This window comes from Massilia sp. Dwa41.01b (genome assembly GCF_014171775.1).
Classification (GTDB): domain Bacteria; phylum Pseudomonadota; class Gammaproteobacteria; order Burkholderiales; family Burkholderiaceae_D; genus Telluria.
The window spans coordinates 1,029,554-1,083,721 of the sequence record NZ_CP050454.1; the positions used below are offsets into that span (position 1 = coordinate 1,029,554).

59 protein-coding genes and 2 pseudogenes (2 of these 61 only partly in view) are annotated in these 54,168 nt (G+C 64.9%); 36 read left to right on the forward strand and 25 right to left on the reverse strand.

Annotated features, from left to right (window positions below):
• Positions 1-411, forward strand: partial view of a MotA/TolQ/ExbB proton channel family protein gene (locus G4G28_RS04700; protein ID WP_183108090.1) — the 3' portion only. Its footprint begins 33 nt before the window's first position; 411 of the gene's 444 nt are visible here — the last part of the coding sequence; its start codon lies off the left edge, out of view; the stop codon is at positions 409-411.
• The gene (locus G4G28_RS04705; protein WP_183108091.1) at positions 408-716 is read left to right on the forward strand and encodes a DUF2149 domain-containing protein; all 309 of its coding nucleotides are present in this window, start codon (positions 408-410) and stop codon (positions 714-716) included. The genes G4G28_RS04700 and G4G28_RS04705 overlap by 4 nt, the downstream gene beginning before the upstream one ends.
• Positions 717-731: 15 nt before the next feature.
• Here the strand turns inward: G4G28_RS04705 and G4G28_RS04710 are convergent, their stop codons facing one another.
• Complete coding sequence (locus G4G28_RS04710) at positions 732-1,637, reverse strand: DMT family transporter (RefSeq protein ID WP_183108092.1); 906 nt, start codon at positions 1,635-1,637, stop codon at positions 732-734.
• A gap of 97 nt (positions 1,638-1,734) precedes the next feature.
• On the opposite strand from G4G28_RS04710, the gene G4G28_RS04715 reads away from it, so the two are divergent.
• Complete coding sequence (locus G4G28_RS04715) at positions 1,735-2,664, forward strand: LysR family transcriptional regulator (protein ID WP_183108093.1); 930 nt, start codon at positions 1,735-1,737, stop codon at positions 2,662-2,664.
• Positions 2,665-2,667: 3 nt separating this feature from the next.
• Here the strand turns inward: G4G28_RS04715 and G4G28_RS04720 are convergent, their stop codons facing one another.
• The 3 genes from G4G28_RS04720 to G4G28_RS04730 are packed head-to-tail and all read right to left on the reverse strand — an operon-like array spanning position 2,668 to position 5,434.
• Complete coding sequence (locus G4G28_RS04720; protein ID WP_182991036.1) at positions 2,668-3,111, reverse strand: DUF2846 domain-containing protein; 444 nt, start codon at positions 3,109-3,111, stop codon at positions 2,668-2,670.
• A 50-nt stretch (positions 3,112-3,161) separates the two neighbouring features.
• The gene (locus G4G28_RS04725) at positions 3,162-4,787 is read right to left on the reverse strand and encodes a hypothetical protein (protein ID WP_182991037.1); all 1,626 of its coding nucleotides are present in this window, start codon (positions 4,785-4,787) and stop codon (positions 3,162-3,164) included.
• Positions 4,784-5,434, reverse strand: a complete 651-nt coding sequence (locus tag G4G28_RS04730) for a TerB family tellurite resistance protein (protein WP_183108094.1) — start codon at positions 5,432-5,434, stop codon at positions 4,784-4,786. The genes G4G28_RS04725 and G4G28_RS04730 overlap by 4 nt, the downstream gene beginning before the upstream one ends.
• 255 nt (positions 5,435-5,689) lie before the next feature.
• Here G4G28_RS04730 and G4G28_RS04735 point away from each other — a divergent pair, with 255 nt between their 5' ends.
• Positions 5,690-6,451: an SDR family NAD(P)-dependent oxidoreductase gene (locus G4G28_RS04735; protein WP_182991039.1), complete on the forward strand. Its 762-nt coding sequence runs from the start codon at positions 5,690-5,692 to the stop codon at positions 6,449-6,451.
• Positions 6,452-6,713: 262 nt separating this feature from the next.
• Here the strand turns inward: G4G28_RS04735 and G4G28_RS04740 are convergent, their stop codons facing one another.
• Together G4G28_RS04740 and G4G28_RS04745 are read right to left on the reverse strand one after the other, a co-directional pair.
• Entirely contained in the window at positions 6,714-7,790 is a 1,077-nt protein-coding gene (locus G4G28_RS04740) for a rhomboid family intramembrane serine protease (protein ID WP_183108095.1), read from the reverse strand.
• A gap of 11 nt (positions 7,791-7,801) precedes the next feature.
• Positions 7,802-8,356, reverse strand: coding sequence for a cob(I)yrinic acid a,c-diamide adenosyltransferase (locus G4G28_RS04745; protein WP_182991042.1), 555 nt, complete (start codon positions 8,354-8,356; stop codon positions 7,802-7,804).
• A 73-nt stretch (positions 8,357-8,429) separates the two neighbouring features.
• On the opposite strand from G4G28_RS04745, the pseudogene G4G28_RS04750 reads away from it, so the two are divergent.
• The 8 genes and pseudogenes from G4G28_RS04750 (at position 8,430) to G4G28_RS04785 (ending at position 17,984) form a co-directional block, all read left to right on the forward strand.
• Positions 8,430-9,921, forward strand: a pseudogene (locus G4G28_RS04750) (FAD-linked oxidase C-terminal domain-containing protein).
• 8 nt (positions 9,922-9,929) lie between these two features.
• On the forward strand, positions 9,930-10,976 hold the full coding sequence (gene glcE, locus G4G28_RS04755; RefSeq protein WP_183108096.1) for a glycolate oxidase subunit GlcE: 1,047 nt from the start codon (positions 9,930-9,932) through the stop codon (positions 10,974-10,976).
• Position 10,977: 1 nt separating this feature from the next.
• Positions 10,978-12,207: a glycolate oxidase subunit GlcF gene (gene glcF / locus G4G28_RS04760; RefSeq protein ID WP_182991045.1), complete on the forward strand. Its 1,230-nt coding sequence runs from the start codon at positions 10,978-10,980 to the stop codon at positions 12,205-12,207.
• Positions 12,208-12,440: 233 nt separating this feature from the next.
• Positions 12,441-15,248: a TonB-dependent receptor domain-containing protein gene (locus G4G28_RS04765; RefSeq protein ID WP_229425460.1), complete on the forward strand. Its 2,808-nt coding sequence runs from the start codon at positions 12,441-12,443 to the stop codon at positions 15,246-15,248.
• Positions 15,249-15,394: 146 nt separating this feature from the next.
• Entirely contained in the window at positions 15,395-15,709 is a 315-nt protein-coding gene (locus tag G4G28_RS04770; protein ID WP_182991047.1) for a hypothetical protein, read from the forward strand.
• Between the two features lie 50 nt (positions 15,710-15,759).
• On the forward strand, positions 15,760-16,446 hold the full coding sequence (locus tag G4G28_RS04775; protein WP_182991048.1) for a pentapeptide repeat-containing protein: 687 nt from the start codon (positions 15,760-15,762) through the stop codon (positions 16,444-16,446).
• A 199-nt stretch (positions 16,447-16,645) separates the two neighbouring features.
• Positions 16,646-17,197 carry a hypothetical protein gene (locus G4G28_RS04780; RefSeq protein WP_182991049.1) on the forward strand — a complete coding sequence of 184 codons (552 nt, stop codon included), beginning with the start codon at positions 16,646-16,648 and terminating at the stop codon, positions 17,195-17,197.
• Between the two features lie 46 nt (positions 17,198-17,243).
• On the forward strand, positions 17,244-17,984 hold the full coding sequence (locus G4G28_RS04785) for a S9 family peptidase (protein WP_229425461.1): 741 nt from the start codon (positions 17,244-17,246) through the stop codon (positions 17,982-17,984).
• A 3-nt stretch (positions 17,985-17,987) separates the two neighbouring features.
• Here G4G28_RS04785 and G4G28_RS04790 read toward each other — a convergent pair whose 3' ends face one another.
• The 6 genes from G4G28_RS04790 to G4G28_RS04815 all read right to left on the reverse strand — a co-directional run bounded on the left by G4G28_RS04790 (position 17,988) and on the right by G4G28_RS04815 (position 24,374).
• Positions 17,988-19,682 (reverse strand): methyl-accepting chemotaxis protein, encoded by a 1,695-nt coding sequence (locus tag G4G28_RS04790; RefSeq protein ID WP_229507895.1) that lies wholly within the window; start codon positions 19,680-19,682, stop codon positions 17,988-17,990.
• Between the two features lie 33 nt (positions 19,683-19,715).
• Entirely contained in the window at positions 19,716-20,183 is a 468-nt protein-coding gene (locus G4G28_RS04795; protein ID WP_182991051.1) for a chemotaxis protein CheW, read from the reverse strand.
• Positions 20,184-20,444: 261 nt separating this feature from the next.
• A complete protein-coding gene (locus tag G4G28_RS04800) occupies positions 20,445-21,365 on the reverse strand; it encodes a MerR family transcriptional regulator (RefSeq protein ID WP_210283282.1) in 921 nt (306 codons plus the stop codon).
• 159 nt (positions 21,366-21,524) lie between these two features.
• Positions 21,525-22,016 (reverse strand): glutathione peroxidase, encoded by a 492-nt coding sequence (locus G4G28_RS04805; protein ID WP_182991053.1) that lies wholly within the window; start codon positions 22,014-22,016, stop codon positions 21,525-21,527.
• Between the two features lie 90 nt (positions 22,017-22,106).
• The gene (locus tag G4G28_RS04810; protein WP_182991054.1) at positions 22,107-23,243 is read right to left on the reverse strand and encodes a PilT/PilU family type 4a pilus ATPase; all 1,137 of its coding nucleotides are present in this window, start codon (positions 23,241-23,243) and stop codon (positions 22,107-22,109) included.
• A gap of 87 nt (positions 23,244-23,330) precedes the next feature.
• Positions 23,331-24,374 carry a type IV pilus twitching motility protein PilT gene (locus G4G28_RS04815; protein WP_182991055.1) on the reverse strand — a complete coding sequence of 348 codons (1,044 nt, stop codon included), beginning with the start codon at positions 24,372-24,374 and terminating at the stop codon, positions 23,331-23,333.
• 91 nt (positions 24,375-24,465) lie between these two features.
• Here G4G28_RS04815 and G4G28_RS04820 point away from each other — a divergent pair, with 91 nt between their 5' ends.
• Positions 24,466-25,167 carry a YggS family pyridoxal phosphate-dependent enzyme gene (locus tag G4G28_RS04820; RefSeq protein ID WP_183108097.1) on the forward strand — a complete coding sequence of 234 codons (702 nt, stop codon included), beginning with the start codon at positions 24,466-24,468 and terminating at the stop codon, positions 25,165-25,167.
• A 14-nt stretch (positions 25,168-25,181) separates the two neighbouring features.
• Positions 25,182-25,997 (forward strand): pyrroline-5-carboxylate reductase, encoded by an 816-nt coding sequence (gene proC, locus G4G28_RS04825; RefSeq protein WP_182991056.1) that lies wholly within the window; start codon positions 25,182-25,184, stop codon positions 25,995-25,997.
• Positions 25,998-26,294: 297 nt separating this feature from the next.
• On the opposite strand, the gene G4G28_RS04830 is transcribed toward proC, so the two are convergent.
• From G4G28_RS04830 to G4G28_RS04850, 5 genes are all read right to left on the reverse strand, one after another.
• On the reverse strand, positions 26,295-26,615 hold the full coding sequence (locus G4G28_RS04830; protein WP_183108098.1) for a YqjK family protein: 321 nt from the start codon (positions 26,613-26,615) through the stop codon (positions 26,295-26,297).
• Positions 26,608-26,985 carry a phage holin family protein gene (locus tag G4G28_RS04835; protein ID WP_182991058.1) on the reverse strand — a complete coding sequence of 126 codons (378 nt, stop codon included), beginning with the start codon at positions 26,983-26,985 and terminating at the stop codon, positions 26,608-26,610. The genes G4G28_RS04830 and G4G28_RS04835 overlap by 8 nt, the downstream gene beginning before the upstream one ends.
• Before the next feature lie 13 nt (positions 26,986-26,998).
• The gene (locus G4G28_RS04840; RefSeq protein WP_182991059.1) at positions 26,999-27,316 is read right to left on the reverse strand and encodes a YqjD family protein; all 318 of its coding nucleotides are present in this window, start codon (positions 27,314-27,316) and stop codon (positions 26,999-27,001) included.
• A gap of 70 nt (positions 27,317-27,386) precedes the next feature.
• Positions 27,387-28,241, reverse strand: a complete 855-nt coding sequence (ubiA, locus tag G4G28_RS04845) for a 4-hydroxybenzoate octaprenyltransferase (protein ID WP_182991060.1) — start codon at positions 28,239-28,241, stop codon at positions 27,387-27,389.
• A gap of 322 nt (positions 28,242-28,563) precedes the next feature.
• Complete coding sequence (locus G4G28_RS04850; protein WP_182991061.1) at positions 28,564-29,505, reverse strand: hydrogen peroxide-inducible genes activator; 942 nt, start codon at positions 29,503-29,505, stop codon at positions 28,564-28,566.
• Between the two features lie 173 nt (positions 29,506-29,678).
• On the opposite strand from G4G28_RS04850, the gene G4G28_RS04855 reads away from it, so the two are divergent.
• The 6 genes from G4G28_RS04855 to G4G28_RS04880 all read left to right on the forward strand — a co-directional run bounded on the left by G4G28_RS04855 (position 29,679) and on the right by G4G28_RS04880 (position 33,952).
• Positions 29,679-30,866 (forward strand): PilT/PilU family type 4a pilus ATPase, encoded by a 1,188-nt coding sequence (locus G4G28_RS04855; RefSeq protein WP_182991062.1) that lies wholly within the window; start codon positions 29,679-29,681, stop codon positions 30,864-30,866.
• Positions 30,867-30,886: 20 nt separating this feature from the next.
• Positions 30,887-31,360 (forward strand): adenylyltransferase/cytidyltransferase family protein, encoded by a 474-nt coding sequence (locus tag G4G28_RS04860; RefSeq protein ID WP_182991063.1) that lies wholly within the window; start codon positions 30,887-30,889, stop codon positions 31,358-31,360.
• Between the two features lie 12 nt (positions 31,361-31,372).
• Entirely contained in the window at positions 31,373-32,068 is a 696-nt protein-coding gene (locus tag G4G28_RS04865; protein WP_182991064.1) for a YjjG family noncanonical pyrimidine nucleotidase, read from the forward strand.
• 22 nt (positions 32,069-32,090) lie between these two features.
• Positions 32,091-32,852 carry an alpha/beta hydrolase gene (locus G4G28_RS04870; RefSeq protein WP_202033731.1) on the forward strand — a complete coding sequence of 254 codons (762 nt, stop codon included), beginning with the start codon at positions 32,091-32,093 and terminating at the stop codon, positions 32,850-32,852.
• A 129-nt stretch (positions 32,853-32,981) separates the two neighbouring features.
• The gene (locus tag G4G28_RS04875) at positions 32,982-33,416 is read left to right on the forward strand and encodes a DUF2892 domain-containing protein (RefSeq protein ID WP_182991066.1); all 435 of its coding nucleotides are present in this window, start codon (positions 32,982-32,984) and stop codon (positions 33,414-33,416) included.
• Positions 33,413-33,952: an RNA polymerase sigma factor gene (locus G4G28_RS04880; protein WP_182991067.1), complete on the forward strand. Its 540-nt coding sequence runs from the start codon at positions 33,413-33,415 to the stop codon at positions 33,950-33,952. Before G4G28_RS04875 ends, G4G28_RS04880 begins: the two co-directional genes overlap by 4 nt.
• Positions 33,953-34,468: 516 nt before the next feature.
• Here the strand turns inward: G4G28_RS04880 and trmL are convergent.
• Positions 34,469-34,939, reverse strand: coding sequence for a tRNA (uridine(34)/cytosine(34)/5-carboxymethylaminomethyluridine(34)-2'-O)-methyltransferase TrmL (trmL, locus tag G4G28_RS04885; protein ID WP_182991068.1), 471 nt, complete (start codon positions 34,937-34,939; stop codon positions 34,469-34,471).
• Between the two features lie 72 nt (positions 34,940-35,011).
• Positions 35,012-35,365: a phosphoribosyltransferase family protein gene (locus G4G28_RS27960; protein WP_308601796.1), complete on the reverse strand. Its 354-nt coding sequence runs from the start codon at positions 35,363-35,365 to the stop codon at positions 35,012-35,014.
• A 509-nt stretch (positions 35,366-35,874) separates the two neighbouring features.
• On the opposite strand from G4G28_RS27960, the gene G4G28_RS04895 reads away from it, so the two are divergent.
• From G4G28_RS04895 to G4G28_RS04920, 7 genes are all read left to right on the forward strand, one after another.
• Positions 35,875-36,777 (forward strand): methyltransferase domain-containing protein, encoded by a 903-nt coding sequence (locus tag G4G28_RS04895; protein ID WP_182991070.1) that lies wholly within the window; start codon positions 35,875-35,877, stop codon positions 36,775-36,777.
• Between the two features lie 411 nt (positions 36,778-37,188).
• Positions 37,189-38,376 (forward strand): cytochrome c oxidase subunit II, encoded by a 1,188-nt coding sequence (coxB, locus tag G4G28_RS04900; RefSeq protein WP_182991071.1) that lies wholly within the window; start codon positions 37,189-37,191, stop codon positions 38,374-38,376.
• Between the two features lie 20 nt (positions 38,377-38,396).
• Positions 38,397-40,016, forward strand: coding sequence for a cytochrome c oxidase subunit I (gene ctaD, locus G4G28_RS04905; RefSeq protein WP_182991072.1), 1,620 nt, complete (start codon positions 38,397-38,399; stop codon positions 40,014-40,016).
• Complete coding sequence (locus G4G28_RS24880) at positions 40,016-40,132, forward strand: cytochrome oxidase small assembly protein (RefSeq protein ID WP_210283283.1); 117 nt, start codon at positions 40,016-40,018, stop codon at positions 40,130-40,132. The genes ctaD and G4G28_RS24880 overlap by 1 nt, the downstream gene beginning before the upstream one ends.
• Positions 40,133-40,156: 24 nt before the next feature.
• Positions 40,157-40,711, forward strand: coding sequence for a cytochrome c oxidase assembly protein (locus G4G28_RS04910; RefSeq protein ID WP_182991073.1), 555 nt, complete (start codon positions 40,157-40,159; stop codon positions 40,709-40,711).
• Positions 40,711-40,953, forward strand: a complete 243-nt coding sequence (locus G4G28_RS04915) for a DUF2970 domain-containing protein (RefSeq protein WP_182991074.1) — start codon at positions 40,711-40,713, stop codon at positions 40,951-40,953. Before G4G28_RS04910 ends, G4G28_RS04915 begins: the two co-directional genes overlap by 1 nt.
• Positions 40,954-41,059: 106 nt before the next feature.
• The gene (locus G4G28_RS04920) at positions 41,060-41,917 is read left to right on the forward strand and encodes a cytochrome c oxidase subunit 3 (protein WP_182991075.1); all 858 of its coding nucleotides are present in this window, start codon (positions 41,060-41,062) and stop codon (positions 41,915-41,917) included.
• 64 nt (positions 41,918-41,981) lie between these two features.
• Here the strand turns inward: G4G28_RS04920 and G4G28_RS04925 are convergent, their stop codons facing one another.
• On the reverse strand, positions 41,982-42,182 hold the full coding sequence (locus tag G4G28_RS04925; RefSeq protein WP_182991076.1) for a twin transmembrane helix small protein: 201 nt from the start codon (positions 42,180-42,182) through the stop codon (positions 41,982-41,984).
• Between the two features lie 38 nt (positions 42,183-42,220).
• Here G4G28_RS04925 and G4G28_RS27965 point away from each other — a divergent pair.
• From G4G28_RS27965 to G4G28_RS04955, 7 genes and pseudogenes are all read left to right on the forward strand, one after another.
• Positions 42,221-42,628: pseudogene (locus G4G28_RS27965) on the forward strand (SURF1 family protein); the annotation flags it as partial.
• Positions 42,629-42,747: 119 nt separating this feature from the next.
• The gene (locus tag G4G28_RS27970; RefSeq protein ID WP_308601797.1) at positions 42,748-42,987 is read left to right on the forward strand and encodes an SURF1 family cytochrome oxidase biogenesis protein; all 240 of its coding nucleotides are present in this window, start codon (positions 42,748-42,750) and stop codon (positions 42,985-42,987) included.
• Positions 42,977-43,597, forward strand: a complete 621-nt coding sequence (locus tag G4G28_RS04935) for a cytochrome C oxidase subunit I (RefSeq protein WP_229425463.1) — start codon at positions 42,977-42,979, stop codon at positions 43,595-43,597. The genes G4G28_RS27970 and G4G28_RS04935 overlap by 11 nt, the downstream gene beginning before the upstream one ends.
• Positions 43,598-43,600: 3 nt before the next feature.
• Positions 43,601-44,749: a heme A synthase gene (locus G4G28_RS04940; protein WP_229507896.1), complete on the forward strand. Its 1,149-nt coding sequence runs from the start codon at positions 43,601-43,603 to the stop codon at positions 44,747-44,749.
• Complete coding sequence (cyoE, locus tag G4G28_RS04945) at positions 44,746-45,636, forward strand: heme o synthase (RefSeq protein WP_182991078.1); 891 nt, start codon at positions 44,746-44,748, stop codon at positions 45,634-45,636. The genes G4G28_RS04940 and cyoE overlap by 4 nt, the downstream gene beginning before the upstream one ends.
• Before the next feature lie 4 nt (positions 45,637-45,640).
• Positions 45,641-46,237, forward strand: coding sequence for an SCO family protein (locus G4G28_RS04950; RefSeq protein ID WP_182991079.1), 597 nt, complete (start codon positions 45,641-45,643; stop codon positions 46,235-46,237).
• 53 nt (positions 46,238-46,290) lie between these two features.
• On the forward strand, positions 46,291-47,364 hold the full coding sequence (locus G4G28_RS04955; protein ID WP_182991080.1) for an AI-2E family transporter: 1,074 nt from the start codon (positions 46,291-46,293) through the stop codon (positions 47,362-47,364).
• Positions 47,365-47,517: 153 nt separating this feature from the next.
• On the opposite strand, the gene G4G28_RS04960 is transcribed toward G4G28_RS04955, so the two are convergent.
• The 5 genes from G4G28_RS04960 to nhaR all read right to left on the reverse strand — a co-directional run bounded on the left by G4G28_RS04960 (position 47,518) and on the right by nhaR (position 52,467).
• Positions 47,518-48,555, reverse strand: coding sequence for an ATP-binding protein (locus G4G28_RS04960; protein ID WP_308602408.1), 1,038 nt, complete (start codon positions 48,553-48,555; stop codon positions 47,518-47,520).
• 71 nt (positions 48,556-48,626) lie between these two features.
• Positions 48,627-49,091 (reverse strand): PAS domain-containing protein, encoded by a 465-nt coding sequence (locus G4G28_RS27975; RefSeq protein ID WP_308601798.1) that lies wholly within the window; start codon positions 49,089-49,091, stop codon positions 48,627-48,629.
• A 2-nt stretch (positions 49,092-49,093) separates the two neighbouring features.
• Entirely contained in the window at positions 49,094-49,900 is an 807-nt protein-coding gene (locus tag G4G28_RS04965; protein WP_182991081.1) for an alpha/beta fold hydrolase, read from the reverse strand.
• A gap of 154 nt (positions 49,901-50,054) precedes the next feature.
• Positions 50,055-51,398, reverse strand: coding sequence for a hemolysin family protein (locus G4G28_RS04970; protein WP_182991082.1), 1,344 nt, complete (start codon positions 51,396-51,398; stop codon positions 50,055-50,057).
• Positions 51,399-51,558: 160 nt separating this feature from the next.
• Positions 51,559-52,467, reverse strand: a complete 909-nt coding sequence (gene nhaR, locus G4G28_RS04975) for a transcriptional activator NhaR (protein ID WP_182991083.1) — start codon at positions 52,465-52,467, stop codon at positions 51,559-51,561.
• A gap of 105 nt (positions 52,468-52,572) precedes the next feature.
• On the opposite strand from nhaR, the gene G4G28_RS04980 reads away from it, so the two are divergent.
• Positions 52,573-53,643, forward strand: coding sequence for a DUF475 domain-containing protein (locus G4G28_RS04980; protein WP_182991084.1), 1,071 nt, complete (start codon positions 52,573-52,575; stop codon positions 53,641-53,643).
• Positions 53,644-53,977: 334 nt separating this feature from the next.
• Positions 53,978-54,168, forward strand: partial view of a TerD family protein gene (locus G4G28_RS04985; RefSeq protein ID WP_182991085.1) — the beginning only. It continues 385 nt past the right edge of the window; the window shows 191 of its 576 coding nt (coding positions 1-191); it begins with the start codon at positions 53,978-53,980; the stop codon falls past the right edge of the window.

Here is a 54,168-nt window from a genome sequence, read left to right on the forward strand (position 1 = left end):
GACGCCGTCAGCTGGCTGCTGGCGCCGGCCCTCGCAGCCCTGCTGCTGGGCTGCGCACTGGCGCTGCTCGAAGGCGGCATCGCCGTCGGCGAGCGCTTTTACGGCCTGGCGCGGCTGCATGCGGCGGGCGACCTCGCCCGCGTGCAGGCGGTGGCGCGGCGGCGCCTGGAACGCGCCGACCTGCTGGCGCGCATCCCGCCGATGCTCGGGCTGATGGCCACGATTATCCCGCTCGGACCGGGCCTGGCCGCGCTGGGCCAGGGCGATCCGGCCCGGCTGGCCAGCGCCGTCACCGTCGCCTTCGACGCCACCGTGCTGGGACTGGTCGCCGGCATCGGCGGCATGGTGATCGGCAAGCTGCGCCGCCGCTGGTACGAAGAGACCCTCGAAGCGATGGAAGGCGCGGCATGATCGCCGGCCGCAAACGCCTGCGCCTGTACTCGCGCCTGGACGCGCGCTTCGGCCAGGACGACGAGGATCCGCGCGCCAGCCTGGTCAACCTGGTCGACGTGATGCTGGTGTTCGCCTGCGGCCTGATCGCCGCGATCGCCGGCAGCCAGGGCGCCTTGAAGGCACCGCGCCCGGTCGAGAAGGGCCGCCAGATCGAGCGCCCGGCCAGCGGCGCGAGCCAGGCCGGCAGCGGCTACGACCGCGTCGGCGAGGTGTACCGCGATCCGAAGACGGGCAAACTGATGCTGATCGAGCCGGCCAGGTGAGCTGCCCGCACTGCCTCAGCGGTTGCGGGTGCAGACATACACCGCGCCGCCCGTCACCAGGAAGCCCGCCAGCGCCATCGGCCTGAGCGTTTCGCCCAGCAGGACATAGCCCATGCAGGCGGTCACGCCGGGAATGAGGTAGAACAGGCTGGCGACCTTGCTGGCCTCGCCCTTGCGCATCAGGACGAACAACAAACTGATCGACCCGATCGAGTTGACGGTGGAGAGCCAGGTCGAGGCGAACAGCAGGCGTGGCGTCCACTCCACCGCGAAGCCCTCGAAGCCGAGCGACAGGCCGCAGGCCACCATGCTGGCCACAAACAGCTGGACGAAGCCGCCGGTGCGCAGGTCCATCGCCGCGCAGTAGCGCTTCTGGTAGAGGGTGCCGAGGGTGATTCCGGCCAGGGCCAGCAGGCAGGAGCCGATACCGGCCAGGCTCGCGCCGCCTGTCCCCACCTTGTCGGCAACGACGAGCGCCACACCGCACAAGCCGCCGGCCAGTCCGATCCACTGCCGGGTGCTGGTTTTCTCGCCGAGGAAGAGCGCCGCGCCCAGTGCCGTGAACACCGGCATGGTGCCGACGACGAGCGCCGATACGCCGGCGCTGACGCCGAGCTTGAGCGCTGAATACAGCCCCGCGAACTGCAGCGCCTGCAGCAGCAGGCCGACCACGGCCAGATGGCCGAACTCGCGCCGGGTGGCGGGCCAGGGCGCGCGTGTGGTCAGCGCGACCGCCAGCAGGATCAGGGCCGCCACGCCGAAGCGCAGGAACAGCAGCGTGAAGGGCCCCGCATACGGCAAACCGATCTTGCCGACGATGTAGCCGGTGCTCCAGGTCAGCACGAACAGGGTGGGCAGGGCGGGCAGCATCGGCAGGGACGGCGTGGCGGTGGAGGCTTTGGCGATGCTCGGGGCGGTCATGGGTATCTCCGGTGGGATCGATGCATCGAGCTTAAGATGTCATCAGTTCCGATACAATGCCTCGACTGGATAAAACATTGTTTCCGAATTGGATACCATGGAAGAGATCAAACCACGCGAGTTCAGCGACATCTGGGCATTCGTTCGTGTCGTCGAGACCGGCACGTTTTCGGAAGCCGCACGCCAGATGGGCACGACGAAGGCCGCCATCAGCAAGCAGGTGGCGCGCCTCGAGCACGCGCTGCAGACCAAGCTCCTGAACCGGTCGACGCGCCGCATCGGCATGACCGAAGCGGGCCGCGAGATCCACCAGCACGCCGTGCGCATGGTGGAAGAGGCCAGGGCGATCGAAGCGACGATCGCCGGGCTGCAGCAGGGGCCGAGCGGCACCCTGCGTGTGACGACCTCGATGGCCTTCGGGAACGCCCAGCTGGCGCGGCTGCTGCCCGAGTTCATGGCGCGCTATCCGGACATCACGGTCGTCATGAACCTGAACGATCGCCGCGTCGACCTGGTGGAAGAGGGTTTCGACATCGCGCTGCGCCTGACCGCGCAGGTCGACCTGCAGACCGCCGTGGCGCGGCCCGTCGGGCGGCTCCGCCACGCGCTCGTGGCCGCCCCGGGCTACCTCGCGTGCCGCGGCAGGCCGCAAACGCTGGCCGACCTGCGCGACCACCAATGCATCGTGTTCGGCGAATCGCGCAGCGCCACCTGGACCTTCATGGTGGACGGCGAGCGCTCGCCGCTGAAGGTAGTAGGTGCCCTGGCCGCCAACAGCAGCCAGTCGCTGCGCATGGCCATGCTGGGCGGCGCCGGCATCGCGCTGCTGCCGACCTACATCGTCGGCGAGGACATCGCCCACGGCCGCGCCGAACGCCTGCTACCCGACGTGCAGCCACTGGGACTGTTCGGCGACCAGCTCTATGCCATCTACCTGCAGGACCGCTTCCTGCCGCCGAAGGTGCGGGTATTCATCGATTTTTTGGTGGAGAAGATTGGCGAGCATCCGGAGTGGGATGCGTTTTGAAACTCAATCGATGTTGTAGAGTTCGTACCGTCCACTCGAGATGTTCTTCTTTGCCGATTCGATCTCATCCTGGTCGCGCACCAGGTACGAGATGTCGGACCCGTTGGCTAAAGCGGCGCGGAAGAAATAGTTTTTGTTCGCTTCAAATTCGACGGGAATGTACAAGCTCGGAAACCCCTGCAGTTTGTATTCGTACGTCCCCGGGTTGGCCTCGTAGTACCCATATTCGCCCGTATTCAGGGGAATCTTCGGCTGGCCCTTGATCTCGAAATTCACGTCCATCAGCGACCCGATGATCCCCGTTTTCCATTGGTAGACATAAACGCCAGCTTTTCCTTCGGTGGGTTTCGTGAAGTTGGATGTCGTATCCAGATTCAGGTCTTTATAGGGCGTCACGGCGCAGCCGGACAGTAACAGGGCACTCAGAACGATCGATACTATTTTCATGTTGCTTTAACTTGTTGCGGTAAATTTTCGTGGATTGGCTACACCGGGCGTCAAACCGCCCCGAGCAGCCGCAAATGCTCGTCATCGAGCACACTGTCGACCATCGCGTCGATACGCCGGTCGCCATCCGCGATCGCCAGATCCAGTTCCGCCAGGACAGCCCCATGCTCGCGCTGGCGGCGCACGCCGAAGAGGTCGAGGCGCTCGATGGCATACACCAGCAAGGCACTGGATAGGCCGGTCATGGTGGCAACGAGCACGGCGGCAACCGGTCCGGCCAGGGGCGCCAGCGGGGGAAGGTGGGTGGCGAACAGGGCGGTGATCGCCTTTTCCGCCACTTCCTCGGCCATGATGCCCAGCGAAGTCGTCAATCCGGTCGCCAACAGCTTGAGGGCCGCGTCGCCGGCCTGCGCGCGCGTCATGCCCTTGGGTGGGAACAGCGCCAGCTTCAGGGCCGACAGGATCGCCATCATCCCCTCCCGAATGACGCGCACGACGCGCTTGCCGGTGGTGACCAGCATGTTGATCAGCATGGTGGCGAGGTTGCTGAGGAAGCCGCTGATGGCGCCATCCTTGAATGCGGCCAGCGTGTCTTGCCATTTCGCCGCGACGCGTTTGACGATCCTTCCCAGCCGCTTGCGCAGCGCGTCGAAAAAGCCCGCGCTGCCGGTATCGCCACGCAGGCCTTTCCTGTAGGCGTCGAGGACTTCATCGAAGCTCGCGGTAAGGAATTCGGTCAGCAACAGGCCGACTGCCTGCTGCAAACCCATCTTGCCGGCTTGCCCGGTGCCCGTTGCGACCGCACGCTCGCCATAGTAGGCCGCCTTGTCGCCCAGGCCTGGTGCGTGTTGTGAAGCGGCGCGCTGGCCGCGTCCGATGGCGGGCTTGACGCGCCGGTCGTCGAGGCCGTAGCGCTCCTTGTTGTTGCGGCCGCTGCCGTCGGTGGCCTGGCTGTCGCGCCATTGGTCGAGCGCTTTTTGCTGCTTGGAGCGGTTGGCGCCATTCGCGGTCATGGCAAAGTTGTCAGGGTCGGCGCCAAAGGCCTCCTTTTTCCCCTTGTCCTGCATGAAGCCGCCTTCATTGTGGTACTGGTTGACCGAGTAAATGTGGTCGCAGTCCGCCTGCGAATAATCGAGCAGCTCGCCCGAGTATTCGTCCACGATCATCTGGGAATCGGGATGGATGCTCGCATCCCGGTATGTGCCGCGCGCCGTCTTGTAGGCCTGCCCGGCGTATTCTTCGCGCTTGAATTCGTCCTCGCTGCGCGCATACACGCCTTCTTTGGCATTGTGCACGGTGGTGACGTTGCCGCCCGCCTTGTCGGCCGCCGCGAGAACCTGGCCGAGGCCGAAGGGACCGGCGATCCCGCGCAGCACGGCATTGCGGCAATCGCCAAGCAGCGCGTCCATGCGTTCGCTATCCCAGCGGGTGCGCAACTGGGCTAGCAGTGCGCGCGTCTCGCGGTTCGAGACGCCGACCGGCGCATTCCACGCCGCCATTTCGGCCGCGTGCTCCTCGAGCATCTCGTCCAGGATGGCATGGGCCGCATGGCTGGTGCCTGTGCTGTCGGTTCCGTCGGTGGGCACGCGGTAGGAGGCGATGCCGGCGCGGTGCTCCCGCAAGGTATCGAGCCGGGCCTTTTGCTTGCGGTGCAGTTCGGCGCGTGACGGTTTCATGCCAGGCTGGCTTCGTAGTTGACCGACATCGATTTCCAGCGCGCGATGAATTGTTCTTCGTGCGTGTTGACGACGCCATCCGCATGGGCGATCACGTCGACGATATCGTCGATATCCCGTTTCGGCAGCCCGGCGTGCTTGGCATACTGCAGCGCCTGCGGCAGGGTAGGGGGCTTGGCGGTCAGCCTGGCCACGCGCTCGCTGAGGACGGGCGGCAGGTTGGCGGCGCTGCAGCCGGCAATGAACTGGTCGAGTTCCTGGCGCTCTTCGTCGCAGATGACACCGTCTGCATTCGCGATGGCCAGGCCCACCGCGTACATGGCGACGAGCTTCTTCTCGAAGTCCTGGTAAGCCTGCAGGCGCTTGGCCAGCGCGGCCATCTTCTTTTCATACTTCGTCTGGGCCGCGCGCTCCCCGGCTTTGGTGCCTTCGGCCACCCCTTTCCGGTAGGCCGTATCGCTCGCGCTGGACGCGTGATCGACCGCCGCGGCGGCGCCGCCGATGCCGGCGCCAATCGCCGCTCCGGCCGCGGTCGTCGTGCCGAGCGCGCCAATGGCGACGGCAAGCGAACTGCCGCCGGTCATCGGCGCCAGCACGACGGCGCCGACGCCGCCGGCGACGTAGGCGAGGCATTTAAAGAATCCCATGTAGTTCTCCTGATGAATCGTGGAAGCTGCCGGGAGGGCAGCGAGCAATCCGCTATGGTAGACGCAAAGTTCCGTAAGGAAACTATTGAATACTCACATTGCATGAATTCCGCGAGCGCGGGAGCGTTGCCGGCACAGTGCGGGACTTCAAGCTGGGAACTATGTGGAACCGGACTTCGATTTCTCCTGAAAAACCGTGCGTTTTCGCCTGTGATATCGTCGTGCTCACATTCTGGACAGCCAAAGGGAGAAAGAATGCAGCGTTTCACCGATAAAGCCGTACTGATCACGGGCGCCGCTTCCGGCATCGGCCTGGCGGCTGCCCACCGCTTCCTCGACGAAGGCGCCCGTGTCGTGATGCTCGATATCGACGAAGCCAGCCTCAGGAAAGCGGCCGCGAAACTGCCGCAGGACCGCATTCTCGTCCAGGTCGGTGACACGGCCGACAGGAAGACGGCAACGGCTGCCGTCAAGGCGGCGGTCGAGCGTTTCGGCGCGCTGCATATCCTGGTCAATAACGCCGGGATGGCCACCGAAGGCGACATCACACAAACCAGTGAGGAAGACTTCGAACGCGTGATGGCCGTGAATGTCGCTGGCTACTTCCATATGGCGAAGGCGGCGATGCCAGAACTCGTCAAAACACGCGGTTCGATCGTCATGACTTCCTCCGTCTCGGGCCTTGGCGGCGACTGGAATCTGTTCGCCTATAACACCTCGAAGGGAGCCGTGAGCAACATGGTGCGCGCGATGGCGATGGATGCGGCAAAGGACGGGGTGCGCGTGAATGCGGTCAATCCGAGTTTCACCAAAACCGGCATGACCGAGGACATGGTGAGCGATCCCGAACTGGTCGCCAAGTTCAGGGAACGCATGCCGCTCGGCGCGCCCGAGGATCCGGAAGGTGTCGCGGCGGCGATGGCTTTTCTCGCCAGCGAGGACGCGCGCCTCATTACCGGCGTCAATCTGCCGGTCGATGCGGGCCTGCTGGCATCGAACGGGCAGCCGCCGCAGTAAGCATTGATCCAGCCCCAACCGCTGGGGTCAGGTCTGACAAATGGACACGAGCTCTGCCTTTAAGTCGGCAGTGAAGGGCGTGCGGCTGAGATCGTGTCCGAATGTCAGACCTGACCCCGGTTTCGAATGGACACGAGCTCTGCCTTTAAGTCGGCAGTGAAGGGCGTGCGGCTGAGATCGTGTCCGAATGTCAGACCTGACCCCCGGTTTCGGTTTCGCGGTTTCGCGTATTTCTTCATTTCTTGTCCGCCAGCGAAGCCGCTCATCCACCAGGTTTCACTACGCCACGTCCCTCCGGCACATGAATCGATCGTGCCAGCAAATGCCCCGCCAGCCAGCCCCCGATCAGCCCACCGATATGCGCGGCATTGTCCGTGTGCGGATACACAAACCCCATCCACAGGCTGAACAGCAGGAAGGGCAGCAATGAGCCGCGCAGTTCGGTAACGACCGTCGGCGGCACGCCGCTGTGCGGGCGCGAGAGGAAGGCGAGCAGGCCGCCGATGATGCCGAAGATGGCGCCGGACGCGCCCACGCTGCTGACCGGCGCATGCCGCAGCACGCTCCACAACACGCTCGACAGGCTGCCGCTGACGCCGGCCAGCAGGTACAGGCCGGCAAAGCGCGTGCTGCCGAAGATGCGCTCGGCGAGCGTGCCGACCTGCCACAGCGCCAGCATGTTGAAGCCCGGGTGCCAGATGCTCCCGTGCAGGAACATCGAGCTCACCAGGCGCCAGTACTCGCCCTGGCCCAGCGTCAGGCGGCCGATGTTCGCGCCCCAGTCGCGCAGCAGGGAAGCCTGCAGCGATGCGTCGGCCGCGGCCGGATACAGCGCGAACATCCGCCGCATCGGGCCCACCAGCGCGGCCTCGTAATGGCGCCGTGCCAGCCACATCAGGGCGAACAGGCCGACGTTCGCCGCCAGCAGGCCCCAGATCACGGGCGTCGACGGCGTCCAGTAGTCGATGCGGTCGTGGAAAACGGCGTTTTCCTCGTGTTCCTGCCTGAAACGTTCGGTCTGGCGCGCCGGCAGCAGGGCGACGATGCGCTGCGCCGTTGCCGCATCGGCGACGGAAAAGCCCACCGTCACGTCTTCGTCCACGCCCAGCACGTCGAACCAGACGTCCTGGCCATTGTCATAGGCGTTGACGATGTCGGCCATGCGCAGCCGTTCTTCGCAGCGCTGGGGCAGGCGGAAGGAGCGCTGGCGGCTGCCGCGCACGATCACGAAGTCGTCCTGCACCTCGAGCGTGCCCGGACCGCGGAAGCGGAAGGGATTGGTCGGCCAGCGCGAACCGGCCATGTAGAAACGGACGTCGAAGCGTGCACTCACTCCCACCGGCACGTCCCTCAGCCGCGCTGGCGCTGGTGGTTCCAGAGCACGTCGCTGCCGCCGGCAAAGCGGTTCAGCACGCGCGCGAGCACGAACATCAAATCGGACAGGCGGTTCACGTATTGACGCGGCTGCGGATTGATCGTGTCTTCTTTCGACAGGGCGACGATGGCACGTTCGGCGCGGCGGCAGACGGTGCGGCATACGTGGGCGGTAGAAGCCGCGCGCGAGCCGGCCGGCAGGATGAATTCCTTCAGGATCGGCAGGTCGGCATTGTATTTTTCCAGCAGGCCGTCCAGGCGCGCCACGTGCTCGTCCTTGATCATCTGGTAGCCGGGGATGCACAGCTCGCCGCCGAGGTCGAACAGGTCGTGCTGGATGGTGACGAGTTCTTCGCGCAGGTCAGGCGGCATGTCCTCGCACAGCAGCAGGCCGACGAAGGAGTTCAGTTCGTCGACTTCGCCCAGTGCATGGATGCGCGCGCTGTCCTTGCCGGTGCGGCTGCCGTCGCCCAGGCCCGTGCTGCCGTCGTCTCCGGTGCGTGTGGCGATTTTGGAAAGTCGATTACCCATGATTATGTCCAGACCCTGAAAAAGATAGCCCGAGGATACGACAAATCGATGTGATTGTGCTTAGAATCGCAGGATGTCCGCCCCTCTCCAAGCGTCCCCCACCGTGTCCCCCGAGCGCCGCCGCCAGGTCGCCGCGGCGCTGGGCGCAAGGCTGCCCGATGGCGTCGTCCTGCATGCCCCCGAAGACACGCGTCCCTACGAATGCGACAGCCTTGCCGCCTATCGCCAGTTGCCGATGGTCGTCACGCTGCCGCGCAGCGAAGACGAGGTGCTGGCAATCCTGGCCGTCTGCCGCGAACTTGGCGTGCCGATCGTCCCGCGCGGCGCCGGCACCGGCCTGTCCGGCGGCGCTGCCCATTGCCGACGGCGTGGTGTTGTCCACGGCGCGCCTGAACCGGATTGTGCGCGTCGACCCGCTGGCGCGCACGGCGGTCGTGCAGCCGGGCGTGCGCAACCTCGCCATTTCCGACGCGGCCGCGCAGTACGGCCTGTACTACGCGCCCGACCCGTCCTCGCAGATCGCCTGCACCATCGGCGGCAACGTCGCCGAGAACTCGGGCGGCGTGCACTGCCTCAAATACGGCCTCACCGTGCACAACGTGCTGCGCGTGCGCGTGGCCACCATCGACGGGGAAATCATCGAACTGGGCAGCGAGGCGCTGGACGCGCCGGGGCTCGATCTGCTGGCGGTCTTCATCGGCTCGGAAGGCATGCTCGGCATCGTGCTGGAAGCGACCGTCAAGCTGGTGCCGAAACCGGCGGCGGCCCAGGTCATCATGGCGTCTTTCAATGACGTGGTCACCGGCGGCGACGCGGTGGCGAGCGTGATTGCGGCCGGCATCATCCCCGCGGGCCTCGAGATGATGGACCGTACCTCGTCGCGCATGGTCGAACCGTTCGTCCGCGCCGGCTACGATCTCGACGCGGCGGCGATCCTGCTGTGCGAGGCGGACGGCACGCCCCTGGAGGTGGTGGAGGAAATCGAACGCATGACGGCCGTGCTGCAGGCGGCCGGCGCCAGTGCGATCGCGGTGTCGCAGACGGAAGCGGAGCGCATGCGCTTCTGGTCGGGGAGGAAGAACGCCTTCCCGGCGGCGGGGCGCATCTCGCCGGACTACTACTGCATGGACGGCACGATCCCGCGCAAGAAGCTGGCGCAGGTCCTGTCCGGCATCGAGGCAATGGAGCAGACCTACGGCCTGCGCTGCGCGAACGTGTTTCACGCGGGCGACGGCAACCTGCATCCGCTGATCCTGTTCGATGCCAACCAGCCGGGCGAATTCGCCCGTGCCGAAGCCTTTGGCGCGGCCATCCTGGCGCTGTGCGTGGAAGTGGGCGGCACCATCACGGGCGAGCATGGCGTGGGCATGGAGAAGATCAATTCGATGTGCGTGCAGTTCGGACGGCTTGAGCTGGACATGTTCTTCGCCGTGAAGCGCGCTTTTGATGAGCCGATGCTGCTCAACCCGGACAAGGCGATCCCGACGCCGCACCGCTGCGCCGAATTCGGCAAGCTGCACGTGCACAAGGGGAACGTGCCGTTCCCGGACCTTCCACGCTTTTGAAGTCGACCATGGCAGCAATCGAACAATTCAGGGACCAGGTACGCGCGGCCGCGGCAGGCAAGCGCCCCCTGCGCATCCGCGGTGGCGGCAGCAAGGACTGGTATGGCGGGCTGCTGCAAGGCGCCATCCTCGACACCCGCGTCCACACCGGCATCGTCGACTACGAGCCGACGGAACTCGTCATCACGGCGCGCTGCGGCACGCCGCTGGCCGAGATCGAGGCGACCCTCGCCGAACGGAACCAGATGCTGGCCTTCGAGCCGCCGCATTTCGGCGAACATGCCACCTTCGGCGGCGCGGTGGCGGCCGGCTTGTCGGGCCCGCGCCGCGCGAATATAGGCGCCGTGCGCGACTTCGTACTGGGTGCGCAATTGATGGACGGGAAGGGCGAAGTCCTGAAGTTCGGCGGGCAGGTGATGAAGAACGTGGCGGGTTATGACGTCTCGCGCCTGCTGGTCGGTTCGCTCGGCACCCTCGGCCTGTTGCTGGAGGTGTCGGTCAAGGTGCTGCCGCGCGCCTTTGCGGAGACCACGCTGCAATTCCAGATGAGCGAGATCGAGGCTCTGCGCTGCCTGAACGAGTGGGGCGGCCAGCCCCTGCCGATTTCCGCCAGCTGCTGGTGCGAAGGCGTGCTGGCGCTGCGCCTGTCCGGCGCGCGCGCGGTGGACGCAGCCGTCGTTTCGCTCGGCGGCACGGTATTGAATGACGCCGACGCCTTCTGGACGGCGCTGCGCGAGCAGCAGCACGCCTTTTTCAAGGGCGACGCGCCGCTGTGGCGCCTGTCGGTCCCGTCCACGACGAGCGCCATCGTGCTGGGCGGGCCGCAACTGATCGAGTGGGGCGGGGCGCAGCGCTGGCTGCGCGCGGACAGCGCCGCCTTCGATGTCATCCGCCGCGCCGCCGTTGCCGCCGGCGGCCACGCCACCCTGTTCCGTGGTGGCGACAAGTCGGTCGGCGTGTTCCAGCCGCTGGCGCCCGCGGTGGCGCGCATCCACGCGCGGCTGAAGGATGCCTTCGACCCCGCCCACATTTTCAATCCCGGACGAATGCCCTGACATGCAAACCAACCTGGCCGACTTCATCAAGGGCACGCGCGAGGGCGAGGAAGCCGAAGCGATCCTGCGCGCCTGCGTGCACTGCGGCTTCTGCACCGCCACCTGCCCCACTTACCAGCTGCTGGGCGACGAGCTCGATGGCCCGCGCGGACGCATCTACCTGATCAAGGGGGTGCTGGAAGGCGTGGAGCCGACCCGCAAGACCCAGCTCCACCTGGACCGCTGCCTCACCTGCCGCAACTGCGAATCGACCTGCCCGTCGGGCGTGAAGTACGGGCGCCTGGTCGACATCGGCCGCCGGATCGTCGAGCAGAAGGTGCCGCGCACGGCCGCCGACCGCATCAAGCGCACCACCCTCAAGGAACTCCTGCCGCGCAGCGCGTTGTTCAAGACGGGGTTCAGGGCTGGCAGCGCGCTCCGGCCCCTGCTGTCGAAAGGCTTGCAGGACAAGCTGCAGCCGGCGCGCGACCCGGGCCGGTGGCCGACGCGCGCGCACCCGCGCAGGATGCTGGTGCTGGACGGCTGCGTGCAGCCGGCGATGGCGCCGAACATCAACGCGGCCACCGCGCGCGTGCTCGACGCTTTCGGCGTGCAGCTGCTGCGCGCACCGAAGGCCGGCTGCTGCGGCGCGGTGCGCTACCACATGAACGACCAGGACGGCGGGCTGGCCGACATGCGCCGCAATATCGACGCCTGGTGGCCGTACGTCGAGCAGGACGGGCAGGTCGAAGCGATCGTCATGACCGCGTCCGGCTGCGGCGTGACGGTAAAGGAATACGGCCACCTGCTGGCGCATGATCCCGACTATGCGGCCAAGGCGGCGCGCATTGCCTTGCTCACGCGCGACCTGTCGGAGATCCTGCCGGAGTTCGAGGAACAGTTGGCCGAGCGCCTGCGCGGCAAGCTGCGCAAACGCGTCGCCTTCCACCCGCCTTGCACGCTGCAGCACGGCCAGCAAATCCGCGGCAAGGTCGAGGGCCTGCTGCGCGCGGCGGGCGTGGACGTCGTGCTGTGCGCCGACAGCCACCTGTGCTGCGGTTCGGCCGGCACCTATTCGGTGCTGCATCCGGAGATCGCCGACGAATTGCGGATGCGCAAGCTGGCCAACCTGGACGCCACCGGCGCGCAGGCAATCGTCTCGGCCAACATCGGCTGCATCAGCCACCTGCAGGCGGGCACGCAGACCCCGGTGACACACTGGATCGAACTGCTCGACCGGGCGCTCGCCTGAGGGCCTGCCTGCGTCCTGCCCCGGAGGCCGCCCGCCTCCGATCTTCCTGAAGCCATGAACAATCCGGCGCCTACTATCAAAGTGGGCGTCTTGTCAAACTATTCATCTTGGTAACTTTGCGTCCGTGCAATGTTATGCAAGAGTCATTCATATGCATGCCGTGCATACGTTCCAGCCCGGCATCGCATGGGAGAAGCAAAACCACAATAAAAAATCCATACCTCGGAGATGTCGTGAAGCACAACAACAACCTGAACAAGAACACCCTCGCGATAGCGCTGAGCCTGGCTTTCCCGGCTTATGCGGTCGCACAAGTGGCGCCCGCGCCAGAACCGAAGATGGCGCGCGTCGAGGTCACCGGCAGCAGCATCAAACGCACCGAAGCGGAAGCAGCCGGTTCGGTCCAGGTGCTCACGCGCGAGGACATCGAAAAAACCGGCCAGATGACCGCGCTCGGCATCCTGACCTCGACCGCCGCCATCGACACCGACCTGAACTCGGCCACCGCGAGCTCGGGCAGCTTCGCCACCGGCGCCTCGGGCGTGAGCATGCGCGGGCTGACCAAGGTCTCGACCCTGGTCCTGGTCAATGGCCGCCGCATCGCGCCATATGGCCTGGCCGACGGCGCCCAGGAGAACTTCACCAACCTCGACGCCATCGCCAGCGATGCCATCGAGCGCATCGAGATCCTGAAGGACGGCGCGTCGGCCATCTACGGTTCCGACGCCATTGCCGGCGTGGTCAACATCATCCTGCGCAGGGACTTCCAGGGCGCTCGCGTGCGCACCCAGTACCAGGAAGCCCAGCACTTTCACGACCTACGCAGCCGCAACGTGTCGGCCATCGTCGGCTACGGCGACCTCGCCGAGCAGGGTTTCAATACCTACCTCACCGCCGAAGCCTACAAGCGCGACGGCTACTCGCAAGGCGAAATTCGCCCGTTTTACCCGGAATGGCACCGCCAGACACCAGGCCGCTCGACCTGGGACGCGAAGAGTTCGTTCTCGCCAACCGGCAACTACTTCCGCAGCTCCACCAACATCGTCGGAGCCCCAGGCTGCCCGCCGGAAAACATCGACCCGACCGACAAGCTGTGCAAATGGGATGTGCTGCCGTACACGGGCATCACGACCGATAACAAGCGCCATGCCATCGCCAGCATGACCCACTTCCGGATCGGCAGTGTCGCCGATGCCACCTTCGAGATCACCACGGCCGGTACGGAGACCGATTACATCGTGGCGCCGTTCAGCGTCAGCAACCAGACTGCCACCAGCGCGACGAGCATCTGGTACGACGTGTATGGCGGCAAGATGGTCGGCCCGTTCTCGTACCCGAAACTGCCGGTCGGCCATCCGATGAACCCCTACAACGTGCCGACCGAGTACCGTGCGCGCATGATGGACACCGGCAACGGCTTCAACTTCAACCGCACCGAAGCGGACCAGTCGCGCGTGATGCTGTCGCTGCAGGGCACGATCGGCACCTATGACTGGCGCTCGGCCGTGGGCTGGACGACCTCGAACGCAACCAAGTCCACCCGCGCCGTCAGCGCCAGGGGTTACACGGATGCGATCCTCAACCGCACCTACAAGTTCGGGCAGCAGAACGACCCGGCACTGCTCGAGGCGATGTTCCCGGTGCGTACCACCGAGGGCGAGTCCGACGTCAAGTTCTTCGATGCCACCGTCGAGGGCACGCTGCTGCAGCTACCCGCCGGCCCGCTGAAATTCGCGCTCGGCACCGACGTGCGCAGCAACGGCTACTGGATGAAGAGCTCGGAAAATGTGCTGCGTGGCGAGCTGGTGGGCGTGTTCGGCCTGCAGGTCGACGACCGCGTCAGCCAGTACGCGCTGTTCGCCGAAACCGCCGCTCCCTTGAGTCGCCGCATCGAGCTGCAGGCGGCCCTGCGTGCCGACAAGACCGATGGCTTCGAGGCGCACCTGTCGCCGAAGCTGGGCCTGAAATACACGGTGACCGACAGCCTGCTGCTGCGCGCGACGGCATCGGGCGGCTTCCGTGCCCCGAATATCGTTGAGTCCGGCAACGGCCTGGGCCGCAGCTCGGTCGCCGGCAGCGTCGTCGACCCGCGCCGCTGCCCGATCGCCAACCAGCTCAACGCGCTGGTGCAGGGCGCGGCTGGCGCCACCACCGCCGACAAGGCCCAGGCCAACAGCTTCCGCAGCGCGGAATGCCTCGCCAACCTGCCCAGCTTCGTCTCGTCCAACCCGGACCTGAAGCCGGAAACCTCGCGTTCGTTCACGGGCGGTCTCGTGTTCCAGCCGGTGAAGAACTGGTCGACGGCGATCGACTACTACTTCCTCGAGCGCCGCAACGAGATCGGCACCCGCGCGATTACCGACATCCTGAAGAGCGAGGCGGACCTCCCGGCCGGCCAGCTGATCCGTGTCGACAACTCCGCCACCGACAACGAGTTCCTGGCCCTGGTGCGCAAGTATGCGCCGAACAATACCCTCAACTATGGCGGTGTCGGCCAGCTGGGCATGCTCTACAACCCCTACGTCAACAGTGGCCGGACCCGGGTATCGGGGCTCGACTTCGATGCGACGGGCCGCTTCAAGCTCGGCGGCACCGACGTACGCCTGAAACTGGACGGTACCTATGTGCTGAAGTTCCAGCAGTACAGCGTCGCGGCCAATGCCTACGATCCGGACCAGGCAGGCACCTATGATTTCGGGTCGCGCCTGGCGCTGATCGCCCGTGCCTACGTGAAGCAGGGCGAGTTCGACCACGGCCTCACCTGGAACTACAGCAGCGGCTACAGCAACAACAGCCTGGACCAGCCGACTTATTGCGTGACGCAGAAAGTCGCTGCCCAGTACATGGAGGATTGCGAGCGCGTCGGCCACAACACGACCGTGGATTACAGCCTGGCGTACTCGGGGATCCCGCACGTCAGGCTGAGCTTCTACGTGAACAACCTGTTCAACGAGAAGCGTCCGATCGCCTGGCGCGGCGGCTGGAGCGCGACGTCTCCCCAGTTCCGCACCTTCGCGCTGGCAGCCAGCTACACCTTCTGACGGTCGGCAGGTACGGCGCATCGGGGACCAGGCTGCGGCCTGGTCTTTTTACGTGGCCGCAGGCAGCGCATGGTTCGGCGCGCCGGCAGCAGCGCCGGCATGGCCGTGATAGCATCCGTCCCATTCCTGATCCACAAGAGCCAGCAATGAGTTTCGTATTTCGCCTCGTGCGCGAAGAGGGCGGCGACGCGCCCGTCGTCGTCTTCGAGGATTCCACCAGCCCCGGTTTTGTTCCGTTGTGGGAAGAAGTCGGCGTCTATGATTCGCTCTACAACAGCGACGGCAAACCCGCACGCGACGTCTCGCGCAGCATCGCCTATGGCCTGGATCGCATCAGCGAGGAAGCCGCGCTGGCGCGCCTGATCCCTTCCTCGCTGTCCCAGGGCGAAGCGATCCGCTTCCTCGAGGACGTCAACCGTGCCTGCGTCATCCACGGCACGGCGCGCATCGAAACGCGCTGAGGCGCGGCATCCCCAAGTGACGCTGCGGCGTTCGACCAGAAGCGATACCCATGCCACGTCCCACCATCACCATCGAAGGCGAGTCGCCGACCCGCGCGCGCATCGAAGCGCTGCTGCGCGAAGGCGCCGTCCTCGTATTCGACAATTGCGATTTGAGCGGCGCCGATTTCTCGCGCCTGGACCTGCAGGACAGCAGCTTTCGCAACTGCGTCCTGCAAGAGACGGTGTTCTTTGCCGCCCGTCTGGCACGTACCGTGTGGCAGCGCTGCCGTGCGGGCCAGGCCGATTTCGAGGCCAGCGACCTGGTCGACGCGCGCTTTGCCGCCTCGGACCTGAACAATACGAACTGGCGCCGCGCCAGGCTGGCCGCGTGCAGCTTTCGCAGCTGCAAGCTGACCGGTGCCTCTTTTGAAGAGGTGAGTTACCTCGGCCTGTCCTTCGACGATTGCCTGCTGGTGGGCGCCGACCTGCGCCGCATGTCCTTTCGCAAGCTGACGCTCGTCGGGCTGGACTTCGCCGACGCCGACCTGTCGGGCTGCGACTTTCGCGAGGCCGTGTTCGAAGGCGGCAGCCTGCGCGAGGCCCACATCAAGGACACCCGCTTCGACGGCGCCGACCTGCGCGAAGCGGACCTCGGCGGCCTGAAACTCGTGAACGCGAAACAGTTTGCCGGCGCCACCATCTCGCCGCGCCAGGCGGCGGAGCTGGTGCGGGCGCTGGGATTGAACGTTGGCTGAGCGGCTGCAGAAGGGCGCTTGACGGCCAGCAACGGGCATTGCAGCGTCTGTAAGCAAATGCCACGATTGTAAGGAATTGTTAAAACGGTCAACAGCGTCTGTCCGGGCCCCGTTCTTGGTGCAGTGACATGCATTTCGTGCACTACACACGAGAACACATCCAGCAATTACGCTGAGTAACTACACCGAGGAGCTGCACATGAAGAAACTGACCGCCACCCTGATCGCCGGCCTGTTCGCCACCGCTGCATACGCCCAATCCCCGGCCAAGCCGGTTGCGAAAGCCGATACCAAGGCAATGGACTCGAAGACCGCTGTCGTGGTGGACAACAAGGACGTGAAGGCTACCGTGAATGGCGAAGCCAAAGTTGCCGCGAACGACCAGAGCAAGGACGCCGGCGCTGCGGCTGCAGTGAAGTCGGACGACAAAAAGTCCAAGGCAACGGCCAGGCATGACACGAAACACAGCAAGAAATCCAAGTCGCATACCGCCACCGAGTCGGCGACCGGCACCAGCGGTGCCAGCGGCATGACCGGCAGCAGCGCCACCCCGCCTGCCAGCGCCAACACCGATGTCGGCAACACCACCGTGACCACGAGCACGGAAGCAACTGGCGCCACCGGCAGCACCGGCGCAACGGGCGCCACCGCGGGCGCTGCCGCTACCGGCGCGACCAGCACCGATACCCCTGCCACCCCAGCCGTGCCGCCGACCGTCACCCCGACCGTCAGCCCGTCCGCAACCAAGTAAGCCTTGTCGTAGCAGACCCCAAGCCCGCGTCATCGCGGGCTTTTTTTTGACCATCTATTCCTGGCTGCCGCTGGCGCAACAAGGACGCTACGCAGTGATGGCGGTCGACAAGCCCTACCAGTCGGACGCACCGCAGCAGGGGGAGCCTGGCAGCGCGCTGGGCTGCGCCGGCGCCTTCAACGAACACTTTTCGTACGACCTTTGGCTTGCCACCTTGAAGACGGCGCTGCGTCACGCCCTGGCGCGGCCTGAGGTGGACCGTACGCGCGTACTGGTAGTCGGCATCTCGGAAGGCGGGGTCATGGCGGCGGGGCTGGCACGGGCGCTTCCAGAGGTGACCGATGTCGTGCTGCTCGGCGCAAACGGACCGACGCAGCTGTACGACCAGGCCGTCAAGATCTACCGCTCGGCCGACAGCGACGAGGTCAAGCTGCTGCGCCTGCAGGAGCTCGATGCCATCGTGAATGCCATCCAGGCCGATCCGGCCAGCACCAGCAAGTTCGCCTGGGGCCACACCTACCTGCGCTGGAGCAGCTTCTTCGCCCATGCGCCGGCCGACGACCTGGCGCACGCAAAGGCGCGTGTCTACATCGCCAGCGGCATGCAGGACACCCGCGTGCCTGTCCTGTCGACGGAGGTGATGTACGCGCAGCTGGGTGCGCAGGGCAGGGACGTGAGTTTCCGGCGCGTGCCGGCTGCGGCCCACAACCTGGCGCCGGAAGGCAGGCCGCTGCCGGAGGCGCAGAAGGAATACGACGCCTTCATGGCCTGGTTCGACAAGCGTTGACAGCTACGTCCTAGAACGCTTCCCAGCCGGCCTCGATGCTCGCCGTCTGGCGGATCGATGCCACCGGACGCCGGGCAAGGCGTGGCGCGGGCGCTGCCTTTGCTGCCGGCACCGGCAGCGCTGCGCGCGTCTGTTCCGCGGCGGCGACCTTGAACACGGCCACGACCGGGCCAGCCGGGCCGCCTGGTCCTGCATCGCTTCGGCGGCCGCTGCCGCTTCCTCGACGAGCGACGCGTTCTGTTGCGTGACCTGGTCCATCTGGATAACGGCCATATTGATTTGCTCGATGCCGGCCGTCTGCTCCTGGCTGGCCGCGGTGATCTCGCCCATGATGTCCGTGACGCTGCGCACGCTCGCCACCACCTCATCCATCGTGGCGCCCGCATGGTCGACCAGCTTTGCCCCGATATCGACCTTCGACACCGAATCGTCGATCAGGAGCTTGATTTCCTTGGCCGCCGCCGCCGAACGCTGTGCAAGCGTGCGCACTTCGGAAGCGACGACGGCGAAGCCGCGGCCCTGTTCACCGGCACGTGCCGCCTCCACTGCCGCATTCAGGGCAAGGATATTGGTCTGGAACGCGATACTGTCGATCACGCCAATGATATCGACGATCTTCCTCGACGACGCGTTGATCGAGGCCATGGTATCGACCACCTGCGATACCACCGCGCCTCCGCGCTCGGCCACTGCCGAGGCCGACGAAGCCAGCTGGTTGGCCTGGCGTGCGTTGTCGGCGTTCTGCTTGACCGTCGAGGTCAGTTCTTCCATCGACGATGCCGTTTCTTCGAGCGAGCTGGCCTGCTCCTCGGTGCGCGAGGACAGGTCCAGGTTACCGGCGGCGATCTGGCTCGATGCCGATGCGATCGTGTCCGTGCCGCTGCGTACCTGGCCGACGATGCCCGCCAGGCTGTCGCGCATGGCCTTCATGGCGAACAGCATGCTGTTGCTGTCGCCCTGGCGCAGCTCGACGGAAACGGTGAGGTCGCCCCCGGCGATCGCGCTGGCGATGGCGCCGGCATAGGCGGGTTCTCCGCCGAGCTGGCGCGTCAGGCCGCGGGTGATGAGCATGCCCAGGGCGATGCCGGCTGCGGCGCTGCCGAGCACCAGCGTCAGCATCATCGTTCGGCTTGAACGGTAGAGGGCGGCGATGTCCACAGCGGCGGCGGCGGCATTCTGCGCTTTCAGGTTCGCCAGGTCGGTCATGCGGTTGTCGACCGCGTTGGCAACAGGCACGACGGTAGTGAACAGATAGTCGACCGAGGCGCGCTTTTCCTGCAATGCCTCGCCCGCTGCGCGCTTTGTCGTTTCCGCGATCATGGCTTCGTATTCACGCACACCGGCGCCAACCTCGGCGAGCATCTGCTTGCCCTTGTCCGTGTAGAACAGCGGGCCAGCCTTGTCGAGGTTCGCCTTCAGTTGGGCGCGGGCCTTGTCGAGGCCGGCCGCCGCGCTCTGGCGCTCTTGCTCGGTCGAGGCCAGCAAAAGGCTGCGCACGCCGCGGCCCACATAGATCAGGTTGATGTTGGCTTCCTTGACATACGAAACGCCTAGCAGCTCCTGTTCATAGAGCTTGCTCGCGCTGTCATTGATGCGCGACATATTAAAAATGCCGATTGCAGCGACGACCGCACTGAGCACCGACAGGATCAGGAAGCCGGCGATGAGGCGGGTACCCACCTTCATATGGTTAAACATGGGATTGTTCCAGGGACAGGTTAAATAGAGGGATCAGGCGGCCAGGCGTTCGACCAGGCCGAGTTCTTCGGAGGACAGCAGACGTTCGATATCGAGCAGGATCAGCATGCGTCCCTCGACGGTACCGATCCCGCGCAGGAAGTCGGTATCGAGTCCGGTGCCCATACGCGGTGCCGGGCGGATCTCGTCAGCACCGAGGCTGATGACGTCCGAGACGCTGTCGACCACCATGCCGATCACGCTGCCGGCAATGTTCAGGACGATGACGACGCCGCCAGCGGCCTGCTCGGGCATGGGGAGTCCGAAGCGCAGGCGCAGGTCAACGATCGGAACCATGATGCCGCGCAGGTTGATCACGCCCTTGATATGGGGCGGGGTGCCGGCGATGCGGGTCGCCGTACCGCATTCCCGGATTTCCTGCACTTTCAGGATGTCGACGCCGTATTCTTCCTGGCCGAGCCGGAAGGCAAGGGCTTCGATCGTAGCTTGTTTGATTGTCATGGCCGATGGTTTCAAAATTGGAGCAGGCAGCGCCTGTTCGCACGCATGCACGATATCAGTGCATGTGATTGATTCCAATAGGAAACAAAAGCCCGAAATCGCTAGCGAAACGTCATCAACAAGGCGTTTGTACAATACAAGCAGGGAGCCGGTCCTTATTGCCGTGTCGAAACACTTTGTTGTCCAATACAAGCGACGGACAGGCTAAACGCGACAAAATTGCTGAGCGTTTCTTTGGCGCAACGAAAAAGTGCGGGCCTGTCAAGCTTTCGCCGTCCGGTGCTGGGCAGTGACGGCACCGGCACCGTGCTCGACGCGCCAGAAATGCAGGGCAGGTTCGATGGCGTCGAGAGACTGGAAGACGTACACACCCGGCAAACGCGGAAGGCCGGCAGGCGCACCGGCGCCGCCGGCCCATAGCATGCACCGCGCGGGCAGGGCTGCGCGCAGCGCCGCGATGGAGCGCGCAACGTTCCTTCTTGGGAAAGAAGCGCTGAATGACAGGGCCACGATGTCGGCTGCAGCTTCGGTCGCTGCAGCCGCCACTTCGCCCGATGGGAGGTCGCTGCCGAGCTGGATGCACTCCACCTCGAACGTCGCCAGGACCGCCTCCACCATCATGTTCCCCAGCACGTGCTGTTCGCCCGTCAGCGTGGCCAGCAAGGCTTTCGGCCCGCGGTCCCCGGCTGTCCGCACGGCCGCCTGCTTGGCATGCAATATCGATTTGGCGATCTGCGTGTACAAGTGTTCGCAACGTACCGGCAGCGCGCCGCTTGCCCAGGCCGCGCCCACGGCCGTCGTCAGGGGCGCGAGGAACTCCAGGATAAAACGGCGCAAGCCGAGATCGAGCAGACGGTACTGGAGATGGCCGTGCAGTTCGGCGACGCGGTATTCGCGTAGCAGGTCCATGATCTGCTGGTACTGCGCATCTGAGGCGCCGGCATTCGCAAGGCTTGCCAGGGAGGGGGCAAGGACCGTTTCTCCACCCGCGAATATCTTGCCAGGGCGGACGCCTTGGGCCATCAGGCGCCGCGCGGCGAGGAGACGCTCGACCTGGCCAGGCGGGTAGACCCGGTCGCCGTTGCGGTCACGCAGCGGTTGTGGAAAGCCGTAACGCCTTTCCCACATCCGCAGTGTTGCCGGCCGTATTCCAGTCTGGCGTTCTACCTCGGTAATGGTCAATAACTCTGTAACGGATGGCGAATCGCTTCTGGAGGTCACGCTGGGCACGCTTTGACTATCGGACAAGGTCCCCAGACTAATGGAAAGGGAGCAGGCGCAGCGCACGAGCGTGCGCCGCGCGGACAAGCTGTCCAGCCGCGTGGCTTGCCCGGGGCGGAATCAGGCGCCGAGTTCCCGCTCGATATCGGCTGCGATCTGTTCCGGTTTCGTCGTCGGCGCGTAGCGCTTGAGGACGCGGCCATCGCGGCCGACGAGGAATTTGGTGAAGTTCCACTTGATGGCCTGGGTGCCGAGCAGGCCCGGCGCTTCGCGCTTCAAGTACTGGAACAGGGGATGGGCCCCGTCGCCGTTGACGTCGACCTTGGCGAACAGCGGGAAGCTGACGCCGTAGTTCTTTTCGCAGAACGCCCCGATCTGCGCCGCGTCGCCGGGCTCCTGCTGGCCGAACTGGTTGCAGGGGAAGCCCAGCACCTCCACCCCGCGTGCGCGGAACTGCTGGTAGACCTGCTCGAGACCCTTGTACTGCGGCGTGAAGCCGCAGGCGCTGGCGGTGTTGACGATGAGGAGCAGCTTGCCGCGGTAGCGCGACAGGTCGGCCGCGCTACCGTCGAGCAGCGTGGCCTCGAAATCGAAGACGTTGGATGGGTTCATTCCTGGATGATACCAAGAGTCCCGCTATCATCCGAAAACGATGCGCGGACGATACCGGAAGTCCCGGTATCTCCAGAGAGGCGCGTGCGCCTACACCAAACCGAGGTGCTCGGTTCCGGCCGAGAAATCGCGGTTCTTCATGTGCTTGCTGTTGAGCTTGATGGTGAGGCGCAGGTCGTTCACCGAGTCGGCATTGCGCAGCGCGTCTTCATAGCTGATCTTGTCGGCCTCGTGCAGGTCGAACAGGGCCTGGTCGAAGGTCTGCATGCCCAGCTCGCGCGACTTCTTCATGATTTCCTTGAGCTCGTGGACGTCGCCCTTGAAGATCAAATCCGAAATCAAGGGCGTGTTGAGCATGATCTCCATCGCCACCACGCGGCCCTTGTCCTCCTTGCGCGGGATGAGGCGCTGCGAAATCAGGCCGCGCATGTTCAGCGACAGGTCCATCAGGAGCTGCTGGCGGCGCTCTTCGGGGAAGAAGTTGATGATGCGGTCGAGCGCCTGGTTGGCGCTGTTGGCGTGCAGCGTGGCCAGGCACAGGTGGCCGGTTTCGGCAAAGGCGATCGCGTGTTCCATCGTTTCGCGGTCGCGGATCTCGCCGATCTGGATCACGTCCGGCGCCTGGCGCAGGGAGTTCTTCAGCGCCGCCTCGAACGAGTCGGTGTCCACGCCCACTTCGCGCTGGGTGATCACGCAGTTCCTGTGCGGGTGGACGAATTCGACCGGATCCTCGATGGTGATGATGTGGCCGTAGCTGTTCTCGTTGCGGTAGCCGACCATGGCCGCCAGCGTCGTCGACTTGCCCGAGCCGGTGGCGCCGACCATGATCACGAGGCCGCGCTTGGTCATGATCACGTCCTTCAGGACGGGCGGCAATTCCAGGTCCTCGAGCTTCGGGATCTGGGTGGTGATCGTACGCAGCACCATGCCGACGTTGCTCATCTGGACAAAGGCGGACACGCGGAAGCGTCCCAGGTCGCCCGGGCTGATCGCGAAGTTCGCTTCGCGCGTGAGCTCGAAGCCGGCGGTCTGCTTGTCGTTCATGATCGAACGCGCCAGGTCGGACGTGTGGGCGGCCGTCAGCGGCTGGTTCGACACCGGCGTCATCTTGCCGTCGATCTTGATCGCGGGCGGGAAGCCGGCCGTGATGAACAGGTCGGAGCCGCCCTTGCTTACCATCAGGCGCAGCAGGTCGAACATGAATTTTGAGGCCTGGTCGCGTTCCATCGCGGTCCTTTAGGTATTGAAACGTGTTGATTGTCGCGTTCACAAAGCCGCGGGCGGCGACGCCGCCAGAGGCTTGTCGAGACCCGCTTAACCCGGGAAGTTTTCCGGGATTTTAGCCGCTGCGCGGGCAGCCGAGCTCGAAATGATGTTACGGCGTACCAGGTCGGTCAGGTTCTGGTCCAGCGTCTGCATGCCCGTATTGCTGCCGGTCTGGATTGCCGAGTACATCTGCGCGATCTTCGCTTCGCGGATCAGGTTGCGGATTGCCGGCGTGCCGATCATGATCTCGTGCGCGGCCACGCGGCCCGAGCCGTCCTTGGTTTTCAGCAGGGTCTGCGAAATGACGGCCTGCAGCGACTCCGACAGCATCGCACGGACCATCTCTTTTTCCTCGGCCGGGAAGACGTCGACGATACGGTCGATGGTCTTGGCCGCCGACGAGGTGTGCAGGGTGCCGAAGACGAGGTGGCCGGTTTCCGCCGCCGACAAGGCGAGACGGATGGTCTCGAGGTCGCGCAATTCGCCGACCAGGATGGCGTCGGGGTCTTCGCGCAGCGCCGAGCGCAGGGAATTCGAGAACGACAACGTGTGCGGGCCGACTTCGCGCTGGTTGATCAGGCACTTCTTCGACTCGTGCACGAATTCGATCGGGTCCTCGATGGTGAGGATGTGGCCGTATTCGTTTTCGTTGAGGTGGTTGACCATCGCCGCCAGCGTCGTCGACTTGCCCGAGCCGGTAGGGCCCGTGACCAGCACCAGGCCGCGCGGCTTGAGGGCCAGGTCGCCGAAGATCTTCGGGGCGTTCAGTTCTTCCAGCGTCAGGATCTTCGACGGAATGGTACGCAGCACAGCGGCAGCGCCACGCTCCTGGTTGAAGGCGTTGACGCGGAAACGCGCCAGGCCCGGAATCGAGAACGAGAAGTCGACCTCCATGACTTCCTCGTACTGCTTGCGCTGGCCGTCGTTCATGATGTCGTACACCATGGCATGCACGTCCTTGTGCTCGAGCGGCGGCAGGTTGATGCGGCGTACGTCGCCATGCACGCGGATCATCGGCGGCAGGCCGGCCGAGAGGTGCAAGTCGGAAGCCTTGTTCTTCACCGAGAAGGCGAGTAATTCTGAGATGTCCATTTATAATCCTGTGCAGTGAAGGGCGCTCCTGGCCGCTCTTCGGCAGACGCTCTCCAGCATCGTCCCGAATATTGCCCCATAGAAAACGATTATGTCCACAATCGCTGCCAACTTGCAAGCTGTCGAAGCGACAATCGCGGCCGCCACCGAGGCTGCCGGGCGGCCCCGTTCGACCGTCCAGCTGCTGGCCGTGTCGAAGACTTTCCCCACGGAAGCAGTGCTGGAAGCCATCGCGGCGGGCCAGCGCGCCTTCGGCGAAAACTATCTGCAGGAAGGCGTCGAAAAAATCGCCGCCGTGGCGCGCGCGCAACCTGACCTGTCCCTGGAGTGGCATTTCATCGGTCCGATCCAGAGCAACAAGACAAAACCGATCGCCACCCATTTCGACTGGGTGCACACGGTCGAGCGCATCAAGATCGCCCAGCGCCTGTCCGAGCAGCGCCCGCCCGAGCGCGGTCCCCTGAACATCTGCTTGCAGGTAAACATCAGCGGTGAAGTCACCAAGAGCGGCGCCACCGCCGCCGAACTGCCCGAGCTGGCACGCCAGGTGGCGGCGCTGCCGAACCTGCGCCTGCGCGGCCTGATGGCCATTCCCGAACCGCAAAGCGACCCGGCGCTGCAGCGCGCCGCCTTCGCCACGCTGCGCCGGCTCGGCGAAAGCCTGCGCGCCGACGGCCTGATGGTCGACACCCTGTCGATGGGCATGTCGGGCGACATGGGGGCCGCCATCCTCGAAGGCGCGACCATCGTGCGCGTCGGCAGTGCCATCTTCGGTGCGCGCGAATACCACTAAGGAATCGACACGACATGAACATCGCTTTCATCGGCGGCGGCAACATGGCCACTGCGCTCATCGCCGGCCTGGTCAAGCAGTTGGGCGGCGCGGCCCGGATCCACGTCGTGGACCCGAACCAGGAAGCGCTGGCGCGTCTCGCGGCCAGTTACGGGGTGACGACGGCGGCAGTCATCGACGGCGCGGTGGCCGGCTGCGAGGTGATCGTGCTGGCCGTGAAACCGCAGCAGATGCGCGAGGTTGCCGCCACGCTGGCACCGCGGCTGGGCGGCGCGCCCTTGCTCTTGTCGATCGCGGCCGGCATCCGCAGCGCCGACCTCGCACGCTGGCTCGGCTACGGCACCATCGTGCGCGCGATGCCCAATACCCCGGCCCTGATCGGCATGGGCATCACCGGCATGGTGGCCACCGCCGCAGTCAGCCCGGCCCAGCGCGCCGCGGCCGACCAGGTCATGGCGGCGGTCGGGCAGACGGTCTGGCTGGACGACGAAGCGCTGATCGACCCGGTGACGGCGGTGTCGGGCAGCGGGCCGGCCTATGTCTTCTATTTTCTGGAAGCGATGGAGGCGGCGGCCGCCGAGATGGGCCTCTCCAGTGCGCAAGGCAAGGCGCTGGCGCTGGCCACCTTCATGGGCGCGGCCCAGTTGGCGGCGCAGTCGGACGAGCCCTTGGACGTGCTGCGCCAGCGCGTGACCTCGAAAGGCGGCACCACGCACGCAGCCATCATCAGCATGGAGGCGTCGGGCGTGAAGGAAGCGATCATGGCCGCGATGAAGGCGGCAGCGGCCCGCGGGCGCGAGCTGGGCGACGAGTTGGGACGCGACGGGTAATGCAACGCATGCCGGTAGTGACGCGGCGCGAGGTTCAGACGGCGCTTGAACTTTACAGCGTGGGCACGGGGCGCCCACCCTACGGTCACCGCCGCAGCCCGTAGGGTGGGCGCCCCGTGCCCACGCGGACTCGTAGGGTGATCGGCTCCACCCGTCCAGGTGCTAATACGCAGCGTAAGCGCCGCTCACGCGTTCAAATCACGCCGGCATAGACGCGACGCGGGTTTCAAATGGTGCTTGAACGCGTGGACGGCTCACGCGGTCCGGGGATCAGGTGCATCAAAATAGCCGTCCACCCTACGTGCCGATCCGCGCCCGGATCATCGGCAGCACCCGCTGCACGGTCGGCAGCGCTCCCTGCACCATCTTCCACGCCGACACCCCCGCCGCCGCCAGGGCCAACGCGCGCTTCGGCCGCGCGATCAGCAGACCCAGCGCCACGCCGGCACCGGTCAGCACCGACTTGCGGTGCTCGAACAGGAAACCGCCCGCATGCGCGGCACGCTCGGCCGGCAGCTTGAGCACATTCAAGGCATCGGCGATGTCGCCACGCTGCGCGGCGCATTGCGCCACCAGGTGGGCGCGGCGCACGGCCAGCGGTGTCGTCTCGCTATTCATGGGCCGCTCCCGTTCCCTTGATGAAGGCAAGGTCCTTGCCCAGTTCCGCGCGGGTGGCGGCCAGCATCGGTCCACGCGCGGCGAAGCCGGCACGTACCTTGAGCAGGATGAGGAGGGCGGCGAGGGCGAACAGACCCGCCATGCCGCCAGTTGCCAGCAAACGGTGCGTGTCCCAGAACAGGACGATGACGAACAGCGCCATGAGCAGCAGGGCGCCGGCGCCGAGGAAGGCGGCCAGCAGCGTCCAGGCCAGGTAGCCCAGCATCCGCCCCGCTTCTTCCTGCACCTCGACGGCCGCCAGCTCGAGGCGCGTGCGCGCCATGGCGACCAGCGTCGTGCCGATCCGGCCGACCGTCTCGCGCATCAGCATGAACTGCAATGCATCAACGCTGGCGGTTGATCAGCATGCCCAGCACGACGCCGACTGCCGCGCCGATGCCGACCGCTTTCCACGGATTTTCCTTGACGTAGACGTCCGTCGCCTTGGCCGCGGCCTTGGACTTTTCGACGACTTCCAGGTTCGCCAGGCCTTCCTTGGCGCTGGCGATGGCACCTTCGAACTTGGCCTTGGCCGCGTCGAACTGTTCGCCGGTCAGCGAGCCGCCGTGGCGCAGCCAGGCTTCGGCGTCCTGGATCACGGTTTTCAGGTCGGCCAGCAGCTGGTCGCGGGCGCCGGTCTGGGTCGGGATTTTTTCCATCATGGTGGACCTCTTTGTGGTGGGAGTTCAAGCGCTGCCTCGTGGGCAGCGACGCTTTGCTATTCGGACAATATTATCCTAATGCATAGTCTAACGCGACACCAAGAAATAGTGCCGCACCCAACCAATTGTTGTGGCGGAAGGCGGCGAAGCAGCGCATCCGGTCGCGGTCGCGGATCAGGGTGTAGTGGTAGAGCGCCATGCCGGCTGCCACGATTACGCCGGCGACGAACCACCAGCGCAGGCCCAGTATCCAGCCGCACAGGAGGTCGATCGCCAGCGCGATGCCGTAGCACAGCATGACGGCGGCGACGTCGAAACGCCCAAAGGTAATCGCCGAGGTGCGGATGCCGATCTTCAGGTCGTCGTCGCGGTCGACCATCGCGTATTCCGTGTCGTAGGCCACGGCCCAGAACACGTTCGCCACCAGCAGCCACCAGGCCACGGCGGGAACCTGCCCCTGCACGGCGGCAAAGGCCATCGGGATGCCGAAGCCGAAGGCGATGCCGAGGTAGGCCTGGGGGATGGCGAAGAAGCGCTTGAAGTAGGGATAGCTGCCGGCGACGATCACCGCCACCACCGACAGCTGCCTGGTCAGCGTATTAAGTGGCAGGATCAGCAGGAAGGAAACGATGGCGAGCACGACGGCGACCATCACCGCCTCCCAGCCGCGGATGCGCCCGCTGGTGAGCGGCCGGTCGACCGTGCGCTTGACGTGCTTGTCGAAATCGCGGTCGGCGTAGTCGTTGATGGCGCAGCCCGCCGAGCGCATCAGGGCGGTGCCGAGCACGAAGATCACCAGGATCATCGGATCGGGCTTGCCGTTCGACGCCATCCACAGCGCCCACAGGGTGGGCCAGAGCAGGAGGAGGATGCCGATCGGCTTGTCAGCACGGACCAGCCGGAAATAGAGCGCCAGCTTGTTCATTGTTTCGCTTTCTTGTCGCGCAAGAATATTGTGTACAAGACAGCGATTTTACTGCGTTTGGGGAAACGACCGGATGACATGCGATGCCGGTGCGGAAATAGGGAGGCATGCAGAGCGGCGGGTTCGTAGGGTGGGCACGGAGTGCCCACGCCGTATGGAACAGCCGCATGTCGAAACGCGACCGCGAATGCGAAGCGAAGGCGCAGCGGTCGCGTACGTCGCACAGTCTCGACACGCCACCGCGCTATACCGCGTGGGCACGGAGTGCCCACCCTACGCACTCCGATACCATCCGGATAATTCCCGGCGGTAGCGACGCCGGTCAGGCCGCCTTTTCCAGGGCCAGCATATCCACCCCTGGCAAATCGCACTGCGCCACCGCATTGCATACGGCTTCGATCGCTGCGCGCCGGGTAAAACTCTTGCGCCAGACGATGACGACGCGGCGCGAAGGCGCCGGCGCCGCGAATGGCACGAAGGAAAGCATGCCGTTCGGGTCGTCCATGTCGCGTACCGAGGCGCGCGGCAGGACGGTCAGGCCGATGCCGCTGGCGACCATGTGGCGGATCGTCTCCAGCGACGATCCCTCGAAGGTGCGCTGCATGCCGTTGCCCGGCGAGGAAAAGCGCGCCATTTCCGGGCAAACCTCCAGGACCTGGTCCCGGAAGCAGTGACCACTGCCCAGCAGCAACATGGTTTCCGCCTTCAGGTCGTCGGCCGGGATGTCGCGGCGTCGCGCCCAGGGGTGGGTACGCGGCGTGGCCACCACGAAGGGCTCGTCGTAGAGCGTCTGCATCAGCATGCCGTGGTCGGGAAGGGGAAGGGCCATGATGGCCGCGTCGAGCTCGCCCTGGCGCAGCAGTTCCAGCAACTTGACCGTGAAGTTTTCCTGCAGGACGAGCGGCATCTGCGGCACGTTGTCGATCAGGTTCTTTACCAAAGGCGGCAGCAGATAGGGGCCGATGGTGTAGATCACGCCCAGGCGCAGGGGACCGGCCAGCGGGTCCTTGTTCTGCTTGGCCAGTTCCTTGATGGCGGCCGTCTGCTCGAGCACGCGCTCGGCCTGGGCCACGATCTGGGCGCCGACCGGCGTCACCGACACCTCCGACCCGCCGCGCTCGAACAGCGTCACGCCGAGCTCGTCCTCGAGCTTCTTGATGGCAACTGACAGGGTGGGTTGCGCCACGAAACAGGATTCGGCGGCATGGCCGAAATGTTTGGCGCGCGCGACGGCAACGATGTACTTCAGCTCGGTCAGTGTCATGGCATGTGGCCGATCATTGCCGCAAGGAAGCTGCAGCGCGCCGGCGTGGTCGTTTTGGAAAGTGTATTTTAACGAGAAACTTCACGGGGAATCTTAGTCGATATAATTGCCGGGCGGGCGAATATTGCCCGACGTTGTACACGCAGTACAGAAAGACGTTCAGAAAGGTAAGCATGTCTACCCCCTTCGGTCCGGCCGATGCCCAGGCCTATATCCATAAACTGCTCACCGTCATGCACCAGCAGGGCGGCTCCGACCTCTTCATCTCTGCCGACTTTCCGCCCAGCATGAAGCACCAGGGCGCGATGAAACCGATGAGCCAGCAGCGCCTGACGGGCGAAGTCACGCGTGCGCTTGCGCTGTCGCTGATGAACGAACGCCAGCGCGCCGAGTTCGAAGCCGAAATGGAGTGCAATTTCGCGATCTCGCTGCCGAACGTCTGCCGTTTTCGCGTGAATGTATTCGTGCAGCAGCAGAGCGTCGGCATGGTGGTGCGCACGATCGCCTCGGAAATTCCGAACTTCGAGAAGCTCGAGCTGCCCGAGGTATTGAAGGACGTCGTCATGACCAAGCGCGGCCTGGTGCTGGTCGTCGGCGGCACGGGGTCCGGCAAGTCGACCACGCTGGCGGCGATGATCGACTACCGCAACAGCAACTCGGCCGGCCACATCATCACGGTGGAAGACCCTGTCGAGTACGTGCACAAGAACAAGAACTGCCTGGTGACGCACCGCGAAGTCGGCGTCGACACCCATTCCTGGCACAACGCGCTGAAGAACACGCTGCGCCAGGCGCCGGACGTGATCCTGATCGGCGAGATCCGCGACACCGAGACGATGGAGCACGCGATTGCCTTTGCCGAAACCGGCCACCTGTGCCTCGGCACGCTGCACGCGAACAATGCCAACCAGACAATGGACCGCATCATCAACTTCTTCCCGGAAGAGCGGCGCAACCAGTTGCTGATGGACCTGTCGGCGAACCTGCGCGCGATCGTCTCGCAGCGCCTGGTGCGCACCGCGGACGGCCTTGGCCGCAAGGCTGCCATCGAAATCCTGCTCAACACCCCGACCATCAGCGAGATGATCCTGAAGGGGAATTTCCATAGCATCAAGGAAATCATGCAGAAGTCGCGCGAACTGGGCATGTGCACCTTCGACCAGGCGCTGTACGAGCTCTACAACAAGGGCGACATCACGTATGACGAGGCGATCCGCAACGCCGACTCGGCCAACGGCCTGCGCCTGCAGATCAAGCTCTCCGGCGACCGCCGCGAGGCCGATACGGGCACGAGTGCAAAAGGCCCGGGCCTGTCGATGATGCTCGAAGAAGAACCACAAGACCCTGCCAATCCGACCTGACCGGTCCCAAGCCGAACCTTATGCCCCATTTCGAGAACAAGATCTGCTCGCGCGCCGAGCTCGAGGCGCGCGTTGCCGCACTGCCGAAACCCGTCGTCCTGACCAACGGCGTCTTCGACATCCTGCACCGCGGCCACGTCACTTACCTGGCGCAGGCGCGCGAACTGGGTGCCTCGCTGGTCGTCGCCGCCAATACCGACGCCTCCGTAAAACGCCTGGGCAAGGGCGACGACCGGCCCCTGAACACCCTGCACGATCGCATGGCGGTGCTGGCCGCGCTGGAATCGGTGAGCCTCGTGGTCGAATTCGACGAGGACACGGCCCTGGAAACCGTGCTCGAAGCGCGTCCGGAGATCTATGCCAAGGGCGGCGATTACGACATGACGGCCATTCCCGAAGGGCAGGCGGTGCTGGCCTATGGCGGGCGGGCGGTAGCGATCGATTTCGAGCACGACCGCTCGACGACGAAGCTGGTGGCGCGCATTCGCGGCTGACGGGGCCGCTTGATGCGACACCGCCTGTTCCTGTTCGACCTCGACGACACGCTGCTCGACTTCAAGGCGTCGGAGCGGCTGTCGTTCGAACGGACGATGGCTGGACTTGGCCTGGATGCCGTTCCGGCGGAATTGTTCGCGCGCTACCAGGCCATCAACATCGCGCTGTGGAAGGCCTTCGAGGCGGGCACGGTCTCCAAGGATTTCCTGAAGGTGGAACGCTTTCGCCGTACCTTCACCGACAGCAGGCTCGATCTCGACCCCGAGGCCGCGAGCGCGCTATACCTCGATGCGCTGGCGAACACGGTGGTCCTGATCGAGGGCGCGGCCGAACTGTGCGCGAGCCTGGCGGCCATCGGCGAAGTGGGCATCATCACCAACGGCATCGAGCACATCCAGCACCAGCGGGTGGCCGCGTCCAGCCTGCACGCGCACGTGTCCTTCGTCGCCACTTCGGAGGCCTGCGGCCATGCCAAGCCGGACAGCCGTTTCTTCGACTACACAGTGGGCATGGCGCGCCACTTTTCGCCGCCTGAAACGGTGATCGTCGGCGACCGCCTGGACGCCGACATCCTCGGCGCCAACCGCTTCGGGATCGCCAGCTGCTGGTTCAATCCGGGCGGCCAGCTTAACGACACGCAGGCCGTGCCAAGCTGCGTCGTGGCGCATCTGGACGAGGTCGTGCCGGCGCTACGCAGCCTCGCCTGAACCACCCATGAGAAGAGCGCCCATGCAACGAATCTTCCATTTCCTGCTGCTGCTCGGCGTTCTTTATGCCCTGGCCTGCGTGGCCCTGTTCGCGTTCCAGCGTTCCCTGATTTACTTCCCGCCGCAGGGCGCGGCGGTGCCGGCGCCGAAGACGTCCACGCTGGAGGTGACCGGCGCGCGGGTCAGGGTGTCGGAGCGGCCGCTGCAGGGAACCAGGGCCCTCATTTATTTTGGCGGCAACGCCGAAGATGTGACGATGAGCCTGCCTCAGCTGGACAGCGTCTTTCCCGACCGCGCCCTTTACCTGATGCATTACCGCGGCTATGCGGGCAGCACCGGCAAGCCGACCGAGAAAGCGCTGGTGGCGGACGCGCTGGCGCTGTTCGACCGCGTCCATGCCCAGCATGGCGATGTCGTCGTGATCGGCCGCAGCCTGGGCAGCGGCATTGCCGTACAGGTCGCGGCGGCGCGGCCCTTGTCCAGGCTGGTGCTGGTCACGCCCTACGACAGCCTGCAGGGGCTCGCCGCGGACCGGTTTTCCTGGTTTCCGGTGCGCTCGCTGCTGCAGGATAAATACGAATCCTGGCGCCATGCGCCGCGCGTGACCGCGCCTACCCTGCTGCTGGCGGCCGACCACGACGAGATCATTCCCGCCGCCAGCACGCGGCGTCTGCTGACGCGGTTCGCCCCCGGCGTGGCGAGCATGACGGTCATCGAAGGAAGCGGGCATAACACGATCTCGGATGCCAGCGCGTATGTTGAGTCGTTGAAGTGGGCGAAATAGAGCCCGCGTTCCATTGCACCGACATTTTCCGCCAGCGCAGCTTTTTTTTCGCATTGGTTGAATCCTTTTGCTTGTCGTCCGCCACTTAGGAGCAGAAGCACTTTTTCTGACCTACAAAAGGAGTCGACAATGTTTTTCCAGAAGAACCTCCCCGGTATCGAGCGTGCCATCCGTGTTGCCATTGGCTTCTGCCTGATCTGCTTCGGGCTGCTTTTCGCCCAGCACGGCTGGATGACATGGTCCGCCATCGGTGCCGGCGTGATCGCCGCATGCACCGGCTTCATCGGTTTTTGCCCGATGTGTGCCATGGCCGGACGCACACTGCAGGTCGATCCCCTGTTCACATCTATTAAGGAGGGAGCCATGTTTTGCAGCACGTCGGTCGGGATGCACCTATTGCGGGGAGGAGGCGCGCTGGCGCTGATCGCGCTTGCCATCCATCCAGGTTCGAGCCAGCCTTTGCACGTAGTGCCACTCATCCTGGGAGCCGTGCTGCTGCTGCGCGGTTGTCCCATGTGCTGGCTGATCGGCCTGGTGCAAACGATCGGAAACAAGCGCACATGATCCAGTTCGACCTACCCCTTGTCGAAGCAGCCTGTAGCGGAGACGCCGCGGCGATCGAGAAGCTGTTGGCGCTGTCCCAGCCGGATTTGCGCCGCTTCGCGCGGCGCTCCTGCGCCACCAGCGAAGACGCGGACGACGCGGTACAGGTAGCCTTATGGAACTTGCAGCGCAATATTGGCGCCATTCGGGTCATTGCCGCCCTGGCCGGATGGATGTTCAACATCATCGAGCGCGAGTGCTACCGCTTGCTGCGTATTCGAGGAAAGACCGAGGAGCTCACCGAATCGATGTGCAACTCCCTGGAGCAACCGGTTTCAAACGATGCCCTCCGGCGCGACCTCGCCTGTGCGATGGCGGCCCTGCCGCCGGCGTACCGCGAGGTGCTGATCTTGCGTGATGTCGATGAATTGACGGCGCCGGAAGTCGCCGAGACGCTGCGGATTTCCGTGCCTGCCGTCAAAAGCCGCTTGCACCGCGCCCGCGCCATGATGCGCGAGCGCCTGCTAGCGAGCGGCTATACGGCTGTGCGCCAATGAGGGGACGACCGGTTTTAAAGCAATATCCTCAGCCCAGGAGCGTCTTCCAGTAGTGAGATCTTCCGCATGTCGGCTGCCTGCTGGAACCGGAGTTTATTGCCTGCGATAGTGTCGATGCACGCAGATGAGGATTGTCCCTGCTACCCACAAGTATCCGCCGATGGCAAGTCCGCGAGACAGAGCAAAGCTGTCTCCACTCCCACATCCACCAGCAGGGAGCACCAGGCACAGCAAGGCAAGCACGATCGCTACCCGAGCGATGACTGTATGCAATTTGGTCAGGGACCGACGGGCCCAAGCACCTTCGATGATCAACAGGACGCCGAGATTGGCGAACCAGCGCGGATCAAGGACTAGCCCGCCCATTATCAGGACCTGATACCCCAGGAGGCCTCACCTTGCCCGCAGGTAAAAGCAGGAAGCGACAAGCTTGCGAGATAAGCAGCCAGACCAACGAGCAGCAGGACGGGGGAAGGGGCGCGAAGTAGCGGTGGGATTGCCATCGGACTCGTGCTTTCAGGCCCCGCCCGCATACCCGTTCTGGCGCCACGCCTCATACACCACCACCGCCACCGTATTGGACAGGTTCAGGCTGCGGTTGTCCGGCATCATCGGCAGGCGGATGCGCTGGGCGGGCGGGAAGCTTTCGCGCAGGGCGGGGTCGAGGCCGCGCGATTCGGCACCGAACACGAAGACGTCGCCCGGCCGGAAGGCCGCGTCCGCGAAGGGCGATGAGCCATGGGTCGTGAGCGCGAACATGCGTGCCGGGTCGGGTTGGGCGTCCGCCAGAAAAGCATCCCAGTGCTTGTGCACCTTCATCGTCGCGTAGTCGTGGTAATCGAGGCCCGCGCGCCGCATCTTGGCATCATCGAGCGGAAAACCGAGCGGTTCGATCAGGTGCAGCTGCACGCCGGTATTGGCGCACAGGCGGATGACGTTGCCCGTGTTGGGCGGAATTTCTGGTTCGACCAGGACGACGTGAAACAAGCAATTCTCCTTCGTTGACAAGATGGCGCATCGATGCGGTGACATCGATGCGGTGGCATCAATGCGGCGGCATCAATGCGGCGGCGTGCGCGCGAACACCAGGTTCGACACGCGCGCCGCGCCGGCGGCCTTCAAGGTGGCCGCTACTTCGTTCAGCGTGTGGCCGCTGGTCATGACGTCGTCGACAACGCCGATGTGGCGGCCGGATACCAGTGCGCCATCCCGGGCGTGACGGCGAACGCGCCCGGATGTTGCGTGCCCGTTCGCGCGGCGCGACGCCGGACTGCCGCCGCCGTCGACGACGACCCGCGTGAGCAGGCGCGGTGCCAGCGCGATGCCGAGCCCGCGTGCCAGCGGCCGGGCGATCTCGAGCGCCTGGTTGTAGCCGCGTTCGACCAGGCGGCCGGGCCCCGGGGTACCGGGCACAGCACGTCTGGCAGGGCCAGCCGGGCCGGGCCAGCACAGCCCCGGACAAGCGCTGGCCGAACCAGGGTGCGAGCGGCAGGCGCGCGCCGAACTTCAGCGCCAGCACCAGGCCGTCGAGCGGCGCTTCGTAGTCGCAGGCGGCGAGGGTGGCATCGAAAGCCGGCGGGTCCGCCAGGCAGGCGCCACACTGCCCCCGTCGTCTGCCGTGCCGAGCGGGTTGGCGCAGCACGCGCAGCGCGCCGGGGACGCGGCTCCCCGCGTGGCATAGCGTGCGGTGCAGGGCGTGCAGACGACCTCGTCGGCGCGCTCGCCGCACAGCGCGCAGGAGCAGGGCAGCAGCGAGGACAACAAGGTTTTCCCCAGGCCAGACCAGGCATTGTGCGGCCAGCGGCCCCTCCACAGACCTGCTTGCCCGGCCATCGGCTCGACTCCCCACAAACATGTACACTCCCGCCATTATCTCATTTCAAAGCTTCAAGACCATGGCTTCTCCCCAGTCTCCCTCCAAAATGAGTGCGCCGATTGACGCGTCGCGCGTGCGTGCGCTGTTCGCGGAACCTGGGCGCGTGGCGCCAGGCGACTTCCTGCGCCGCGAGATTGCCGAACGCATGCACGAGCGCCTGAGCCTGGTGAAAATCGTGCCCCAGCGCGTGCTCGATGCCGGTTGCGGCGCCGGGCCCGACCTGGAACTCCTGCAAAAGCGTTACCCGGCTGCCCATATCGTCGGCCTGGATGCGTCGCCCGCCATGCTGGCGGCGGCGCGGGCGGCCGCACCGCAGGCAGGCTCGGGCATGCGTTCGCTGAACCAGATGCTCAGCCGCTTGATGCCCGCCAAGGCCGGCGTCGACCTGGTTTGCGGCGACTTCGGTGCCCTGCCATTCGGGCCGAACTCGCTCGACCTGGTCTGGTCGAACCTGGCACTGCACTGGCATCCGCAACCCGACCGCGTCTTCTCCGAGTGGCGCCGCACCCTGCGCGTGGACGGCTTGCTGATGTTCTCCAATTTCGGACCCGATACCTTCAAGGAGCTGCGCGCCGCCTTTGCTGAAATGGACGAAACCCCTCACACGCTGCCTTTTGTCGACATGCACGATTTCGGCGACCAGCTGATCGAAGCGGGCTTCTCGACGCCGGTCATGGACGCCGAGCGCATCACCGTCACCTACGGCACGGTGGACGCGCTGCTGGCCGACGTGCGCGCGGTCGGCGGCAATCCGCTGGCGACGCGCCGGCGCGGGCTGGTCGGCCGCGCCGCATGGGGCCGCATGCGCGACGCGCTCGAGGCCGGGCGCGGCGCCGACGGCAAGATTGACCTGAGCTTCGAAGTCATCTACGGCCACGCCTTCCGGCCGGTGCCGAAGAGCACGGCGTCGGGCGAATCGATCGTGCGCTTCCAGCCACGTAAGCCGTAGACCGGCTGGCCCCCGCCCGGTGCCGATCGTCGCCGTGTGGGAACGAGCGCGTGCCGTGGGCATCCTGTTCCCGCACGCACCACAACAGTTGCCCAGAACAAGGATTTTCCTTGAATAAAAATTAGCCATTTGAGTATAATCAATGACTATTTTTTCGCCCTATGAGCCAGAAACGCTGAAAAAGCGGGCAAAACAGGGCGGCATTTAGAAAATTGAAAAGCAGCATCAGCAAGTTTCGCGCCCGCCAGTGTGTTTGCAGTTGCTGGTGGACGTTGCAAGGTTTCGTACTATGCACGTCCACGCCGCGCCGCCGGGACTTGGAACTTGCACTTGGTTTCGGAGCGGCGGCGGTTCGTTCATGGAATTGCTGACCGTTTAAAAATATTCTTATTTTGGGTGGTTGGGGACAACATGACATATGCAAAGCGACTTCACGCCATGGTGCTCGGTCTCGCGGTAGCGACCAGCATCCCGGCGCTGGCAGCCCCGGAGATCACGGGACGGCCGGTAGAACACCAGTTGAACATGCAGCCTCAGGTGACTGCGGTCGGCGCAGACATCTATAACCTGCATAACTGGATGATGCTGGTTTGCCTGGTCATCTTCATCGGCGTCTTCGGCGTCATGTTCTATTCGGTGTTCAAGCACCGCAAATCCCTCGGCCACAAACCGGCCACCTTCCACGAATCGACCGCCGTCGAAATCGCCTGGACCGTCGTTCCTTTCCTGATCGTCATCGGCATGGCCCTGCCTGCCACCAAGACCGTCATCGCACTGAAGGACACCTCCAACGCCGATTTGACCATCAAGGCCACCGGCATGCAGTGGAAATGGGGCTACGACTACCTCAAGGGCGAAGGAGAAGGCATCAGCTTCCTGTCGAACCTGGCCACCCCGCGTACCCAGATCGGCGCGCCCGGCACCCCCGCCACCGAAGCGCGCGGCGAAAACTACCTGATCGAAGTCGACAACGAAGTGGTCGTCCCGGTCGGCAAGAAGGTGCGCATGGTGCTCACCGCCAACGACGTCATCCACGCCTGGACCATTCCCGCCTTCGGCATGAAGCAGGATGCGATTCCCGGTTTCGTGCGCGATGGCTGGTTCAAGGCCGACAAGATCGGCGTCTACCGCGGCAACTGCGTCGAGCTGTGCGGCAAGGACCACGCCTTCATGCCGATCGTCGTGCGTGTCGTATCAAGCGAGGACTATACTGCCTGGGTCAACACCAAGAAGAAGGAAATGGCTGCGCTGGCGGACGATCCGAACAAGGTCTGGACCATCGACGAACTGAAAACCAGGGGCGAGCAGGTGTACGCCGCCAATTGCGTGGCCTGCCACCAGGCCAACGGCAAGGGCGTGCCGAATGCCTTCGCGCCGCTGGACGGTTCGGAAGTCGTGAACGGCGAGAAGGGCCACCAGATCGCCGTGCTGCTCAATGGCCAGGACACCCCGCGCTACGGCACGGCCATGCCGGCCTGGAAGCAACTGTCGGACACCGAGATCGCCGCCGTGATCACCTATACCCGCAACACCTGGTCGAACAAGGCCGCGGAAAACATCGTTCAACCGGCCGAGATCATGGCTGCGCGTAGCAAGTAACAAGTACCCGGGATACTGACATGACTACCAGCATTATCGACCACCCACACGACGACCATCACGGCCATGATCACGCGCATGACCACGATCACGACCACCACATGCCGACCGGCGCCCGCCGCTGGCTGTTCGCCACCAACCACAAGGACATCGGTACCCTGTACCTGTGGTTCTCGTTCATCATGCTGCTCTCGGGCGGTGTGCTGGCGCTGATGATCCGCAGCGAGCTGTTCCAGCCTGGCCTGCAGTTCTTCCGTCCCGAGTTCTTCAACCAGCTCACCACCATGCACGGCCTGGTGATGGTGTTCGGCGCGATCATGCCGGCTTTTGTGGGCTTCGCCAACTGGATGATCCCGCTGCAGGTGGGCGCGTCCGACATGGCCTTCGCGCGCATGAACAACTTCTCGTTCTGGCTGCTGCCGCCGGCGGCGCTGCTGCTGGCCGGGTCCTTCTTCTCGCCGGGCGGCGCCACCGCCGCCGGCTGGACCCTGTACGCGCCGCTGTCGACCCAGATGGGCCCGGGCATGGACATGGCGATCTTCGCGATGCACATCATGGGCGCCTCGTCGATCATGGGCTCGATTAACATCATCGTCACCATCCTGAACATGCGCGCACCCGGCATGACCCTGATGAAGATGCCGATGTTCTGCTGGACCTGGCTGATCACCGCCTTCCTGCTGATCGCCGTGATGCCGGTCCTGGCTGGTGCGATCACCATGACCCTGACCGACCGCCACTTCGGCACCTCGTTCTTCAATGCCGCCGGCGGCGGCGACCCGGTCATGTACCAGCACATCTTCTGGTTCTTCGGCCACCCCGAGGTCTACATCATGATCCTGCCGGCCTTCGGCATCGTCTCGCAGATCATCCCGGCCTTTGCCCGCAAGCCGCTGTTCGGCTACGCCTCGATGGTCTATGCGACCGCCTCGATTGCCGTGCTGTCGTTCATCGTCTGGGCCCACCACATGTTCACCACCGGCATGCCGGTCACCTCGCAGCTGTTCTTCATGTATGCGACCATGCTGATCGCGGTGCCGACCGGCGTGAAGGTGTTCAACTGGGTTGCCACGATGTGGAAGGGCTCGATGACCTTCGAGACCCCGATGCTGTTCGCGGTCGGCTTCATCTTCGTGTTCACGATGGGCGGCTTCACCGGCCTGATCCTGGCCGTGACCCCGATCGACATCATCGTCCACGACACCTATTACGTGGTGGCGCACTTCCACTACGTGCTGGTGGCGGGCTCGCTGTTCGCGCTGTTCGCGGGCTTCTACTACTGGGGTCCGAAGTGGACCGGCCACATGTACCCTGAACTGCGCGGCAAGATCCACTTCTGGGCTTCGCTGATCACGTTCAACGTCACCTTCTTCCCGATGCACTTCCTCGGGCTGTCGGGCATGCCGCGCCGTTACGCCGACTACTCGACCCAGTTCACCGACTTCAACATGATCGCCACGATCGGCGCCTTCGGTTTCGGCCTGTCGCAGGTGTACTTCCTGTTCTTCGTCGTGCTGCCGACCATCCGCGGCGGCGAGAAGGCTTCGGCCAAGCCGTGGGAAGGCGCGGAAGGCCTGGAGTGGACCGTGCCGAGCCCGGCGCCGTTCCACACCTTCGAGAACCCGCCGCTGGTGAAGTAATGAACGATTCGCGCAAGTCCGTGCAACGCAAGAGCAATCGGCGCACGGCGCTGGTGCTGGCCGCGATCGCCGCCTTCTTCTTCGCGGCGGTGATCGTCCAGCGCCTGATCGCATGAGCCACGCAGCATGAGCCACGCACCATGAGTTACACCCCGAGCCAGCGCCTGCGCCTGAACCGCTCCACCCTGGTCAAGCTGGTGGTGGTGGCGCTGGGGATGTTTGGCTTCGGCTATGCGCTGGTGCCGGTCTACCGCCAGATCTGCGAGGAGCTCGGCATCAACGTGCTGACCCAGCAGGACGGCACCGTGGAGCGCCCGGCGAACACGCAAGTCGACAAGACGCGCACGATCACGGTGGAGCTCGACGGCAACGCCCAGGGGCCGTGGCGCTTCCGCCCGACCCAGCGCAGCATCCAGGTGCATCCGGGCGAACTGGCGACCGTGGTCTACGAAGTCGTGAACACCCAGGCGCGCAGCGTGAAAGCCCAGGCGATTCCGAGCTACGCGCCGCAGTCGGCGACGCCGCACTTCAAGAAGGTCGAGTGCTTCTGCTTCCGCGAGCAGCTCATGAAGCCGAACGAGGCGCGCCAGATGCCGGTGGTATTCTTCATCGATCCGAAGCTGCCCAGGGAGGTGAAGAACATCACCCTGTCGTACACCTTCTTCGAGATCGCCGGCGCGGTGGCGGCGAACTGATGGAAGGGCAGGAGCCGGGGCAGGGCGGCCGGAAGGGCGATGCGCCGGGAAAGAGGCAGGCCTCGTTCGCGGCCTCGATGAAAGCCGTGTTCTGGTCCTTCTTCGGGGTGCGCAAGCGCCGCGACTACGAGCACGACGCGGCCAACCTGAACCCGCTGCACGTGATCGTCGCGGCGCTGCTCGGGGTGGCGATCTTCATCGGCGTGCTGCTGATGCTGGTGCGCTTCGCGGTATCGCAGTAACAGCGCAGTAACAGCGCAGTAACAGCGCAGTAACAGAGTCAGATTCAAGGGTTTTTTGCAGCAGCCACAAATTCAACGCATTAGAAGATTGATCTAGGAGATGAAGATGAGTGTGTCAAAAACCGCGCCGCACTATTTCGTGCCCGGCCCTTCCATGTGGCCGATGGCCGGCGGCATCTCGATGCTGGTCACCATGGTCGGCGCTTCCGGCTGGGTCAACAGTGCCGCGTGGGGCCCGGCGGTCTGCCTCGCCGGCATCGCTGCCATGCTGGTGGTGCTGTATTACTGGTTCGGCGACGCCATCGGCGAGTCGGAATCGGGCCAGTACAGCCACCGCATCGATTCGTCCTACCGCTGGTCGATGAGCTGGTTCATCTTCTCGGAAGTGATGTTCTTCGCCGCCTTCTTCGGCGCGCTGTTCTATGCCCGCTCGATCACCATGCCCTGGCTGGCCGACCTCGACCACAAGGTCCTGTGGCCCGACTTCGCCGCCAACTGGGGCAATACCGGTCCTGCCGGCGTGGTCGAGAGCTTCAATACCATGGGCCCGTTCCCGATCCCGACCATCAACACCCTGTTGCTGCTGACCTCGGGCGTGACCCTGACCATCGCCCACCACGCGCTGCGCGCCGGCCACCGCCGCAATACCGCCGTGTTCCTGTTCGCCACCATCCTGCTCGGCGCCATCTTCATGGGCTTCCAGGCCTACGAATACATGCACGCCTATTCGGAACTGAACCTGAAGCTGACCTCGGGCATCTACGGCTCGACCTTCTTCATGCTGACCGGCTTCCACGGCTTCCACGTGACCCTGGGCGCGATCATGCTGTCGGTGATCCTGTACCGCGTACTGCGCGGGCATTTCACGGCCGATAACCACTTCGGCTTCGAAGGCGCCGCCTGGTACTGGCACTTCGTCGACGTGGTGTGGCTTGGGCTGTACGTGGTGGTGTACTGGTTGTAAGCTGCCGCAAGCTCGCTTGGCGAAGGGACAGCCAGCCGGCTGTCCCTTGTCATATCTGCCCCGCTCAGCGGATGCCGGTCGGCTGGATCCAGCCCATCTTGTACGAGAAGAGCAGGATCAGGAACAGGGTGATCGACAGGCCGACGCGTATCGCCAGCGCCTGCACGGTGCGGTTGCTGCGCCCCTTGTCGCGCATCAGGAAGAACAGGGCCGAGGCCAGGCTGGCGATGATCAGGATAAAGGCGATGGCAACGAAGATTTTCATGGACGGCCTGGCGGGATCGAGAGAAGGGTTTCATTGTAATGCGTTTGGCTTTCCGTTTTAGGCTCATCCCTTTCGTGGTGACGGTGTTATTGGTGGTGCTCGGTATTGCGCTGGGCAACTGGCAAACCCGGCGTGCGGAGGAGAAGCTGGCCATTGCGGCGCGGGTTGCCGAGCGGTCCGCGGCGGCGCCGGTCGTCCTCGACGCCGCGGCGGTTCAAGCGGCGGACCGCGTGGAGTCGGGACTCCACCCTACGAACGTCAGGCAGCTCGAATATCGACGGGCGCGGGTACAAGGCGAATTCGTCGCCGCCTGGCCCGTCTTCCTGGAGAACCGCCCCTACAATGGCCGCGCCGGTTTTTACCTGGCGATGCCATTTAGAATAGCGGGTTCGGATACCCATGTGCTGGTGCTGCGCGGCTGGCTGCCGCGCGACCCTGCCGACATCGCGCGCCTGCCTTCCTTTGCCACGCCTTCCGGCACGGTGGAGATCGAAGGCGTGGTCGTCGGCAGTGCCGGCCACGTCATGCAGCTTGGTACGCCGGGCAAGCTGGCGCCGGGGCACGCGTGCAGAACCTGGCCGTCGACGAGGTGGCGCGTGCCAGCGGCCTGGCGCTGCTGCCCTTCTTCGTGCAGCAGACCGGACCTGGTCAGCCGGGCGAGACGCTGGTGCGCGACTGGCCGCTGCCCGCCAGCGGCGTCGACAAGCACCGCGGCTATGCCTTCCAGTGGTACGCGCTGGCGGCCATGGCAGCCTTATTTTTTGTGATCACGGGATTTCGTAGTGGAAGAACACATGTCGCTTGAAAAGCAGAGCGGGGCAGGGCAGATGGGCGCCCAGGCAAAGCGAACGGGACGCTGGAAATTGTTCGCCGTGCTGCTGGTATGCGCGTCGCCCATCATCGCGTCCTACTTCGCCTATTACGTCATCAAGCCGAGCGGCCGTACCAACTACGGCACCCTGATCGACCAGCGCAGCCACCCGATGCCGAAGCTGCCCAGCACCACCCTCGACGGCCGGCCCAAGACGCTCGAGCACTATGCCGGCAAGTGGCTGATGGTGAAGGTGGGCGGCGCCGCCTGCGACCAGGAGTGCGAGGCCCAGCTGTTCGCGATGCGCCAGCTGCGGACCATGCAGGGCAAGAACATGGAGCGGGTCGAGCGCGTCTGGCTGATCACCGACGACGCGCAGCTCGACAACACGCTGATCCGCAAATATGACGGCATGCACCTGCTGCGCGTCCCCCGCGCGGCCCTGGGCAACTGGCTGCCGGTGGAGGCGGGCGGCAAGCTGGAAGACCACATTTTCCTGGTCGACCCGCGCAGCAACCTCATGATGCGCTTCCCGAAACACCCCGAGCCGCGGCGCGTCCACAAGGACCTGGCGAAGCTGCTGCGGGCCTCGGCGATCGGCTAGGCGATGGACGCCTCTTCCCTGTATGCGATGGCGCTCACGGCGCTGGCCGTGGCGGGTGTTCCGCTGTGTATTGTCTTGCTGTCGTCGGACGCGAACAAGTACCGCAAGCTGGTCTGGGTGATGGTATTCCTCACGTTCGACCTGATCGTCTTCGGCGCTTTTACGCGCCTGACCGACTCCGGGCTCGGCTGCCCCGACTGGCCGGGCTGCTATGGCGCCGCCAACCCCTTCATCGCCCACGAACAGATCGCGGCCGCCGAAGCGCTGATGCCGACCGGGCCGGTGACGAAAGCGAAAGCCTGGATCGAGATGATCCACCGCTACCTGGCCATGGGCATCGGCTTCCTGATCATGGTCCTGATGTGCGGATCGATCCATCAATGGATCAAGACGCACCGGCGTGCTTTTGCCCCCGGCCTGCCGGTGGCGCTGTTCCTGCTGGTCTGCGTGCAGGGCGCCTTCGGTGCCTGGACCGTGACCCTGAAGCTGCAGCCTGTCATCGTCACCATCCACCTGCTGCTGGGCATGACGCTGCTGGCCATGCTGGCCTGGCTGGGCGAGCGCGAAAACGCCTTGATGGCGCCGCCGGCACCGAGCCGGAACCTGGCCGCCTTGCATCGCCTGCGTTGGCTGACCCTGTTCGCCGCCGCCGTGCTGCTGGTGCAGATCGCCCTCGGCGGCTGGGTGAGCACCAACTACGCCACCCTGGCCTGCGACGAATTCCCTTTCTGCGACGGCAAGCTGGTGCCGGATATGGACTTCGAGCACGGCTTCACGCTCTGGCGCGAACTGGGCAAGACCGCCGCCGGCCACTACCTGCAGTTTTCGGCCCTGGTGGCCATTCACTGGGTGCACCGCAACTTCGCGCTGGTCGTGACCGTGGTGCTGGGGCTGGCCGCCTGGCGCGCCTGGCGCGAGCCGCAACTGCGCCGCACCGCCCGCCTGATCGCGCTCGTGCTGCTGGTCCAGCTGTTCACGGGCGTCGCGACGGTGTTCTTCGCCTTCCCGCTTGCCATTGCAGTTTTGCATAACGCCGGGGCCGCGCTCCTCGTCCTCCTGGTGACCATGTTAAACTACAAGGTCAAGTACTTACTCGAAGCGTCGCGGTACGCTGGCGTGAAGAGCGCCGCGGCTGCGAACTCGTATCGATGACCACCCAGACCGCCTTCCCGCCGACCAGCCGCATCTCCCAATACTGGACGCTGACCAAGCCCCGCGTGACCCAGCTCGCGGTGTTTTGTGCCGTCATCGGCATGTTCCTGGCCACCGATGGCTTCCCCGGCTGGCGCCCGCTGATTGCCGGCACGGCCGGCATCTGGCTGCTGGCCGGTGCCGCCTTCGCCGTCAACTGCCTGATCGAGGCCGAGATCGACGCGCGCATGGCCCGCACCGCGCGCCGCGCCACCGCCAGGGGCGAACTGACGCGCAACCAGACGCTCGTGTTTTCAAGCATCATCGGCGGCCTCGGCATGTGGGTGCTGTATGCCTTCGTCAACCCGCTGACCATGTGGCTGACCTTCGTCACCTTTGTCGGCTACGCCGTCGTCTACACCATCTACCTCAAGCCCGCCACGCCGCAGAACATCGTCATCGGCGGTCTGTCGGGCGCGATGCCGCCGGCGCTCGGCTGGGCGGCGGTCGCGGATGCGGTGCCGATGGAAGCCTGGCTGCTGGTGCTGATCATTTTCGTGTGGACGCCGCCGCATTTCTGGGCGCTGGCGATGTACCGGCGCGAGGACTACGCGCGCTCCGGCCTGCCGATGCTGCCGGTCACCCACGGCATGGCCTATACCGGCCAGCAGGTGTGGCTGTATTCGCTGGCCCTCGTTGCCACGACGCTGCTGCCCTACGCCGTGCGCATGAGCGGCCTGATCTACCTGGTGGCGGCGGTCCTGCTCAATGCCGTGTTCCTGCGCCACGCCTGGCGGGTACACAAGCACTACACCGACCAGGTCGCACGCAAGGCGTTTGCGTACTCCATCCTCTACCTGTCGCTGCTGTTCGCGGCGCTGCTGGTCGACCACTACTTCAGGTTCTGACAACATGAAAACACCGTTTTCCGCGCTCGCGCTGGCGGCCATGCTGTGCCTGCCCATGCTGTCCGGCTGCGACAAGCTGGCCTCGACCCCGCCTGTCTTCCGGAACACCGACCTGACGGGCCTGGACTATGCCAAGGGCTTTTCGCTGACCGACCAGAACGGCAAGCCGCGTACCCTGGCCGACTTCAAGGGCAAGGTGGTGGTGCTGTTCTTCGGTTACACCCAGTGCCCCGACGTGTGCCCGACCACGATGGCGGAAATGGCCGCCGTGATGAAGGAACTCGGCCCGGCGGCAAACGACGTGCAGGTGCTGTTCGTCACGCTCGACCCCGAACGCGACACCCAGGCGCTGCTGGCATCCTACGTACCGGCATTCGACAAGCGCTTCCTCGGCCTGCGCGGTACACCGGAGCAGACGGCGGCCACCGCCAGGGAATTCAAGGTCTTCTTCGCGAAGGTGCCAGGATCGGCGCCGGGCAGCTATACGGTCGACCACACGGCTGGCAGCTACGTGTTCGACCGCGACGGCCGCATCCGCCTGTTCCTGCGCCATGGCCAGGGTCCGGCACCCATCGTCCACGACCTGCGCCAGCTGTTGTGATGGTTTGTTGTGATGCTATGATGAGGTAAGACTACCTCATCATCTCCGACGGCATGGAACCACGCTCCGGCAGGAACTACACCCGCATCGCCACCGTCGTCCTGCTCACGCTGGGCTGCCTCTACGTCCTCAAGCCCTTCCTGCCGGCCATCCTGTTCGCCGCCGCTGTCGTCATCTCGTCCTGGCCCCTCTACCTGCGCCTGCTGCACGCGATGCAGGGGCGGCGCACGCTGGCCGCGCTGACGATGACGCTCTCGCTGACGCTGCTCGTCATCATCCCGCTGGCCACCGTCGCCTACAACCTGGCCGACGACGTCGCCACCACCTTCGGCCAGATCCGGTATGCGCTGGAGCACGGCGAACTGCTGCCACCGAGCTGGATCCGCGACCTGCCGTTTCTCGGTGAGACGGTCGACAACTACCTGCGCCAATTGGTCGCCAGCCGCGAGCAGATGCTGGCGCTGGCCCAGCGCATGGTCGAGCCGGCGCGGCATTACCTGATGGCCGGCGGCCTGATGCTGGGCACCGGCGTCGTGCAGATGAGCCTGGCCGCTTTCGTGAGCTTCTTCCTCTACCGCGACGGCCAGGCCTTGACCGCCGTGGTCTCGGTGACGATGGCGAAGGTGATGGGCGAGGGCGCGCAATCGGTCACCGACATCGTCAGCCAGACCACCCGCGGCGTCATGTACGGCCTGCTTGGCACGGCGCTCGCCCAGGCCCTGGTGGCGGCCATCGGCTTCTTCATGGCGGGCGTGCCGGCGGTGCCCCTGCTGTCGGTGCTGGTATTCGTCAGTTCGCTCATTCCGGTGGGGCCACCCATCATCTGGGGCGGTGCGGCGATCTGGCTGTTCTCCCAAGGCAGCACCGGCTGGGGCATCTTCATGGTGATCTGGGGCACGGTATTGATCAGCGGCGTCGACAACGTCGTGCGGCCCATGCTGATCAGCCGCGGCACCAGCCTGCCGTTCCTGCTGACCCTGCTCGGGGTACTGGGCGGGGTGATTGCCTTCGGCGTGGTCGGGATGTTCATCGGGCCGGTGCTGCTGGCGGTGGGCTACTCGCTGATGAGCGAATGGACAGGCACGCGCGACCCGATCGTCAAGCAGCAGGGCGACCTGGCGCCCTAGCGGCTGCCGGCACGCGCGCGGGGCAGGACGCAGCCCGCCGCAAAGCCGATCCCGGCACTACCCCAGACGAGGGCGGCGACGAATTCGAAGGCGTTGCGCAGTTCCGCGTATTTTGGAGGCCAGGCCTGGGCCGGACAGGGCGCCGCGGCGCGGTCAGGCCCCTCGTCCCAGCAGGCTGCGCAGCTTGTCGAAATCGATCGGCTTGGTCAGGTGGTGGTCGAAACCCGCCTCGACGGCCAGGCGCTTGTCCGCTTCCTGGCCCCAGCCGGTGGCGGCGATGAGCAGCATGCCGGCGCCGCGCGGCAGGGCGCGCGCCTTGCGCGCCAGTTCGTAGCCGTTCATGTCGGGCAGACCGATGTCGAACAGGGCCACTTCGGGCGCGAATTCGTCCAGCGCCATCAATGCGTCCTGCGCGCTGTGCACCGCGCGCGCGGTACAGCCATGCAGTTCCATGAACATGGCCAGCGTCTGGGCGGCGTCGGCATTGTCGTCGACCACCAGGATGCGCCTGGGCGCAAGGGCGCCACTGTCCTCGGCCGGTGCCGCGCAGTCCTGCGGCGTGCTCACCAGCGGCAGGCGTACCGTGAAGGTGCTGCCGCGGCCTTCGCCGGCGCTGTACGCCTCGACGCTGCCCCCGTGCAGGGCCAGCAGGCCGCGCACCAGCGCCAGGCCGATGCCCAGGCCGCCCTTGGAGCGGTCGAGCGCGGGTTTCAATTGGGAGAACATGCCGAACACGGCGTCGAGCGCGTGGCGCGGGATGCCGATGCCGTTGTCGCTCACCTCCACCACTGCCTGCCCGTTTTCGCACCACGCGCGCAGCGTGATGGCACCGCCGTCGGGCGTGTACTTGGCGGCGTTCGTCAGCAGGTTCACCACGACCTGGGTCAGGCGCGTGACGTCGGCGTCGACGATGACGTCATCGGCGGGCAGGGTGACGCTCAGGCTGTGGTGCGCCGCCTTCATCATCGGCGCGGCATCCTGGGCGGCACTGCGCAGCACGTCGGCGAGCGCGATCGGCGCGCGCCGCAATTCCGTGCGGTTCTGGGTGATGCGCGAGACATCCATCAGGTCGTCGACCAGGTGGGTCAGGTGGTGCAGCTGGCGGTCGAACACGGCCAGCAGCTGCTGCGGCGGCGGGCCGTCGCTGCGGCCGAGTTTGAGTACCTCGAGCGCGCTGCGCATCGGCGCCATCGGGTTGCGCAGCTCGTGCGACAGCGTGGCGAATTCGTCCTTGCGGCGGTCGGCGTCGGACAGTTCGGCATTCAGTGCACGCAGCTGCTGCTCGGCTTCCAGCTGGGCCGACAGGGCGCGCTCGGCGCTCTGGCGCGCCGCCAGCAGTTCGCGCTCGTAGGAGCGGCGGTCCTGACGACGAACAGCGCCCACTCGTCGACGACGCGCGCGTCGTCTCCGTCGCCACGGCGGCGGCGCTGGATGTTGACCAGCATCGGCACCCGTACGCCGGCACGGTCGAGCATGTCGATCTGGAGCTCGGCCAGCGAGCCCTGCATCTGCAGGATGGGGGTGCAGTGGGTCTGGTGGAACAGGCGCGCGCCGATCGGCAGGCGCTCCTGGATGCGCATTTGCCCGACCAGTTCGTCCTGGCTGAAGCCGAGCCAGCCGCAGACGGTGGCGTTCGCGCGCAGTACCAGGCCGGCCGTATCCGTCAGCAGCAAGCCGCAGGCGGCGTCCTCGTACAGGGCAGCGTCGGCGGGCAGCGTGGCGTCCATGTTCAGGGCAGCTGCTGTGCGAGGAAGGCGTCGATCGCCTGCGAGCTGGCGCAGGGTGCGCTCATGTGCGGGCAGTGGCCGACGTTGTCGATGATGTGCAAGACGCTGTGCGGCAGGTGCCGATGCAGGTAGTCGCCGACGCTGCGCGGCGCGATCAGGTCGTCGCTGCATTGCAGGATCAGGGCCGGCGTGTTTGACTGCGGCACGTCGGCGCGGTGGTCGGACAGGAAGGTGACGCGGGCGAAGTGCTTGGCGATTTCCGGATCGTTGCGGCAGAAGCTGTCGGTCAGCTCGGTCGCCAGTTGCGGCTGGCCCGGAGCGCCCATGATCGCCGGCGCCAGGCTGCTCGACCAGCCGAGGTAGTTGGCGTCCATCGTTTCCAGCAGTTCGTCGATATCGCCGCGGGCGAAACCGCCCACGTAGTCGCCGTCGTTGATGTAGCAGGGGGAGGGGCCGACCATGATTTGCGCCAGGAAGCGCTCGGGCGCGCGGATCGTCGCCAGCAGGCCGATCATGGTGCTGACCGAGTGGCCGACAAAAATCACGGATCCATCGGCGGCGCATTCGTCGATGATTTCCAGCAGGTCGGCGGCGTAGCCGTGCAAGCTGCCGTACTTGTCGCGGTCGTAGGCCGACAAATCCGAGCCGCCGCTGCCGACCAGGTCGAAAGTGACGATCCGGTAGCGCTCGGCGAAGGCCGGCGTCAACATGCGCCACATGCTCTTGTCACAGCCAAAGCCGTGAGCGAATACCATCGTGGTGGCGCCGCTTCCGGAAACAGATACGTTATTACGCTGGAGCACGCTCATCGTTTTCTCGGCTAATCATTTTTTTAACTTTGTTGCGCAACAGTGTACATCAGGTAACGTTTTGCACGCGTTATGGATTTGCAAAAATGAAAAATCCTGCCTCGGGGCAGGAGTAAAGCCTGCCGGGGCAGGCTTTACGGGTGCGTCATGACGCTCAGCCGTGCTCGTCGTCCTCGTCGCGCTCGAGCTGCGGGATCACCTTGATCAGCAGGATGCGCGGACCATTGGTTTTCTTGACCACCACGTCGAACTTCGGGAATTCGATGCGCTGGCCCTGCTTCGGAATATCGCCCAGCTTCGCCATCAGGAGGCCGCCGACCGACTCGACGTCGTCCAGCCCCATTTCCTCGTTGTCGATGTCGATGCCGAGCAGGCGTTCGAGCGAGAAGATCGGCAGGCTGGCCTTGCCGATATAGGTGCCGTCGGACTGCGGCAGCCAGTCGTTCTCGTTCATGCGGAATTCGTCGCGGATTTCGCCGACCATCGCGCCGAGCAGGTTGTCGAGCGTGATGAAGCCGACCGGACGCTTGCCCTTTTCGCCGATCAGGGCGAAGTGGGGCGCGCCGCTGCGGAAACGGCGGAAGATGTCCTGCGCCGGAGTGCGCGCCGAAATCGTCTCGACCGGGCGCAGGAATTGCGACAGGTCGCTGAGGTCCTTGCCCGACTGCTGGGCGAAGAACAGGTCCTTCAGGTGGATCACGCCCAGCACTTCCTCGCCTTCCTCGTCGAAATACGGGTAGCGCGAGAAGCGGTTGCGGCGCACGGTGTCGAGGTTTTCCTCGATCGGCTGGTCTTCGTGCAGGGCGATTACCTCGTTGATCGGCCGCATCAGGTCGGATACGGCCATTTCCGAGAATTCCAGCGACTGCGCCAGGATCTGGCGTTCGTCGTGGGTGAACTTCTCCTTGCCCGTGCTCGTGTTCGTGCGCAGGATCAGCTTCAGCTCGTCCGTCGAATAATGGGTTTCATGGCTGCCGGTGCCGGACAGTCCCGCCACCCGCAGCACCAGGTTGGCGCTGGCATTCAGGAGCCAGATCGCCGGGTACATGGCCCAGTAAAAGCCATAGAGCGGCAGCGCGGTCCACAGCGCCACCACTTCGGGGATACGGATCGCCAGCGACTTCGGCGCCAGTTCGCCGACGACGATGTGCAGGAAGGAGATGACGCTGAAGGCCACCACGAAGGAAACGCCGTGGATGATTTGCGGCGAGGTGACGCCGAGCATGCCGAACACCGGTTCGAGCAGGCTGGCAAAGGCCGGTTCACCGACCCAGCCCAGGCCCAGCGAGGCCAGGGTGATGCCGAGCTGGCAGGCCGACAGGTAGGCGTCGAGCTTGTCGTGGACCTTGGCCAGGATGCGTCCGCGCAGGCCGCTGGTCTTGGCGATGGCGCGCACGCGGGTCTTGCGCAGCGTGACGATGCCGAATTCGGCCGCCACGAAGAAGCCGTTCAACGCGACCAGGAACAGGGCGAGAACGACAAATAAAATATTTTCCATATGAAGGGTAAGTGAATAAAAGGTACTACCAAGAGCGCCTGACAAAATCTCCATGGCGGCGTTGCACCGTCTCGCCGTACAGGCGTACTGTCTTCGACGGTGCGCCTTGCCATGAAGGTTTTGTTAGGCGCTCTAAGACATTGTACAGCCCGCGTGCTGCTCAGGCGGCGGCAAGGCCCCCGTGCTGCGCCGCCGCCAGGATCGCTTCGACCGCCGGATGCTGGATCTTGCGCTCGTTCGAGATCGCGTAGAACTGCTCGCGCACTTCCGGCACGCGCCCGACCAGCACCGCCTTCAGCTGTTCGGCAAGGTCGTCGGCCAGCGCCGCCGGCGCGAAGAACAGGCCGTGCCCGCGCCGGCCGAAGGTGTTCAGTAGCGCGTTATCTTCAAATTCGCCGGCCACGTCGGGATGCACGCCCTGCATCTCGAACCATTCGTCGATGCGGGTGCGCAGCGCGTTGTTCCGGGTCGGCAGCAGGAAGGGCGCGCCGTCGAGTTTTTTCGGGAAGCCTTCCGCGTAGCGTGCGGCCAGCTCGGCCGTGCCGACGACCATCATCTCGCTCTCGAACAGCATGTGGCTGAACACGCGCAGGGTGCTGCCGCTGGGCAGGGCGCGGTCGGTCAGCACGACATCCAATTTATGCAGGGCAAGGTCGGCCAGCAGCGCCTCGTACTGGTCTTCGAAGCAGACCAGGCGCACCGGCGTGGGCAGCGTGGCGGTCGCTTCCAGCAGGCGGAAGGCCGTCAGTTTCGGCAGCGAGTCCGAGATGCCGACGGTCAAACGGGTGCGCAGGTGGCCGGCCTGGTCGAGCGCTTCCTGCATCTGCTCGCCCAGCAGGAAGATCTGGTCGGCATAGCCCAGCGCCAGGCGCCCGGCCTCGGACAGCGTCAGGCGCCGGCCCTGCTGGGTGAACAGGGACTTGCCGACGGACTGCTCGAGCAGGGTGATCTGGCTGCTGACGGTTTGTACCGCCAGCCCGAGGCGCTCGGCCGCGCGCGTGATGCTGCCTTCCTTGGCGACCACCCAGAAATAGTACAGGTGGCGAAAATTCGTTCCCGCGTTTTTCATCTCTTCCGTTTTTCCGAAGTAATGCTTCGATTATCTTCGCTTTTTCAATTGAGCGCACGACTCTACACTGCGCTTTATCAATTTTCACAACGAAGGGAAATCAATATGAAGCACTTTAGAGGATCTTTCCTCGTAGCGATCATCTGTCTGGGCCTGGCCGGCTGGTGGGGTTACGAACACGCGGGCTTGTCGGGCGCGCTGACGGCAGTCGGCGTTGCCGCCATCCTGTCGATCATGGAGGTGTCGCTGTCGTTCGACAATGCCGTGGTCAACGCCTCGGTCCTGAAGGGCTGGAACGAATTCTGGCTCAAGCTGTTCCTGGGCCTGGGTATGATCATCGCCGTGTTCGGCATGCGCCTGGTGTTCCCGCTGGTGATCGTGGCCGTTGCAGCCGACCTGGGACTGACCGAAGTGTGGAACCTGGCACTGTCCGATCCGAAAGGTTTTTCAAGCCACCTGACGGCGCACCATGCTGAAGTGGCGGCTTTCGGCGGTATGTTCCTGCTGCTGGTCTTCCTGAACTTCCTGCTCGACGCGGACAAGGAAACCCACTGGCTGGGTAACTTCGAGAAGAAGCTCGGTTCGCTCGGTAAAGTGTCGTCGATCTCGGTGATGATCGCGCTCGCTTCGCTGCTGTTCTCGATGAGCTTTGTCGAGGAAGCCAAGCAGATGATCGTCCTGACCGCCGGTATCTGGGGCATCCTGGTCTACGTCGGTGTCGACATGATCAGCAGCCTGCTGGAGAAGGAAGAAGAAGAGGGCGGTAACGTCGGCGACATGGTCAAGAAGGGCGGTATCGGCGGCTTCCTGTACCTCGAAGTGCTCGATGCATCGTTCAGTTTCGACGGCGTGATCGGCGCCTTCGCGATCACCACCGATGTCGTGATCATCATGCTGGGCCTGGCCATTGGCGCGATGTTCGTGCGTTCGATGACGGTCTACCTGGTCAAGAAGGGCACGCTGGACGAGTTCGTCTACCTGGAACACGGCGCGCACTATGCGATCGGTATCCTGGCCGTGATCATGATGGCCGGCATGATGGACATCCACGTGCCCGAGATCGTGACCGGTTTGACGGGTGTGGCCTTCATCGCGGCTTCGCTGTGGTCGTCGATCCGCTACAAGAAGAAGCATGCGGCGCTGGAAGCACGTGAAGGTGTGAAAGAGCTGGCGTAAGGGGTGACGGGGCGGTGGTGGTGTTTGCCGCCGTCCCGGATGCGGAAACCTTGTACCGCGTGGGCTCAAGAGCCCACCCTACGGTGCACGACTTTCGTAGGGTGGGCACTCGTGCCCACGCTGTCGCCCCGGCAGAACAGCGTAGTCGTAGCGTGATGCGGCCGGCGAGGCTCCCGACTCCACGCGGTACCGAGCAAAAACAGAGTCACAGAACAACGCGCAGCGCCACAACGGCTGCGCACAACGAACCGCACGGCGAGCGGCAGAACACCAGCTCGCTGTGCGTGGTTAAAACCGGTGTTCAACAAGAAGTCCTAACTTAGGAGATACACAAATGGCAATCAGTCTGCAAAAAGGCGGTAACGTCAACCTGTCGAAAGAAGCCCCTGGCCTGACCAACCTGAAAGTCGGCTTAGGCTGGGATACCCGCGCCACCGATGGCGCCGCTTTCGACCTGGACGGCGCTGTCTTCATGCTGAACTCGTCGGGCAAGGTACGCTCGGACGCCGACTTCATCTTCTACAA

What these genes read in the sequence shown, in the direction of transcription:
- G4G28_RS04705 (WP_183108091.1), top strand. Translation starts at nt 408, where the DNA reads ATGATCGCCGGCCGCAAACGCCTGCGCCTGTACTCGCGCCTGGACGCG.
- G4G28_RS04710 (WP_183108092.1), bottom strand. Translation starts at nt 1,637, where the DNA reads ATGACCGCCCCGAGCATCGCCAAAGCCTCCACCGCCACGCCGTCCCTG.
- G4G28_RS04715 (WP_183108093.1), top strand. Translation starts at nt 1,735, where the DNA reads ATGGAAGAGATCAAACCACGCGAGTTCAGCGACATCTGGGCATTCGTT.
- G4G28_RS04720 (WP_182991036.1), bottom strand. Translation starts at nt 3,111, where the DNA reads ATGAAAATAGTATCGATCGTTCTGAGTGCCCTGTTACTGTCCGGCTGC.
- G4G28_RS04725 (WP_182991037.1), bottom strand. Translation starts at nt 4,787, where the DNA reads ATGAAACCGTCACGCGCCGAACTGCACCGCAAGCAAAAGGCCCGGCTC.
- G4G28_RS04730 (WP_183108094.1), bottom strand. Translation starts at nt 5,434, where the DNA reads ATGGGATTCTTTAAATGCCTCGCCTACGTCGCCGGCGGCGTCGGCGCC.
- G4G28_RS04735 (WP_182991039.1), top strand. Translation starts at nt 5,690, where the DNA reads ATGCAGCGTTTCACCGATAAAGCCGTACTGATCACGGGCGCCGCTTCC.
- G4G28_RS04745 (WP_182991042.1), bottom strand. Translation starts at nt 8,356, where the DNA reads ATGGGTAATCGACTTTCCAAAATCGCCACACGCACCGGAGACGACGGC.
- glcE (WP_183108096.1), top strand. Translation starts at nt 9,930, where the DNA reads ATGGCAGCAATCGAACAATTCAGGGACCAGGTACGCGCGGCCGCGGCA.
- glcF (WP_182991045.1), top strand. Translation starts at nt 10,978, where the DNA reads ATGCAAACCAACCTGGCCGACTTCATCAAGGGCACGCGCGAGGGCGAG.
- G4G28_RS04770 (WP_182991047.1), top strand. Translation starts at nt 15,395, where the DNA reads ATGAGTTTCGTATTTCGCCTCGTGCGCGAAGAGGGCGGCGACGCGCCC.
- G4G28_RS04775 (WP_182991048.1), top strand. Translation starts at nt 15,760, where the DNA reads ATGCCACGTCCCACCATCACCATCGAAGGCGAGTCGCCGACCCGCGCG.
- G4G28_RS04780 (WP_182991049.1), top strand. Translation starts at nt 16,646, where the DNA reads ATGAAGAAACTGACCGCCACCCTGATCGCCGGCCTGTTCGCCACCGCT.
- G4G28_RS04790 (WP_229507895.1), bottom strand. Translation starts at nt 19,682, where the DNA reads ATGTTTAACCATATGAAGGTGGGTACCCGCCTCATCGCCGGCTTCCTG.
- G4G28_RS04795 (WP_182991051.1), bottom strand. Translation starts at nt 20,183, where the DNA reads ATGACAATCAAACAAGCTACGATCGAAGCCCTTGCCTTCCGGCTCGGC.
- G4G28_RS04805 (WP_182991053.1), bottom strand. Translation starts at nt 22,016, where the DNA reads ATGAACCCATCCAACGTCTTCGATTTCGAGGCCACGCTGCTCGACGGT.
- G4G28_RS04810 (WP_182991054.1), bottom strand. Translation starts at nt 23,243, where the DNA reads ATGGAACGCGACCAGGCCTCAAAATTCATGTTCGACCTGCTGCGCCTG.
- G4G28_RS04815 (WP_182991055.1), bottom strand. Translation starts at nt 24,374, where the DNA reads ATGGACATCTCAGAATTACTCGCCTTCTCGGTGAAGAACAAGGCTTCC.
- G4G28_RS04820 (WP_183108097.1), top strand. Translation starts at nt 24,466, where the DNA reads ATGTCCACAATCGCTGCCAACTTGCAAGCTGTCGAAGCGACAATCGCG.
- proC (WP_182991056.1), top strand. Translation starts at nt 25,182, where the DNA reads ATGAACATCGCTTTCATCGGCGGCGGCAACATGGCCACTGCGCTCATC.
- G4G28_RS04830 (WP_183108098.1), bottom strand. Translation starts at nt 26,615, where the DNA reads ATGAATAGCGAGACGACACCGCTGGCCGTGCGCCGCGCCCACCTGGTG.
- G4G28_RS04835 (WP_182991058.1), bottom strand. Translation starts at nt 26,985, where the DNA reads ATGCTGATGCGCGAGACGGTCGGCCGGATCGGCACGACGCTGGTCGCC.
- G4G28_RS04840 (WP_182991059.1), bottom strand. Translation starts at nt 27,316, where the DNA reads ATGATGGAAAAAATCCCGACCCAGACCGGCGCCCGCGACCAGCTGCTG.
- ubiA (WP_182991060.1), bottom strand. Translation starts at nt 28,241, where the DNA reads ATGAACAAGCTGGCGCTCTATTTCCGGCTGGTCCGTGCTGACAAGCCG.
- G4G28_RS04850 (WP_182991061.1), bottom strand. Translation starts at nt 29,505, where the DNA reads ATGACACTGACCGAGCTGAAGTACATCGTTGCCGTCGCGCGCGCCAAA.
- G4G28_RS04855 (WP_182991062.1), top strand. Translation starts at nt 29,679, where the DNA reads ATGTCTACCCCCTTCGGTCCGGCCGATGCCCAGGCCTATATCCATAAA.
- G4G28_RS04860 (WP_182991063.1), top strand. Translation starts at nt 30,887, where the DNA reads ATGCCCCATTTCGAGAACAAGATCTGCTCGCGCGCCGAGCTCGAGGCG.
- G4G28_RS04865 (WP_182991064.1), top strand. Translation starts at nt 31,373, where the DNA reads ATGCGACACCGCCTGTTCCTGTTCGACCTCGACGACACGCTGCTCGAC.
- G4G28_RS04870 (WP_202033731.1), top strand. Translation starts at nt 32,091, where the DNA reads ATGCAACGAATCTTCCATTTCCTGCTGCTGCTCGGCGTTCTTTATGCC.
- G4G28_RS04875 (WP_182991066.1), top strand. Translation starts at nt 32,982, where the DNA reads ATGTTTTTCCAGAAGAACCTCCCCGGTATCGAGCGTGCCATCCGTGTT.
- G4G28_RS04880 (WP_182991067.1), top strand. Translation starts at nt 33,413, where the DNA reads ATGATCCAGTTCGACCTACCCCTTGTCGAAGCAGCCTGTAGCGGAGAC.
- G4G28_RS04895 (WP_182991070.1), top strand. Translation starts at nt 35,875, where the DNA reads ATGAGTGCGCCGATTGACGCGTCGCGCGTGCGTGCGCTGTTCGCGGAA.
- coxB (WP_182991071.1), top strand. Translation starts at nt 37,189, where the DNA reads ATGACATATGCAAAGCGACTTCACGCCATGGTGCTCGGTCTCGCGGTA.
- ctaD (WP_182991072.1), top strand. Translation starts at nt 38,397, where the DNA reads ATGACTACCAGCATTATCGACCACCCACACGACGACCATCACGGCCAT.
- G4G28_RS24880 (WP_210283283.1), top strand. Translation starts at nt 40,016, where the DNA reads ATGAACGATTCGCGCAAGTCCGTGCAACGCAAGAGCAATCGGCGCACG.
- G4G28_RS04910 (WP_182991073.1), top strand. Translation starts at nt 40,157, where the DNA reads ATGAGTTACACCCCGAGCCAGCGCCTGCGCCTGAACCGCTCCACCCTG.
- G4G28_RS04915 (WP_182991074.1), top strand. Translation starts at nt 40,711, where the DNA reads ATGGAAGGGCAGGAGCCGGGGCAGGGCGGCCGGAAGGGCGATGCGCCG.
- G4G28_RS04920 (WP_182991075.1), top strand. Translation starts at nt 41,060, where the DNA reads ATGAGTGTGTCAAAAACCGCGCCGCACTATTTCGTGCCCGGCCCTTCC.
- G4G28_RS04925 (WP_182991076.1), bottom strand. Translation starts at nt 42,182, where the DNA reads ATGAAAATCTTCGTTGCCATCGCCTTTATCCTGATCATCGCCAGCCTG.
- G4G28_RS04935 (WP_229425463.1), top strand. Translation starts at nt 42,977, where the DNA reads ATGTCGCTTGAAAAGCAGAGCGGGGCAGGGCAGATGGGCGCCCAGGCA.
- G4G28_RS04940 (WP_229507896.1), top strand. Translation starts at nt 43,601, where the DNA reads ATGGACGCCTCTTCCCTGTATGCGATGGCGCTCACGGCGCTGGCCGTG.
- cyoE (WP_182991078.1), top strand. Translation starts at nt 44,746, where the DNA reads ATGACCACCCAGACCGCCTTCCCGCCGACCAGCCGCATCTCCCAATAC.
- G4G28_RS04950 (WP_182991079.1), top strand. Translation starts at nt 45,641, where the DNA reads ATGAAAACACCGTTTTCCGCGCTCGCGCTGGCGGCCATGCTGTGCCTG.
- G4G28_RS04955 (WP_182991080.1), top strand. Translation starts at nt 46,291, where the DNA reads ATGGAACCACGCTCCGGCAGGAACTACACCCGCATCGCCACCGTCGTC.
- G4G28_RS04960 (WP_308602408.1), bottom strand. Translation starts at nt 48,555, where the DNA reads ATGGCGCCGATGCGCAGCGCGCTCGAGGTACTCAAACTCGGCCGCAGC.
- G4G28_RS27975 (WP_308601798.1), bottom strand. Translation starts at nt 49,091, where the DNA reads ATGGACGCCACGCTGCCCGCCGACGCTGCCCTGTACGAGGACGCCGCC.
- G4G28_RS04965 (WP_182991081.1), bottom strand. Translation starts at nt 49,900, where the DNA reads ATGAGCGTGCTCCAGCGTAATAACGTATCTGTTTCCGGAAGCGGCGCC.
- G4G28_RS04970 (WP_182991082.1), bottom strand. Translation starts at nt 51,398, where the DNA reads ATGGAAAATATTTTATTTGTCGTTCTCGCCCTGTTCCTGGTCGCGTTG.
- nhaR (WP_182991083.1), bottom strand. Translation starts at nt 52,467, where the DNA reads ATGAAAAACGCGGGAACGAATTTTCGCCACCTGTACTATTTCTGGGTG.
- G4G28_RS04980 (WP_182991084.1), top strand. Translation starts at nt 52,573, where the DNA reads ATGAAGCACTTTAGAGGATCTTTCCTCGTAGCGATCATCTGTCTGGGC.